69 protein-coding genes (1 of these 69 only partly in view) are annotated in these 53,562 nt (G+C 64.6%); 19 read left to right on the top strand and 50 right to left on the bottom strand.

From position 1 onward, the window contains the following. The 29 genes from AB0362_RS13025 to AB0362_RS12885 form a co-directional block, all read right to left on the bottom strand. Positions 1-599, bottom strand: partial view of a hypothetical protein gene (locus tag AB0362_RS13025; protein ID WP_366235667.1) — the beginning only. It extends 676 nt beyond the left edge of the window; only the first 599 of its 1,275 coding nucleotides appear in the window; it begins with the start codon at positions 597-599; the stop codon falls past the left edge of the window. Between the two features lie 13 nt (positions 600-612). Continuing rightward, positions 613-2,100, bottom strand: coding sequence for a hypothetical protein (locus AB0362_RS13020; protein ID WP_366235666.1), 1,488 nt, complete (start codon positions 2,098-2,100; stop codon positions 613-615). Continuing rightward, positions 2,045-2,458, bottom strand: a complete 414-nt coding sequence (locus tag AB0362_RS13015; protein WP_366235665.1) for a hypothetical protein — start codon at positions 2,456-2,458, stop codon at positions 2,045-2,047. The genes AB0362_RS13020 and AB0362_RS13015 overlap by 56 nt, the downstream gene beginning before the upstream one ends. A 290-nt stretch (positions 2,459-2,748) precedes the next feature. Then, the gene (locus tag AB0362_RS13010) at positions 2,749-3,456 is read right to left on the bottom strand and encodes a hypothetical protein (RefSeq protein ID WP_366235664.1); all 708 of its coding nucleotides are present in this window, start codon (positions 3,454-3,456) and stop codon (positions 2,749-2,751) included. Between the two features lie 273 nt (positions 3,457-3,729). Continuing rightward, positions 3,730-4,683 (bottom strand): hypothetical protein, encoded by a 954-nt coding sequence (locus tag AB0362_RS13005; RefSeq protein ID WP_366235663.1) that lies wholly within the window; start codon positions 4,681-4,683, stop codon positions 3,730-3,732. After that, the gene (locus AB0362_RS13000; protein ID WP_366235662.1) at positions 4,680-5,849 is read right to left on the bottom strand and encodes a hypothetical protein; all 1,170 of its coding nucleotides are present in this window, start codon (positions 5,847-5,849) and stop codon (positions 4,680-4,682) included. Before AB0362_RS13000 ends, AB0362_RS13005 begins: the two co-directional genes overlap by 4 nt. After that, on the bottom strand, positions 5,846-6,040 hold the full coding sequence (locus AB0362_RS12995; protein ID WP_366235661.1) for a hypothetical protein: 195 nt from the start codon (positions 6,038-6,040) through the stop codon (positions 5,846-5,848). The genes AB0362_RS13000 and AB0362_RS12995 overlap by 4 nt, the downstream gene beginning before the upstream one ends. After that, on the bottom strand, positions 6,037-6,585 hold the full coding sequence (locus tag AB0362_RS12990; RefSeq protein ID WP_366235660.1) for a crossover junction endodeoxyribonuclease RuvC: 549 nt from the start codon (positions 6,583-6,585) through the stop codon (positions 6,037-6,039). The genes AB0362_RS12995 and AB0362_RS12990 overlap by 4 nt, the downstream gene beginning before the upstream one ends. A gap of 8 nt (positions 6,586-6,593) precedes the next feature. Then, positions 6,594-6,770 carry a hypothetical protein gene (locus AB0362_RS12985; protein WP_366235659.1) on the bottom strand — a complete coding sequence of 59 codons (177 nt, stop codon included), beginning with the start codon at positions 6,768-6,770 and terminating at the stop codon, positions 6,594-6,596. Then, entirely contained in the window at positions 6,767-7,027 is a 261-nt protein-coding gene (locus AB0362_RS12980; protein WP_306904708.1) for a hypothetical protein, read from the bottom strand. The genes AB0362_RS12985 and AB0362_RS12980 overlap by 4 nt, the downstream gene beginning before the upstream one ends. Further along, a complete protein-coding gene (locus AB0362_RS12975; protein ID WP_366235658.1) occupies positions 7,020-7,982 on the bottom strand; it encodes a hypothetical protein in 963 nt (320 codons plus the stop codon). Before AB0362_RS12975 ends, AB0362_RS12980 begins: the two co-directional genes overlap by 8 nt. Beyond that, positions 7,972-8,205: a hypothetical protein gene (locus AB0362_RS12970; RefSeq protein ID WP_366235657.1), complete on the bottom strand. Its 234-nt coding sequence runs from the start codon at positions 8,203-8,205 to the stop codon at positions 7,972-7,974. The genes AB0362_RS12975 and AB0362_RS12970 overlap by 11 nt, the downstream gene beginning before the upstream one ends. Then, positions 8,205-8,645, bottom strand: a complete 441-nt coding sequence (locus AB0362_RS12965) for a hypothetical protein (protein ID WP_366235656.1) — start codon at positions 8,643-8,645, stop codon at positions 8,205-8,207. The genes AB0362_RS12970 and AB0362_RS12965 overlap by 1 nt, the downstream gene beginning before the upstream one ends. After that, on the bottom strand, positions 8,642-8,845 hold the full coding sequence (locus tag AB0362_RS12960; RefSeq protein WP_366235655.1) for a hypothetical protein: 204 nt from the start codon (positions 8,843-8,845) through the stop codon (positions 8,642-8,644). Before AB0362_RS12960 ends, AB0362_RS12965 begins: the two co-directional genes overlap by 4 nt. Positions 8,846-8,996: 151 nt before the next feature. Further along, positions 8,997-9,818 (bottom strand): hypothetical protein, encoded by an 822-nt coding sequence (locus AB0362_RS12955; RefSeq protein WP_366235654.1) that lies wholly within the window; start codon positions 9,816-9,818, stop codon positions 8,997-8,999. Next, positions 9,815-10,024, bottom strand: coding sequence for a hypothetical protein (locus AB0362_RS12950; RefSeq protein WP_366235653.1), 210 nt, complete (start codon positions 10,022-10,024; stop codon positions 9,815-9,817). The genes AB0362_RS12955 and AB0362_RS12950 overlap by 4 nt, the downstream gene beginning before the upstream one ends. Continuing rightward, positions 10,021-10,395, bottom strand: a complete 375-nt coding sequence (locus AB0362_RS12945) for a hypothetical protein (RefSeq protein WP_366235652.1) — start codon at positions 10,393-10,395, stop codon at positions 10,021-10,023. The genes AB0362_RS12950 and AB0362_RS12945 overlap by 4 nt, the downstream gene beginning before the upstream one ends. Then, positions 10,392-10,724, bottom strand: coding sequence for a hypothetical protein (locus tag AB0362_RS12940; protein WP_366235651.1), 333 nt, complete (start codon positions 10,722-10,724; stop codon positions 10,392-10,394). The genes AB0362_RS12945 and AB0362_RS12940 overlap by 4 nt, the downstream gene beginning before the upstream one ends. Beyond that, entirely contained in the window at positions 10,721-11,635 is a 915-nt protein-coding gene (locus tag AB0362_RS12935) for a hypothetical protein (protein WP_366235650.1), read from the bottom strand. Before AB0362_RS12935 ends, AB0362_RS12940 begins: the two co-directional genes overlap by 4 nt. Further along, complete coding sequence (locus AB0362_RS12930; RefSeq protein ID WP_366235649.1) at positions 11,632-12,522, bottom strand: YqaJ viral recombinase family protein; 891 nt, start codon at positions 12,520-12,522, stop codon at positions 11,632-11,634. Before AB0362_RS12930 ends, AB0362_RS12935 begins: the two co-directional genes overlap by 4 nt. After that, complete coding sequence (locus AB0362_RS12925; protein WP_366235648.1) at positions 12,519-13,289, bottom strand: helix-turn-helix domain-containing protein; 771 nt, start codon at positions 13,287-13,289, stop codon at positions 12,519-12,521. The genes AB0362_RS12930 and AB0362_RS12925 overlap by 4 nt, the downstream gene beginning before the upstream one ends. Positions 13,290-13,333: 44 nt before the next feature. After that, complete coding sequence (locus AB0362_RS12920) at positions 13,334-13,564, bottom strand: hypothetical protein (RefSeq protein WP_366235647.1); 231 nt, start codon at positions 13,562-13,564, stop codon at positions 13,334-13,336. Then, on the bottom strand, positions 13,561-13,779 hold the full coding sequence (locus tag AB0362_RS12915; RefSeq protein ID WP_366235646.1) for a hypothetical protein: 219 nt from the start codon (positions 13,777-13,779) through the stop codon (positions 13,561-13,563). Before AB0362_RS12915 ends, AB0362_RS12920 begins: the two co-directional genes overlap by 4 nt. Continuing rightward, positions 13,776-14,003, bottom strand: coding sequence for a hypothetical protein (locus AB0362_RS12910; protein ID WP_366235645.1), 228 nt, complete (start codon positions 14,001-14,003; stop codon positions 13,776-13,778). Before AB0362_RS12910 ends, AB0362_RS12915 begins: the two co-directional genes overlap by 4 nt. Next, a complete protein-coding gene (locus AB0362_RS12905) occupies positions 14,000-14,230 on the bottom strand; it encodes a hypothetical protein (protein ID WP_366235644.1) in 231 nt (76 codons plus the stop codon). Before AB0362_RS12905 ends, AB0362_RS12910 begins: the two co-directional genes overlap by 4 nt. Continuing rightward, complete coding sequence (locus AB0362_RS12900; protein WP_366235643.1) at positions 14,227-14,454, bottom strand: hypothetical protein; 228 nt, start codon at positions 14,452-14,454, stop codon at positions 14,227-14,229. Before AB0362_RS12900 ends, AB0362_RS12905 begins: the two co-directional genes overlap by 4 nt. 288 nt (positions 14,455-14,742) lie before the next feature. Beyond that, positions 14,743-15,531 (bottom strand): BRO family protein, encoded by a 789-nt coding sequence (locus AB0362_RS12895; RefSeq protein ID WP_366235705.1) that lies wholly within the window; start codon positions 15,529-15,531, stop codon positions 14,743-14,745. Between the two features lie 8 nt (positions 15,532-15,539). Further along, positions 15,540-15,692, bottom strand: a complete 153-nt coding sequence (locus AB0362_RS12890; RefSeq protein WP_366235642.1) for a hypothetical protein — start codon at positions 15,690-15,692, stop codon at positions 15,540-15,542. Between the two features lie 66 nt (positions 15,693-15,758). Continuing rightward, complete coding sequence (locus AB0362_RS12885) at positions 15,759-16,058, bottom strand: helix-turn-helix transcriptional regulator (RefSeq protein WP_366235641.1); 300 nt, start codon at positions 16,056-16,058, stop codon at positions 15,759-15,761. 193 nt (positions 16,059-16,251) lie between these two features. Between AB0362_RS12885 and AB0362_RS12880 the strand changes: the two genes are divergently transcribed. The 3 genes from AB0362_RS12880 to AB0362_RS12870 all read left to right on the top strand — a co-directional run bounded on the left by AB0362_RS12880 (position 16,252) and on the right by AB0362_RS12870 (position 17,643). Next, positions 16,252-16,911, top strand: coding sequence for a helix-turn-helix domain-containing protein (locus AB0362_RS12880; protein ID WP_366235640.1), 660 nt, complete (start codon positions 16,252-16,254; stop codon positions 16,909-16,911). A 67-nt stretch (positions 16,912-16,978) separates the two neighbouring features. After that, positions 16,979-17,404 (top strand): transposase, encoded by a 426-nt coding sequence (locus tag AB0362_RS12875; RefSeq protein WP_366235639.1) that lies wholly within the window; start codon positions 16,979-16,981, stop codon positions 17,402-17,404. Then, positions 17,401-17,643, top strand: a complete 243-nt coding sequence (locus tag AB0362_RS12870) for a DUF3263 domain-containing protein (RefSeq protein ID WP_366235638.1) — start codon at positions 17,401-17,403, stop codon at positions 17,641-17,643. Before AB0362_RS12875 ends, AB0362_RS12870 begins: the two co-directional genes overlap by 4 nt. On the opposite strand, the gene AB0362_RS12865 is transcribed toward AB0362_RS12870, so the two are convergent. Next, complete coding sequence (locus AB0362_RS12865) at positions 17,609-18,994, bottom strand: recombinase family protein (RefSeq protein ID WP_366235637.1); 1,386 nt, start codon at positions 18,992-18,994, stop codon at positions 17,609-17,611. The genes AB0362_RS12870 and AB0362_RS12865 overlap by 35 nt on opposite strands. On the opposite strand from AB0362_RS12865, the gene AB0362_RS12860 reads away from it, so the two are divergent. From AB0362_RS12860 to AB0362_RS12845, 4 genes are read left to right on the top strand one after another with little or no spacing between them, the layout of a single operon-like run. Next, a complete protein-coding gene (locus tag AB0362_RS12860) occupies positions 18,993-19,118 on the top strand; it encodes a hypothetical protein (protein WP_366235636.1) in 126 nt (41 codons plus the stop codon). The two genes, AB0362_RS12865 and AB0362_RS12860, sit on opposite strands and share 2 nt — an antisense overlap. Next, on the top strand, positions 19,115-19,468 hold the full coding sequence (locus tag AB0362_RS12855; RefSeq protein WP_149405395.1) for a hypothetical protein: 354 nt from the start codon (positions 19,115-19,117) through the stop codon (positions 19,466-19,468). Before AB0362_RS12860 ends, AB0362_RS12855 begins: the two co-directional genes overlap by 4 nt. Continuing rightward, positions 19,465-19,779 carry a YbaB/EbfC family nucleoid-associated protein gene (locus AB0362_RS12850; protein WP_094639011.1) on the top strand — a complete coding sequence of 105 codons (315 nt, stop codon included), beginning with the start codon at positions 19,465-19,467 and terminating at the stop codon, positions 19,777-19,779. Before AB0362_RS12855 ends, AB0362_RS12850 begins: the two co-directional genes overlap by 4 nt. A gap of 15 nt (positions 19,780-19,794) precedes the next feature. Beyond that, positions 19,795-21,063, top strand: a complete 1,269-nt coding sequence (locus AB0362_RS12845; RefSeq protein ID WP_317808754.1) for a primosomal protein — start codon at positions 19,795-19,797, stop codon at positions 21,061-21,063. 21 nt (positions 21,064-21,084) lie between these two features. Here the strand turns inward: AB0362_RS12845 and AB0362_RS12840 are convergent, their stop codons facing one another. After that, complete coding sequence (locus AB0362_RS12840; protein WP_269593457.1) at positions 21,085-22,209, bottom strand: adenosine deaminase; 1,125 nt, start codon at positions 22,207-22,209, stop codon at positions 21,085-21,087. 244 nt (positions 22,210-22,453) lie between these two features. Here AB0362_RS12840 and AB0362_RS12835 point away from each other — a divergent pair, with 244 nt between their 5' ends. Next, on the top strand, positions 22,454-23,956 hold the full coding sequence (locus tag AB0362_RS12835; RefSeq protein WP_283347089.1) for an APC family permease: 1,503 nt from the start codon (positions 22,454-22,456) through the stop codon (positions 23,954-23,956). 20 nt (positions 23,957-23,976) lie between these two features. Further along, entirely contained in the window at positions 23,977-24,831 is an 855-nt protein-coding gene (locus tag AB0362_RS12830) for a universal stress protein (RefSeq protein WP_317808753.1), read from the top strand. 72 nt (positions 24,832-24,903) lie between these two features. Here AB0362_RS12830 and AB0362_RS12825 read toward each other — a convergent pair whose 3' ends face one another. Further along, positions 24,904-26,325 carry an FAD-dependent oxidoreductase gene (locus AB0362_RS12825; RefSeq protein ID WP_317808752.1) on the bottom strand — a complete coding sequence of 474 codons (1,422 nt, stop codon included), beginning with the start codon at positions 26,323-26,325 and terminating at the stop codon, positions 24,904-24,906. Next, positions 26,322-27,827 carry a gamma-aminobutyraldehyde dehydrogenase gene (locus AB0362_RS12820; RefSeq protein WP_317808750.1) on the bottom strand — a complete coding sequence of 502 codons (1,506 nt, stop codon included), beginning with the start codon at positions 27,825-27,827 and terminating at the stop codon, positions 26,322-26,324. The genes AB0362_RS12825 and AB0362_RS12820 overlap by 4 nt, the downstream gene beginning before the upstream one ends. Positions 27,828-27,969: 142 nt before the next feature. On the opposite strand from AB0362_RS12820, the gene AB0362_RS12815 reads away from it, so the two are divergent. Beyond that, positions 27,970-28,434 (top strand): Lrp/AsnC family transcriptional regulator, encoded by a 465-nt coding sequence (locus AB0362_RS12815; protein ID WP_032376836.1) that lies wholly within the window; start codon positions 27,970-27,972, stop codon positions 28,432-28,434. Continuing rightward, complete coding sequence (locus tag AB0362_RS12810; RefSeq protein WP_068051664.1) at positions 28,431-29,798, top strand: aspartate aminotransferase family protein; 1,368 nt, start codon at positions 28,431-28,433, stop codon at positions 29,796-29,798. The genes AB0362_RS12815 and AB0362_RS12810 overlap by 4 nt, the downstream gene beginning before the upstream one ends. Before the next feature lie 25 nt (positions 29,799-29,823). On the opposite strand, the gene AB0362_RS12805 is transcribed toward AB0362_RS12810, so the two are convergent. Both AB0362_RS12805 and AB0362_RS12800 read right to left on the bottom strand, forming a co-directional pair. Beyond that, positions 29,824-31,107: a thymidine phosphorylase gene (locus AB0362_RS12805; protein WP_269593453.1), complete on the bottom strand. Its 1,284-nt coding sequence runs from the start codon at positions 31,105-31,107 to the stop codon at positions 29,824-29,826. Beyond that, positions 31,100-31,513, bottom strand: coding sequence for a cytidine deaminase (locus AB0362_RS12800; RefSeq protein WP_037188964.1), 414 nt, complete (start codon positions 31,511-31,513; stop codon positions 31,100-31,102). Before AB0362_RS12800 ends, AB0362_RS12805 begins: the two co-directional genes overlap by 8 nt. Before the next feature lie 265 nt (positions 31,514-31,778). On the opposite strand from AB0362_RS12800, the gene sdhC reads away from it, so the two are divergent. The 4 genes from sdhC to AB0362_RS12780 are packed head-to-tail and all read left to right on the top strand — an operon-like array spanning position 31,779 to position 35,193. Continuing rightward, positions 31,779-32,189, top strand: a complete 411-nt coding sequence (gene sdhC, locus AB0362_RS12795) for a succinate dehydrogenase, cytochrome b556 subunit (RefSeq protein WP_082898767.1) — start codon at positions 31,779-31,781, stop codon at positions 32,187-32,189. Next, the gene (locus AB0362_RS12790) at positions 32,189-32,641 is read left to right on the top strand and encodes a succinate dehydrogenase hydrophobic membrane anchor subunit (RefSeq protein WP_032397462.1); all 453 of its coding nucleotides are present in this window, start codon (positions 32,189-32,191) and stop codon (positions 32,639-32,641) included. Before sdhC ends, AB0362_RS12790 begins: the two co-directional genes overlap by 1 nt. 16 nt (positions 32,642-32,657) lie before the next feature. Next, the gene (gene sdhA / locus AB0362_RS12785; RefSeq protein ID WP_032397463.1) at positions 32,658-34,409 is read left to right on the top strand and encodes a succinate dehydrogenase flavoprotein subunit; all 1,752 of its coding nucleotides are present in this window, start codon (positions 32,658-32,660) and stop codon (positions 34,407-34,409) included. Between the two features lies 1 nt (position 34,410). Continuing rightward, positions 34,411-35,193, top strand: coding sequence for a succinate dehydrogenase iron-sulfur subunit (locus tag AB0362_RS12780; RefSeq protein ID WP_008718029.1), 783 nt, complete (start codon positions 34,411-34,413; stop codon positions 35,191-35,193). 61 nt (positions 35,194-35,254) lie between these two features. On the opposite strand, the gene AB0362_RS12775 is transcribed toward AB0362_RS12780, so the two are convergent. From AB0362_RS12775 to AB0362_RS12760, 4 genes are all read right to left on the bottom strand, one after another. Beyond that, a complete protein-coding gene (locus AB0362_RS12775; protein ID WP_269593451.1) occupies positions 35,255-36,460 on the bottom strand; it encodes an acyl-CoA dehydrogenase family protein in 1,206 nt (401 codons plus the stop codon). Between the two features lie 97 nt (positions 36,461-36,557). After that, positions 36,558-37,340, bottom strand: coding sequence for an ATP-binding cassette domain-containing protein (locus tag AB0362_RS12770; RefSeq protein ID WP_269593450.1), 783 nt, complete (start codon positions 37,338-37,340; stop codon positions 36,558-36,560). A 2-nt stretch (positions 37,341-37,342) separates the two neighbouring features. Next, the gene (locus AB0362_RS12765) at positions 37,343-38,401 is read right to left on the bottom strand and encodes an ABC transporter permease (RefSeq protein WP_317808749.1); all 1,059 of its coding nucleotides are present in this window, start codon (positions 38,399-38,401) and stop codon (positions 37,343-37,345) included. Between the two features lie 29 nt (positions 38,402-38,430). Beyond that, the gene (locus tag AB0362_RS12760; protein ID WP_300523973.1) at positions 38,431-39,432 is read right to left on the bottom strand and encodes a substrate-binding domain-containing protein; all 1,002 of its coding nucleotides are present in this window, start codon (positions 39,430-39,432) and stop codon (positions 38,431-38,433) included. Between the two features lie 118 nt (positions 39,433-39,550). On the opposite strand from AB0362_RS12760, the gene AB0362_RS12755 reads away from it, so the two are divergent. From AB0362_RS12755 to AB0362_RS12745, 3 genes are read left to right on the top strand one after another with little or no spacing between them, the layout of a single operon-like run. After that, the gene (locus AB0362_RS12755; protein ID WP_317808747.1) at positions 39,551-39,871 is read left to right on the top strand and encodes a hypothetical protein; all 321 of its coding nucleotides are present in this window, start codon (positions 39,551-39,553) and stop codon (positions 39,869-39,871) included. 24 nt (positions 39,872-39,895) lie between these two features. After that, the gene (locus AB0362_RS12750; protein ID WP_317532278.1) at positions 39,896-41,365 is read left to right on the top strand and encodes a HAMP domain-containing sensor histidine kinase; all 1,470 of its coding nucleotides are present in this window, start codon (positions 39,896-39,898) and stop codon (positions 41,363-41,365) included. Further along, entirely contained in the window at positions 41,350-42,012 is a 663-nt protein-coding gene (locus tag AB0362_RS12745) for a response regulator transcription factor (protein WP_068051697.1), read from the top strand. Before AB0362_RS12750 ends, AB0362_RS12745 begins: the two co-directional genes overlap by 16 nt. Positions 42,013-42,048: 36 nt before the next feature. On the opposite strand, the gene AB0362_RS12740 is transcribed toward AB0362_RS12745, so the two are convergent. Further along, the gene (locus AB0362_RS12740) at positions 42,049-42,432 is read right to left on the bottom strand and encodes a hypothetical protein (RefSeq protein WP_317532277.1); all 384 of its coding nucleotides are present in this window, start codon (positions 42,430-42,432) and stop codon (positions 42,049-42,051) included. Positions 42,433-42,729: 297 nt separating this feature from the next. Here AB0362_RS12740 and AB0362_RS12735 point away from each other — a divergent pair, with 297 nt between their 5' ends. After that, positions 42,730-43,998 carry a D-alanyl-D-alanine carboxypeptidase family protein gene (locus tag AB0362_RS12735; RefSeq protein ID WP_317532473.1) on the top strand — a complete coding sequence of 423 codons (1,269 nt, stop codon included), beginning with the start codon at positions 42,730-42,732 and terminating at the stop codon, positions 43,996-43,998. On the opposite strand, the gene yhjD is transcribed toward AB0362_RS12735, so the two are convergent. The 10 genes from yhjD to AB0362_RS12685 form a co-directional block, all read right to left on the bottom strand. Next, positions 43,999-45,018 (bottom strand): inner membrane protein YhjD, encoded by a 1,020-nt coding sequence (yhjD, locus tag AB0362_RS12730; protein WP_283347099.1) that lies wholly within the window; start codon positions 45,016-45,018, stop codon positions 43,999-44,001. A gap of 114 nt (positions 45,019-45,132) precedes the next feature. Then, positions 45,133-46,173, bottom strand: coding sequence for a tryptophan--tRNA ligase (gene trpS / locus AB0362_RS12725; protein WP_283347100.1), 1,041 nt, complete (start codon positions 46,171-46,173; stop codon positions 45,133-45,135). A 41-nt stretch (positions 46,174-46,214) separates the two neighbouring features. After that, positions 46,215-47,021: an exodeoxyribonuclease III gene (locus AB0362_RS12720; RefSeq protein WP_283347101.1), complete on the bottom strand. Its 807-nt coding sequence runs from the start codon at positions 47,019-47,021 to the stop codon at positions 46,215-46,217. Between the two features lie 72 nt (positions 47,022-47,093). Then, complete coding sequence (gene yidC / locus AB0362_RS12715; protein ID WP_317532276.1) at positions 47,094-47,996, bottom strand: membrane protein insertase YidC; 903 nt, start codon at positions 47,994-47,996, stop codon at positions 47,094-47,096. A 63-nt stretch (positions 47,997-48,059) separates the two neighbouring features. Then, the gene (locus tag AB0362_RS12710) at positions 48,060-48,398 is read right to left on the bottom strand and encodes a DUF6412 domain-containing protein (RefSeq protein ID WP_317532275.1); all 339 of its coding nucleotides are present in this window, start codon (positions 48,396-48,398) and stop codon (positions 48,060-48,062) included. 62 nt (positions 48,399-48,460) lie between these two features. Next, the gene (locus AB0362_RS12705; protein WP_068051721.1) at positions 48,461-48,745 is read right to left on the bottom strand and encodes a DUF6412 domain-containing protein; all 285 of its coding nucleotides are present in this window, start codon (positions 48,743-48,745) and stop codon (positions 48,461-48,463) included. 40 nt (positions 48,746-48,785) lie between these two features. Further along, complete coding sequence (locus AB0362_RS12700) at positions 48,786-50,216, bottom strand: DUF4173 domain-containing protein (RefSeq protein ID WP_317532274.1); 1,431 nt, start codon at positions 50,214-50,216, stop codon at positions 48,786-48,788. A gap of 88 nt (positions 50,217-50,304) precedes the next feature. After that, entirely contained in the window at positions 50,305-51,279 is a 975-nt protein-coding gene (locus tag AB0362_RS12695; protein WP_283347106.1) for a HAMP domain-containing sensor histidine kinase, read from the bottom strand. Beyond that, positions 51,276-51,950, bottom strand: a complete 675-nt coding sequence (locus AB0362_RS12690; RefSeq protein ID WP_283347107.1) for a response regulator transcription factor — start codon at positions 51,948-51,950, stop codon at positions 51,276-51,278. Before AB0362_RS12690 ends, AB0362_RS12695 begins: the two co-directional genes overlap by 4 nt. A 135-nt stretch (positions 51,951-52,085) precedes the next feature. Continuing rightward, positions 52,086-53,225: an MFS transporter gene (locus AB0362_RS12685; RefSeq protein ID WP_068051784.1), complete on the bottom strand. Its 1,140-nt coding sequence runs from the start codon at positions 53,223-53,225 to the stop codon at positions 52,086-52,088. Between the last annotated feature and the right edge of the window lie 337 nt (positions 53,226-53,562).

Raw genomic sequence — 53,562 nt, 5'->3', positions numbered from 1 at the left:
CAGTCCGCGCCCTCCTTCTCGTACACGTAGGCGACGAGTTGCGTGACCGGAATCGGCTTGTCCGCGTCGTACTGCTCGATCGAGACCAGGCCACCATCGCGGGCGACGTTGATCGCCGAGATTGTGCGGGGCATCCGAGGACCGAGCTTGCGGAGTCGAAGCAGGCCGGTCACCTCGTCGACCGCGTACTCCTGCTCGAAGAACATGTGCCCGTACTGAATCGAGAGCAACGCGTTCTGGAGATGCTCCTGCCACGAAAACCGGCCTTTGGTCCGACCTCGCGGCTTCGGCTCCTGGCCGTGGATCGGCAACCCGAGATCTTGCGAGATGTGCTCGTACACCTCTGGGTCCGATCCGTTCGGATCCAGCCGCCACCCGGTACGCATCACGGGAAGACTGACGGCGCGCAGCACCGACTTGATCTGCGCGTCCTGCCTTTTCATCTGCTCGTACACCCGCGACGCGAGCGGCCACCGCAGCTCCGGAGTCTCCTCGACTTCCACGTCCCAGTAGGAGCCACCGGTGGTGTGACCGTTCGCGTTCGCGTAACCGATCGTCGTCGGCTTCGCGACGGGCATTGTCTTGGCTGGCGCTGTCATCGCGGCCCCCTTCCTAGAATCCGACGGACATCAGGTCGTAGGTCTCGCTACGGCGCGACTGAGCGGTGACGGGCTTCTGAGTCGGCATCTGCACCGGCACACGGGCGAGGGACTCGAACTCGATCAGGCCCCAACGAGCCAACGTCGCGGCCTCGAGCGGCGAGATCACTTCGTCGTCGGCAGGAACCCAGATGAAGCCGCCCGATGATTTCTTCTGCTCGGCCCCGACAACTGCGTCGGCGAGGTTGGAGTCACCGACATGCGAGAGCTGGTTGCTGGTCGCATCGTTGAGGAAGCCGCCGCAGGCCTGCACGTGCTGCTGCACCGTGGTGGTCTCCGGCTCGATGCCGTCCTTGATCAGCTCCGGGACGATGATCATGGCCGGATCGCGCCGCTCGATGATCACGGCGACCGGCTTCTGCAGGTTGACGATTCGGCGCACATACGACCTGGCCTCGGCGCGCGTCATCTTCTCGTGCTTGCCGACCTCGAGGTGGATTCGGCCGGCCTCGGTCTTCTGCGCCGACGCAATCGACCACCATTCGTTGCTCTCCGACGACGAGATCGCCAGGCACGACGGACCGACGAGCGGTGAATCGACGTCGATCATGTCTGCCCACCTGCCCGCGGTGATCGACGGAACATGATCTGCCGGTGGCGGTTTCCAGATTCCGAACCGCTCGCGGCCGAACTTCTCGTCGTCCATCTGCCCGCGCTCCACCGTGCGGATGAAGTCGTAATCGAGATGCAGGCCCAGCGCCGGATTGCACGCGTACAGCGCGTCGTCGTCGCCGTCGAGATCGACACCCTCGGGAGAGCTCCACTCGAAGTACGCCAGGCCTCGGTCCTTAGCCAGACCGCGGTTGCGGATCTTCTCAAGCGCCTCCGACGACTCCATACCGGCCGACGAGACGTACCAGATCTGCGCATTCGGCACCGCCGCGAACGCAGGCAGAGCGTCGGCCAGCATCTCCGGGTCGAGGTCGTACGCCTCGTCGAGGAACAGGGTGTTACCGGTGAAGCCACGACCCGAACCACCGGAGCGAGCGACGAACTGGAGGATGCCCCAGTCGGTCTCGATACCCATCAGCTCGTTCGACTCGCGATACCGGCCCGCGATCTTGCGATCGAGGTCGGGAGTCTGGCGACACAACTTCTTGATGCGCCGGAACATCTTGCGTGAGGTCTTCATCTGGTGCGCCGAGTAGATGATCTCGGCGTCCTTCGTCAGGAACATCGCCGCGAGCTGCCGGGCCTCGATGACCGCGCCCTTGCCGTTCTGGCGAGGGACGATCAGGCCGACCTCCATCGCCGACCAGCGGCCACCGGCACGCAAACCGAGGGATTCCTCGATCACGTACTCCTGCCACGGGTCGAGAATCAGGCCCGCATGCTTGGCCAGGGCGACCGTGTCCTGCCCCAGGCTGGTCAGGTAGAGCGGGACGCTACTGTGCTGCGGTCTCTGCGAACCGATCCGCGACTGATTGAGCGAGAGCGTCAAGGAAACTCGCCCCCGCATCCCCGACGTCGCTACTGCCGCCGCCAGTGCCGAGCTTCAGCCGCGAAGCAAGCTGCCGAAGAGTGGTGATCGTCTGACGCCGCTCGACCAAGAGCGCGTCCACCCGCAGATGAAGGACGACGTCGCCGTCTCCTTCCGATTTCGGGACCGTGACGGTGGCCCACGCGTGCGAATCGCCGGCCAACAGCTCGTTGATCCGGTCGAGCTGGTCGGCCATCCGGCATAGCTCGGCGATCACGACCGCTCGCACGGCGTCGGGCTCGGATCTGGTCAGATCACGCCACAATGCCGCGCCTCTCGGCCGCAGATTCTTGGGTCGAAGCGCCTTCGGAATGGCCACGGTCACCCCGTTTCCGCAGGTCAGACCGCATAAACCATGCATGAGCGGTGCATAATCATGCGGGATTTCATGCATGAAACCCGGATTTCCATGCGGGGGGAGAGAGAAACGGCCTGACGCGCACCGAAGGGTCAGCTGGTGGGGGGCCTAATGTTTACGGAGCCCCTGGTCAGGGGCTTGCATGCGGTGCATGAGAGCTCCAACCCGCATAACGCCTGGTCAGCGGCCTGTATGTCCATCCATTGGCATGCATGACCGACTGCATGGTTATGCATAATCCATGCATGGAATCACCAGGCCATCCGGTTGCCCAGCACCTTGCCCTTGAGTGCCGGCCTCGTGTGGTCTCGACTGCCATCGCCTCGGGCGCTGTTGCAGGGACCGTGGAGCAGCCTGTCAGCCTTCGTGCCGCCCTTGGCTCGTGCCTTCGAGTGGTCGGCAGCGAGGCCTTGAGAGAGGTACATGGGCTCACCGCACCACCAACAGATCGTGCCCTCGACGTGGGTGCGCTTGAGTTCCTTGGCCACCTGTTGGTGATCCCATCCGAGGCCCTTCTCGGTGGTGGTCTTGGGCGTGGCCCGTGGTGCGTGCGTCGCTCCCCTGCCCTGATACCAGGCCTTGACTGCACCCTGCATCTGCCACGGTCGCTCGGCCTTGGCTCGGGCCATGACGATGTCGTACCCCGGGTCGATGGTCACGACCTCGGCTCCTCGGTTGCGGTAGCTGGTGAGCAGCGCATCGCTGGGCGAGGAGTGGATCACGTACACGTCGACCTCGGCGCTGACGCGAATCGCTGCATCGATGGCCGCTTGCCTCGCTGCCTTGGTGACCTTCTTGACCGAGGCCTCGTGGGAGTGCGCGCTCTTGCCTTCGCTGGGGATGGTGAGCGCGTGGGCCAGCTTGTCGTAGTCGACGATGATGTCCCCGCGTTGGGCTTGCTTGGCACACCAGGTGCTCTTGCCTGCAGCAGGTGGGCCGATCACGACGTACAGGCTCACCGCGCCTCCCACGTGAGTCGGCCCCTGGCCCGTGATGGCACGGCGTGGGGGAAGCCAGGGGCCGAGCTGAGCCTCGACACAGCGCAGCGGACGCTTCGTGGTGCGCGTGCTTGCCCGTGAGGTACACCTGACGGTGGCGCAGGTTTGACGCTGCATCGAGGAGTGTGTGAGCCCATCGAATGAGGGCACGAAAAAGCCGCTGACCGGAAAGTGGGTCCAGTGGTCAGCGGCGATTCGTTGTCCAAGTTAGCACGAGCAGGGACTTTGTCCAGCTCACACACCCAGCCTCGTGTTGCCGTCGGCCAGCTTGAGGACGTCACCGAGCTTGTAAACGGCCGGGTCCGAGCGCCGGATCCAGTACCGCGATATGTTGCCAGTCTTCTCGCGCCAGCCCTGCGCCGTGATCTTCTGGTCACGCTCCCAGTTGTAGAGCGTGGATCGTGACACCCGGTAGCCCAATTCGACAAGGAGACTGCGGATCTCACCGAGGGTGTACAGCCGCTCGTGCATCTGGTTCAGGATGCGCCGATCGAGCTGGCGCACGTCGTACATGGAGCTGCACCGTCGGCACCGCACCCAGTCCTCACCGCGTTCGACGTACAGGTCGGCTGTGCACTCGAAGCTCTTGCCGTCCTGGGTCCACGTGTAGCCGCACGGCCCCTTGTAGGCGAGCGGTGGCAACGCGTCGATCACTCTGCGCACTCGGGCGAGCGCCGAGGTGATATCGTCGTGCATCTCACCGACGGCCGGCAACGCGCGCAGTGTGGCACCGTGTACGACCATCCACATCGCGGCCTGTTCGACCCAGTACGTCGGATCGTCACTGAATGCTGCCGGGTCGCGGCGCGGTCCGGATCGGTTGTTCTGGACGAGCTGGATCAAGCCGGGTGTGTCCATCGCGTCGCCGAGCAACCATGAGCCGCCGAGGTGGTCGGACAGCACGCGGGCCCACGTCGTGACCGCATTCTCCATCTCGAAGAACGGGCCCTCGGTGGGCCGAGTGCGGTACGCGTCGTTCGACAGGCGCACGGGCACAGCCGTTTCGGCACTCTTGCCGCCGACGGTGCCGCGTGTGAGTCGATCCTGGCGCGCTCGGGTGATGGTCATGTCGACCACGAGGCTCGGCACCTTGCGCAGCTCGGCGACGAGGGTATCGGCGCAGAGCTGGCACAGCGCATAGTCGTCGTGGACGATGCGGCCGCAATTCGAGCACTCGATCAGGCTCACCGGTGACGCCTCCTGGTGTTACGACGGCTGCCGGGGTCGACCGCCCACATCGGCGGCTCCTCACGAACCTGCTGGACCACCTCGGAGGCGCGGGCGATGTCGGCTCGCACATCGGCACCGACCGTCGCTCTCCATTGCCCTACCCATCGAGCGAATTCGTTGTTCTCCCAGCTCTGAGCTAGAGCATCGATGCGAGCGCCGAGACCGTTCTGCCGAGGAGGCATCAGGTAGAAATCGCGGCTCCCCCAACGATCGCCCCAGATCAGTCGATTCCGGTTACTGGGATCGAGCATGCGGACCTGAGTGTCGACGTCGGTCGCCCACCACGGGAGCGCACCGGGCGTCTCGATCGTCGCGTCGACCAGCTCGGGCAGCGTGCCGGTGATCTTGAGCTCGCGTTCCTCGAACCTCTCGAGGTTTCTCCAGCCGATCGTGAACACGCCCGTCTCCTCGACGGTGTAAGCCGGGAACGCACGCTCACGCGGTACCCACATCCACGGACGTGGTTCATCGGGCAACGCGGCAATGGATGGCGTCCACGAATTCGCCCACCGTCGCGCCATCGACACGGTCTCGTCGACCACCGAGTAAGTGATCGATGCGCCGCGGCCCTCGGGTCGGCCGTAGGAGTACGACTCGGGGAAGACGGGGTTCGTCCACGCCATGAGCCGCTCGAGGTACCCCGGCATATCGAATGCGGTCCGACGAGGGATCACGAACTCTGGCGGCATCCGCCACGACGAGATGTCGAACACCGGATCCTCCGGCCAACCGTCTCGGATCTTCTGGAGCTGAGCCGACGTCGCCCACGGGCCGATGAAGTCCGATCCGGGGCAAAGAATCTCGGAATCGTCAGCGGCGTATCGGTAGTCGTCGAGCGCCTTCGTCGCGTCCTCGAGGGTGATCGAATCGCTCTGACCGAAGGTCTCCTGGCACCACATGCAGTTGCAGTGCAGTGGGCTCGAACCAAGGCCTGAGCCCTGTGCCCGCTGCCAGTCATCGCGCAGCTGCTCGATACGGACCGTGATCGCGAGCCCGTGCCAATCCCGATGGCAGTGTGAGCATTTCGGGTGCTGTGGGTCGTTGTAGTCGTACCCATTGAGCGGTTCGCCCGCGTCGAGCTGCTCGTCGATCAGGGCATCGATGTCGGCGATGATGTCGCTCATGGTCGTCCTCCCATGTACTCCGGCTCGAACCCTGGATCCCAGCGTCGTACCGGCTGGTCGATCGTGTAGTTCGGGACGGTGCTGAATCCGAACTCGCCTGTCGGGGTGTCCTTCGCGGTCCGTTGTGGCCGTTCGGGATCGGTAGTGATGTGCAGCAGTTCAGCGCCGAGGATGCGCACGGTGAGGGTCACAGTCCTGCTCCTGTCCAGTCGACCTTCGGTGAGTAGTGGCAAGGCAGCTCGGGCTCGTACCAGCCCAATCGCTGACCGCCGATGGTGCCGAGCGTGAGTGCGTCGGCGAGGTTGTCGTTGCTGCCGATCCGGACGCCTGGCCACAGCTCGGTCATGGCGTCGATGACCTCGACCTTTTCGGCATGCCCGTTGCCGGTGGCGAACATCTTGAGCGTCGTGGCCGGCACATCGATGACCGGGATTCGTCTTCGGGCGAGGAACCGCACGAGATCGAGCAGCAGTGCGCACCGCTCCTGGTAGAGCCCCGAGTACTTCGATGGCTTGAACGGCAGTGCCTCGACCATCACGAGCCGGACCGAGTTCGGTAGTGCCGCAACGATTGCGTCACCCTGCTTACCGATCCGGAGGGCTCGCTGGGCGATGGTGCCGCCCGTGTTGACGCTGCCGACGGTCTTGAGTTCGGGCACGTTCTTGCCGGTGACGAGACGCGGATTGCGAAGGATCGCAATGCCGGTCGCGGTCATGGATGGGTCGATGCCGACCACGCAGCCGCTCACTGTCGTGGCCAATCGAGAATTGCCACGGTGCGACCGGGACGCTTGTCGACCTGGTACACATCGTGCCCGTTGTCGACGAACCAATGATCGTCCGTCTCGCGCACGCCCTCGACTGGGCCGATCCAATCGACCTCTTCCGTCCCGTCGAAGACGACGAACTCCGTGGCGCTCACAGTGGCCTCGTGGTGCGCATCGAGTTGTACCCGTCGATCAGCGGAGCGACGTCGGCCTTCTCGGCATCGTGCATGCGCTGCAGCCGCTCGGCACGGTTGATCCGAGCATGGTGTGCCGGGAAGTTCTGCAGCTCGTGCATCTGCCCGTCGCGGCCCTTGGTGACGCACGGTGCGCCCTTGTCGGCACCGCAGTAGCGGCACGGGATCGTGAGTGCCAGTTCGCGTTGCTGGAGCTGGTCCAGCGATGGCTCACGCATGATCGGCCTCCGTGGGTGTCCGGTCGAGCGAGATCCAGTCCGCGATCGAGAGCGGTTGCACGTGATCGCATTTGACGACCGGGAGGTCGAGCTCCCACAGCTCACCGGGTTCGATGCGGTTGCCCTGGCCGTCGCAGAACTCGCAGTTGTCGATCACGGCTCGTCGGGTGGCCTTGGCCGATGCGGCGCGCTCCTCGTCGCGTCGGTGCCAGTCGGCGTTCGCTCGGCGGTAATCGCCACAGGCACCGCAGCTGCCGACGGCGGGTTCGTTGATGTGCTTGTGGCATCGAGGTGGGGGCTCTGGACCGATGCTCGCGCGCTGGTGACCTTCCGTACTTACGTAACCACTATTGGAGTATGGAGAGGGTGAAGGAGAGGGAGAGGGAGTAGAGGGGGGTTGCCGAGGGGGTTGAATCGGGGGGTGCGATTCATACTGAATTGGGGGGTCAATCACGGGGTGAATCGGGGTGTGACCGAGGGGGTAAGTCGCGGGGTCAACCGAGGGTTGAGTGAGTAGCTTCTGGACCATCTCGGACGCCCACCCCTTGAGGTCCGGCATGTCGGTTCGGAGTCGAATCAGCTCGTGCACGATGACCTCTCGGAGTGTGTTCGAGGCGACCGCGCTGTGTGCCTTGGCCATCGAGACGCCCATATGACGTTGCTTCATCAGGCCGTCGTTGCGGATGAACGAACGCACGAGAACCTCTTCGCTGCCCTCGTCGACGACGATGTACAGGCGGTCCACGAGTTCGGCCGAGCCTGCGTCGAGGCCTGCCAGGGTCCATCCGTCTGCGAGCTGCAGCATGCGCTTGGGACGCCAATCTGCGACGCCGCAGTAAGACAGGCTCGGTGCGGACAGCAGTGTCAGGTAGAGGTGCTGAGCGCGCGCGGTGAGCTTGCGCCAGTCGGGGTCTGACCAGATCGAGGTGAAGATCCGGCCGTGTTCACGCGCCATTGGTGGCCTCCTGGTCGTAGTGGGCCGTCTTCGGTGTGGCCGTCAGGCTGCTCAGAACCTCGGCGAGCGCCTCGTCGATGACGCCAGTGATGTCGTCCAGCTCTGCCGTCGGCGGGTGGAAGACGCGGACCTCGCACGTGATCTGCGGGACGGTCCGGTTCGGTGACTGCCCGCCGTCGTACGGCAACCGAACAATGGCGTAGTGAGACTGTCTGTGGCCCATCACGCCACCTCGAATAGTTCGAGCTGCTCGGCCGGAGCGCTCAAGTCGATGGCCTCGTGCACGATCCGAGCAAGCTCGCCGAGGTCTCGTGTGTCGACGGGGTATGTGCGCCATGCGATCAGAGCCCGTTCCCGCAATTCGGCCGGCAAGCTCGTCGCCCACTGACGCAAGCGGGTGTAGGTGATCTCTACGCGCAGGTGTGGTTTGTGGAAGCGCAGGATGCCGGGTGAACCGTCAGGTAGTCGCTCGACGACGTCGTACTGGCACCACTCGCCTTCGAGGCCGGTCTTGGTCAACCGGTAGTCGAAGCCCTTGCCGCCGCCGCCACCTTGCGACTGCCGTAGGCTGTCGATGCCATGCTTCGGGGTTGCGATGACCTGACCGATGTTGCCGTTCAGGCGATGGAGCAGATTTCGCTCGTTGTCGGTGAGGGCGATCATGCAGGCACCTCGACTGGTGCGTCGGTGATCGGATTCCAGGCGAGCGGGTCGAGGTCGATTTCACGGGCGCACTGATGGCACAGGCCGACGTAAGCCTCATCGATCGCGACCGTCCTAGCGTCGGCAGCAGACTCCGCTTCGACGTCGAGCGTGATGTTGACTTCCTGAGTCAATGTCACGCGGTACGTTCGCGCCTTCATCGCCGCACCCCTTCCAGAGTCCGACGCTCGTACGATCCCTGCGAATATCCGAACGCGCGATCAGCGTCGTCCTCGCTCACAAAGCCCCGAAGCGCCTTCCTGAGCCCGATGATGCCGAGAGCAATTGCGGCAGAGGCGAACAGGAGCAACATCACTTACCCCACCCCTCGTTGATCCACCGAGCGGCGTAGTCGGTCCACGTCTCGCCGTACAGGCCGAACGGGTAGGGCTCGACGCCGTACATCGTGTGCTGAGTGCGGCCGGGCCGACCGTAGGGCGCGAGGTAGCCGAAGAGGCCCTCGATAGCCTCGCTGTAGCGACCGGGACGGAACCGCGAGAGCCAGTCCCGATCATTGATCGCGTGGACCTCGTCGGCGGCTTCGTTGACGACGTCGCGACCACCCCACGCCTTCCGCTGCTCCATTGCCGCGTACGGCGAGATCGCACCCGTGATTCTGCGGACCGGCGAATTGGCCGGCGCGCTCGTGATGATGTCCCTCGGGTTCGCCAGCTCCAGCGTGACCGTGTTGGCCGGCCACTTCCCGTGCGACGAGTGCAGACCGTAGCCCGGTGCCGGGACGGCCGAGTCACCCTTCGCGCGTGCCGGGTTGGCGATGTTGACCGCAAACGCGACGTCGAGTTTCGTGCCGTTCGCGTTCAGGAACTCGCCGCGCTGCACCCCCTCGAGGAACCGCGAGACGACGATGCCGCCGAGGCTGTACGAGATCAGGCCTACGCGGTTCTTCGTCTCACGCACTTGCCATGCGAGATCGGCGACGCCGAGGTCGACACTGACGTCGAGGGGGTAGGCCTGCTGCCCCGGCACGCGCCCGATCTCGCCGATGGTGGCGGGATACAGGCAGTCGCTCAGACGGAACTCGGTCACCTGTAGCTTGCGAGCGACCAAGCCGCACATGCCATTGCGGGGACCGGGCGTGTTCCCGGTCCCCCGTACGGTGATGACGTCGATCACGCGGCCATCCTCGGTCGCAGCAGCTCGGCCTCGACCTGCACGTACTCGCCGAACCGTAGGACGGTTGCCATGTTGCGACCGTCGTGTGAAGAGATCAGATCAAGGTCTGACGAGACCAGCTCGCCGACCTTGATCCATGCCTCGCCAGGCTCCTGCCACGTGACCCACACGGGCTCGACGACCTTGAGGATGCGGGGGCGCTTCATTCGTCGCCACCGGAGAACTGCGGGCCGGTTGCCTTCGAGATCGAGGTGACCTTCTCGGCGTCCGGGTCGTCGGGCTCCTGCTCCTCGTCCGGATCGACCGCCTTGCCGTCGCCGTCGATGAGTGAGCCTTGTCCGTCCTCGGCGTCGTGAATCTTCTTGCTGACACCCTCGACGATCTTGAGCATCTTCATGGTGACGGTGCGACGTGTGCCCTCGTTGGCCATGTCCTGCTCGGTGTGCGTCGTGCACACGGCCTTGACTGTGTACGTGCGCTCTTCGCCGATCTCGGGCATCTCGAACGACTCTGCGGACGTGCCGGAGATCTTGACGCGTGCCTCTTCGATGAGCGGGGATGTCATGTGGATGGTCACTTCGGGTCTCCTGTCGATGGGGTGAGGTTGAGCCATTCGATTGCGCGCTCGGCGACGTACTCCCAGACGTCTTCCGGTAGCGAGCCGAATGGCAGTCCGCGATGTGCTCGCGTCCATGAGGCTCGGAGGACAGCAGCGAGCTGGTGCTTCTCCTGCGCGACTTCCAGTTCGATGTCGTCCTGCTGCTTGAGGTGGGCGAGGATTCCGGCGCCGATTTTGGTGAGATCACGCAGTGCCTCGACGGTGGCGATCTGGCCGAACATCAGCGAGGCACTGACGTCGTCGCCCTGCGCAGCCGCCTTGGCGCTGTCGAGCGCGTCGGCGGTCACGACTGCAGCTCTCGGAGCGCCTGTGCCGCCTCGTCGAAGCTCAGCTCGGACGGCAGCTCGAGGTCACGGTTGAACAGGTTGCCGAGCCAGGCGAGCTGCGTGTCGAGATCGTCCATGACGGCCTTGCGGAATGCCTGCTGCAGTGCCGCCTGCTGGTCCTCGGTGCTGGGCTTGACCTCGGCCTGTTCCGGTTCTGGCACCGAATCCGAGGCGGGTTCTTCGTCGATGGTCGTGGCAGCCGGATCGTCGACACCGAGCTTGTTCCGCAGGCCTTCGATTCCCTTGGGTGCAGGCTTGTCCACACGCTCCGAGGTGGCCTGGATTGCACGCTCGTCTTCGAGGTCTTCCTTCGAGTACGGCATACCCATCAGGACATCGGGTGCGGCGCGACGGCAGGCGTCGGCCAGAGCCTTGGCGTAGAGCATGCCGCGGGGGTCGGTCTTGTACTTCGTGTTCCCGGCGACGTACCCGGCCTGTGTGGCCAGCTCGATCGTCCAGGTGACCTCTTCCCAGTTCTCGGAGCCCGCATGCCGGGCACGGACGGTGGCCGACGTTTTCGTGCTCTCGACCGTCTCGACCTCGTGGCCCTTCGAGATCAGCAGCGCTCGCATTGCGCGGGCGTACATGCCGGGCACACCGTGAACCGTGAAGATGTTCTGCAGCGATGTGAGCGGATTCCAGCCGAGCTGCTGACCGTGGTAGATCGCGATCGCGGCCTCTTTGCGGCCGGCGCGCTTGCGGCCCTTGCTGTCGGTACCGCCGTCGTACGCCTGCACCGTCGTGTGGATCATCCCGGCGAGTACGTCTGCCGATTTGAGCGCTGCCACATGCGCTTCGAGGTTCTCCGAGACGGTCATCATGGCCGGTGCAATCGCGTTGGCCGGTGCGTTGTAGGTGTCGAGTTCAGTCATGCTGCGTCGCTTCCTTTGATCGATCCGAGGTCGAGCTTCGTGTTGGCGTAGAGCGAGACCGAGTCACCGCGGCCGGGCCGACGGTCGGCCACCTTCTGGCCGTTGCACGTCGCGTACTGGGCATTGCCCATCGCGTCGAGCATTCGGGACTTGAGACCGGTCACGGTCTTGGTGGTCTGCTTGAGTTCCTGCGTCCAGCCGAGGTACTGCATGGCAAGCTCACCGTCGAGTTCGACTGAGCTGCCGTCGATCTCGGGGTGCAACTTCCTGACTGCCTCGTACGTCGAGACCGAGTCGTCCAGCTCCGGCGCGACACCCTCGTCGAGGCTCCGTTGCCAGTCCATGACGCGAGCGAGGATCGCGCTGGCGATACGCGGATCGAACTCGATGTCGTAGATCCGGGGCATGCCGTACTGCGGCCAGAGCACGATGTTCGCGGTGTCGTGCCAGCCTGTGATGAACTGCTGCCACACCACCTGTGCGGCGTAGTCGGCCGGGCACTCCCCCGATCCGTCGTCGCCCCACTCGGCCAGATCGCGTGCGGTCTTGACCTCGACGACGCGGCGCTTGCTCCCGCGTGATCCGCGTCGGTCGATGGTGGCCGCGTTGGCGAACGGGAGATCCTTGCGGGAGTACTGAACCTCTTCACGCGAGAGCCGCCAGCCCGGATTGCGCAGCTTCCAGAACTCCGACGCGGCCAGCTCGGCGGCGTGGCCGTAGTCGTAGTTCTCCTGCTTCGCCTCCGAGATGGTCTCTGTGATGTTGCCGGCCATCTGATGCCATAGCGCGTACTGCGAGTTCCATCGCGAGATCCCCAGGATGGCAGGGATCTTCGACGCGGTGATGGTGCGCAGCCACTCGGGCGAACCGGGTATCAGTGTCGTCATGATGCGACCTCGATTCCACGATCACGGGTGACCTGTCGACGACTGATGCCGACGCGGTCGGCGATCTCACGTGCCGACAATCCACGCACGGTCAGCTGTTGGATTTGCTCGGCGCGTTCGGCTTGCGAAGACCGCCGCGTCCACCGAACCTCTCGCGCCGGTTCGGCATCCGGGTCGTCCATGACGTCCTCGTCCCACTCGAACGGGAGCGCCCAGCCCTTCTGCCGGGCACGCTTACGCGAGATCTCCGACGGACCCACCTGCATGTGACGGCGAGCGAAAATCTCGGCCACCTCTCGAGCGCGACGCGCAGTGCAGTGAGTCGCCTGACCAGCGGTGAGTCGGGTGATCCCTGTCGGATGGATACCGATCTCGGCAGCAACCATTTCCTGCGTCCACCCGATCGCAACGAGAGCGCGGAGCCGTCGGACAGTGCCTGTGCTCGCTACTCGTGTACCGGGTGCGGCCGTGCGCCAAGCGTTGGTAGGCAACGCGATCGACAGGATGCGATCAGCGGTCAGCCGTCGGACGGCCTTGTTGGGTCCGGTGCCTCGATCGGGCCGTCCGAGAATCAAGCATCGAATGGTCTTGCGCTCTACACCTGCCAGCTCGGCGATACGACGGGCTCCGAGTCCGGTCGACAGGAGAGCTTCGACGTGTGCGCGTGCAGGCGCAGCGTCGATGTACTCGGACTCGAAGCGGCCGTAAGCCTTCTGCCGGAGACGAAATTTCTCGTAGCAGGCGTGGCACATTCCCCGTGTGGTCACACGCCTGATGCACTCGACTGAGCCGATACACTGCTTGGATTCGGTCATGACGCCGCCCACGCAATCGACCCGAGCGCCAGCGCGAGTGCCAGTAGCACGAGAAACGTTGCGGGCGTGAGGGTGCAGTCGACGGCGACAGGCAGGTGGTCGATGGCCTCGTACGGGTCGATGTCGTTCTCGGTGTACGTGGTCCCGGTGGTGCTGGCCGCGATGTCGTCGGTCAGCTGGGGACGCTCGAACGGAACCCACCAGGGCTCACGAGTGGTCTCGATCATGCGACACGCTCCGATCGAACCGAGATCTCGTCGCCGAACACAATGGCCTTGAGCCCGCCGCTGAGGGTGACGATCCACTTACCGCCGCGGCGCGTGCGCTCGGCGTTGATCAGGTGCCGCACACGCAAAGCCTCAGGGCTGGTGGGCATCTCGTGGTTGCCGATGCGAGCGAGGCAGATCACCTCGCGGTCGGACTGCGGAATCGTGAGTATCACCAGGTCACCCCCTGGGCTTCGAGCTTCTCCAGCTCGTCGGCGATGGCGGTGTATTCCGCTGCGTGCTCACGGCACACCGCGATGGCGTCCTTGCCGAACATGGACAAGTTCATCCACGTGCCGCCGCCCTGCCCGCCCTTGCTGTCCGCGCGCACCATCTGCTGGCCACCCGTGCGGACCTTGGTAACGAGGATGTCCACGTTGAGGAAATCGACGTTGCTCATGCGATCTGCCCTTCTGTGCTGTGGGCGGGGAGCGGTAATGTGCCGCCCCCCGCCGTGATCCCCGCGCCAACATGCGAGACGCATGAGTCAGCGGGGAGATGGAGCCCGGCCAGCGGTTCCGGTGTATCGGCAGGAGCGCCACCGCTGGCCGGGAGTGCGAAGTCGAGGATCGCGTCGATGAAACCGGCGACGAACTTCTCGACGAGATCTGTTGCGGGAGCGCTCATGCGGAACACATCCCAGCCGCGTGGGCCGCATCCATCTTGTCGGCCATCTCGCGCAGGATCTGGGCCTGCTGGAGAAGGCAGATCGGGTTCCTGTCGGGGACGGCGACGATCTGGCCGAAGGCGCGCTCCGGGTTGTCGGGGTCCGGCCCGATGCCGACGATGGTCGTGGCGTAGCGGAAGGTGTCCGTCATCTTCTGGAGCTGTGCCATCTGCTCGGGGCTCATCAGATGAACCCCGCAGTCTGCGACGCGGCGAAGAGGATGCCGAGCAGGAGGCCGGCGAAGATAAGGCGGGGACGGAGGTACTCGACGGTCGATACAGGGGCGCGATGCTGGCTCATATTTCGTCCTCCTGAAAATTTGTAGCGGCGAGCATGGCGGCGTCGTGGCGATCGCAAATCCAGACCAACGGGCCTGGGAGGTTGTCGGCACCAACGCGGAACAATCGATGAGCGGCAATATCGATGACGCACCAAGGCGACCACCAGCCGCAGCAGAACCACCAGGGAGGCTTCACGCGTGAACCTCACTGTTCATCGAAAGCTGAACAGACAGTCCACACTTCGCACCGAGAGCGAGAGATTGGCCCTGCCTCACGTAGAGGGTCTGTCGGACCTGCCCGTTGTGGTGGCGTGGGGCATTGTGCTGCGGACGCAGATCGAACCAGTCGAACGTGACACGACCGGCTCGGGCTCGATGCTCGAACACTTCCTCTCGCCGTCCTTTGCTTGCAGACCAGCGCTCGCCCAACGAAGTTCGGTAAATGAACCCCTTGTCACGTAGGAGATTGAAGGCCTGCGGTTCGGTGAGACCGAACTGCGCTCCCCAGACCTTCACGGTGACCACATCGTCGGTGAGGACAAAACGATCGTGGTAAGCAATCGCCGGAGCGGCCGATTCGAGCGCGGCAGCCATGACGGCTTTCTCTTCCTCGGCAGCGAGTGCCAGCTTGAGGATGTCCGCGCGTGTGAGGGTCGCCGGATCGAACACCGGGCCGAACGATCCGGTCTTGCGAATCTGCGGCAGGACGGTTCCAGTGATCCATCGGCGGAACGAGACGGCGTCGGGCTTGTCCGAGCGGATGACGACCTCGTACATACCCGACTCGTTGACGACGGTCATCTGCTGTCTGCCGCCAGGGGTGTCCATCGGACGGACACCCTTTTGGTCCTCACTCAGTCGCGCGGTGACGTTCCGGTTCTGTGTGAGCCGAAGCGCCTTGCACAAATCGGCTAGGACAAACCACGGCTCGCCGTCGACAAGCACTGTGCGTACAACGGAGTCGCCGTACTGAAACGGCATCAACTCGCTCATGCTGCACCTGCCTGCTCGGCGCGAGCCTGCGCAGCGCGACGCATCGCGTTCTTGAGGTGGTCGCTGATCACGACGTCTTTGAACAGGTGGCGATCGCGTTCGATCGCGTCGCGCATCTGCGCTCGGATTTCTTCGGTAGTCTGAAGCACGGATTTCCTTTCGAGGTGATTGGTTGGTCCGAAGCCGCTGCCTGTTCCCGCAGGTGGCGGCTTTTCTTATGCGGGGATGGGGGTCGCGGCGACTGACTCGCGGCGAGGGCGCATGATCGCGAGCTGCTCGATTTCGAGGGCTTTAGCCGCCTTGGCCAGCAGCACGTTCGTGAGCTTCTTGCGACCCGCTTCGATGTTTGCGAGGTAGGGGCGGGAGATGCCGATGGCCGACGCGAACTCGTCTGGCTTGAATCCACGCGTCTCGCGCAGGTACCGAAGCGTCATGCCGACCCGTTCCCAGTCGCACTCCTCGAAGGGGGTGGTCGCATCGACCTTCCCGCGTCTTGGCTTAAGTTCCGTTGTCATGGGTTTGAAGGTAGGGGAACTACACGGAACTTGTCAACGGAACACGCGGGAACAGGGGTGAAAAGGGAACATAAGCGCAGGTAGAACAGGAACAACATTCGTGTAGTTACGCCGATGTTTTCCCGCTTTTTGGCAGGTGTTCCGTCCACCACCCTTGGTTGATGTTCCTGGAAATTCCCTGCAAGATTTCCCTATGGAAAGTGATGAGCAGTCGGCTCTCGATCGTGTTGCCGCCGCCGTGACTGCACGGCGGGCAGAACTCAGGCTGAGCCAAGCGGCCCTTGCGTCGGCAGCGGACGTCGACCCGAAGACCGTGAGAAGTCTCGAAAACGGGGAACGTTGGCCACAGCTCGCGAAACGGGCTGCTATCGCGAGCGCCTTGGGATGGACTAGTAGCAGCCTCGATCGAATCCGGAAGGGGTATTCGATCGAGCCTCTCCCTGCCATTCCCACCGCATCGGCCGCACCTCAGCAGCGTCCGAAGCGCTACGGGGCGTGGTCGCTGGACACGGGGATTCTGGCCGAGCTGTCGAGCGCGGCCGACACTGTCCATGCGAAGGCAGATGAAACCGAGAACTACGACAGCGAATCGGACATCGAGGACGTACTTTCGTCGACCGAAGAGCTCGTCGAATCCGCGAAAAGGCTGGTCGAACTCGCTCAAGCAGTAGCCGAGGTTGGGGTCGGAGGCCGCGTGCATCTCCAGATCCTGAAGACCGGCCCAGTGCAGTTCGACGAACCTTCTGCCTTGACTCGGCCGAAACAAGGCACGAGGCCTGACTACGAACTTGCCGCCCGCCCGGGCGAAACGGAGGATGAGATCCGCGAGAAGCTTGGGATTGAGTACGAATAGCCGCATCTCCCCAGGTCGGGAAGTTACACACGCGTAATTTGTCGGTACCGTACCGCACAGTTCACCTATGCACTTCCACCCATGGCGGCACCTGCGAGACCATCACCCGCACGTGCACGTGATCTACCCGAACGGCGGCACCGGCTGCCTCGGTCGGTGGACCGATGACGGGATCGAGATCAACCGTCGATCGAGTCAGCGCGAGCGTCGGTGCACCCTGACGCACGAGCTGGTGCACATCGAGCGTGGACCCCTACCCGACGATCCACGGATGGCTCTACGGGAAGAGCAGACCGTCGATCGCATCTCGGCCGAACGGCTCATCGAGATCGACTCGCTCGTCGACGTCCTCGCGTGGAACCGCTACCGCGTCGATGACGAGGCAGCCGAAGAGCTGTGGGTGGACATGCGCACGCTCAGAATCCGCGTCGACAACCTGACCGACGACGAACGCGCGTACATCGACGAGGAACTCGAACGGAGACAGCCGTGAACGAGCAGCAACGAGCCATGCTGGAACTCGAAAGGCGTTGGTACACAGCGCAAGGTAACAAGGAAGCCGACATCGCCGGACAGTTCTCGATGTCGCCGGTTCGGTACTACCAGCTTCTCAATCGCCTGCTCGACGATCCCGCGGCGCTCGCCGCAGAGCCGGTGCTCGTGAAGCGACTCCGACGGATTCGCGATTCGCGCGCTGTCAGCCGACGGTCCGCTCCGCAGGCAGCACTCTGACGTCGTCGATCGAGAACTGTCGAGTGCCGACGGAGGACGGCAGGATCGTGACCGACAGGTGTTCGCGGATTGCTTGGCGGCGATCGGGGATGTCGAGCTGAGCCCAGTGTGCCGCTGCGTTGGGTCCGGAGATTCGGCTCGTAAGCGGCGAGGAAGTCGCACGACGCAGCTTGGCTGTGGCAGCGGAAATCTTTGTGTTGATTGCTTTTTCGAGTTTGTGGAACGACTCGTCAGTGATCTGCTCATCGGCGAGCTGCTGAACGAAGTGGTCGAGTCGTCGGCGCTGCCGCTCGATTTCGGCGACGAGAATGCCGTTCGCGACGTCGTCGACCGGGGCGATGTCGTGGTCCTCGAGCAGTGCGATCATCTTGAGTTCCACATAGTCGTCGACCAATTGGGCGCGACGTCGAACACAGCTGTTCTCGGCGCACAGATAGGTCGGCGACTTGAGCGACTTCGGCCCGAAGAACCGCATGCCACTGCCGCAGACGCCGCAGGTGGCGATCCCGGTGAGGAGATGCTTCACCCCTGGCCCGGCAGACGTACGCCGAGCCGGATCCGCGAGGATCCCCAGAACGCGGTGATGAGTCTCCTCGGACACGAGGGCGTCCCAGGTGCCCTGTCCGATGACCTGCCCGTGCTGGGCGCGCAAACCCGCGTACGTAGGAGACGAGATCATGGTCCGAATGCGCTGCGCCCTCCAGGGCACCCCCTCGCTGGGCGGTGGCACCTGGCGAGCCTGGAGATCCCGAGCGACTGCGTGAAGCGACTCTCCAGCCAGGAACCGTTCGATGATCTCCACGACGACGGGAGCGGTCGCGGGGTCATGCACCCATCGCTCGGTCTTACCGGTGTCTTGGTTGAACTGCCTCCGATAGCCATAGGGCAGACGACCATTCGGCCGGCCTTCCAGCGCTGCCGATCGCTTGCCGCGCAGCACACGCTCGCGGATCTGCTCGGCCTCACGCTCGGCTAGGAGGGCGTCCAGGCCGGAGCCGAATCGATCGTCTCCGGAGTTCGGGTCGAGCAGTTTCCCGGAAACGCACCACTTCACGCCACGGCTCGCACACAGGTCGCGCAGCAACACGTAGGCCGCGAGATCGCGCGACGCTCGCGAGGCCTCCCACAGCACGAGCACATCGCCCGGCTGCAACACCTCGGCGAGCCTGCGGTAGGCGGGGCGGTCCTTCGTCGACCAGCGGGATGCGCCGCGGTCGTTGTCGGTCAACACCTCGGCGACGGCCCAACCCTCACGCTCGCACACCGCTCGGCACTCACGTTCCTGGTCGGCTACAGATTTCGCTTTTCCGGTCTGGTCAGAACTCACCCGGCAGTAGATGATTGCGCGCATGGCAGCAGAATATCTGGACCCTCTGACACAGCTGGTCGAGGCAGGCGACCCGGTGCAGGTGGGGCCGATCAGAACGACCAACAGCGGTATGGGCTTCAAGGGCTTCTACCGTCCGACCGAATGAAGGGCCGGCCAGTGACGGACTCGGACGTCACCGTCGTCAGCGCCGTATCGGGAACACGATCGGGATCGGTGACGGTGCGCGCCACCGAACACGGACTGCCGATCGGGATCACGATCGACGAACGCGAACTGCGCTACGGCGGAGGCGCTTTGGCGTCGACGATTCTCGAGCACTGTGTACGGGCGAGTGCGGCCGCACGAGCTCAGCGCCGCACCCTCCTCGCCGAGGACGGCGTTCCCTCCGATGTTCTGAATCGTCTCGGTCTGCCCACCCGTGCCCGAGTCGCCGCCGAGGCGAACGAGCATCTCGCAGAGGACTCCGCACCCACGAGTTGGTTGAAGCAGGTATGACCCACGCCCACACCACCGAACTCGACGCTCTGGTCGGCAGCGCCCAGCACCGGCTGGATGCACTTCGCGAAACGCACGAGCGACTGGACCGCATCAGAATTCGACTCACCTCGCCGGACGATCTGGTGACCGTCGTCGTCGATGGGTCCGGCGCCCTGGTCGAACTCGAACTCGCCGAGAACCTCGGATCGGTTGCCGCTCATGCACTCGCGTCGACGATCACCGTCGTCGCTGCCGACGCTGCACGTGCGGCGCTCGACCAGCGCGAGGCGATCCTGCAAAGTCTGCAGGGTTCGTTCACAGACTCCTGAGATAGGCTTCGCGCCATGGCTGGAGACATCATCCCGATCGAACTCGGTCTCACCGCCGGTGACTTCTCGACACTGTGGGCACCGGAGTGGCGAGAAGGCGACGACGAGTGGGAGGCATTCCTCGGACACGAGGAAGACCTGTACGGATTCTCGACCGTCGCGGAGCTCGCGGCATTCGTCAGGTCCGACGACGACAACGATCTCGTCGACCATCCGTCGTGGAAGGTGGTCTCCGCACTCGCCGCACACGAACTCGAGCCCGACGATCTGCACCGCTTCGATCTGGTGGCCGTGCCGGAGTTGGTGGCCTCCGATCCCGAAGCCGACGTTCTCGCCGAACTGCAGGCAACCTTCGACATCGTCTCCTCCATCGGCGATGTCTGCGAACTGCGACCGGTCACAAGCTTTTTCGGATCCAACCCTTTCGTCGGGGCAGTCGGCGGAGGCGTCGAGAACTTCCTCGGTCGCGAGGGCGGTGAACTGTGGGACCGCATCGGTGCAGCGGTCGCCAAGCACTGGGACGACGTGCTCGACGCGGTCGACTCCATCGTCACCTCCCCCGATGTCGACTCCGCTGCCGTTGCCGTCGCCGAAGCCGAGATCACCGCAGCCGCCGAGAACGCCGTCGACGCCGATGACGTCACGGACGACATCGACTCCGATTCGGACGACGACGACGAAGACGACGACTCCGCCGAGGTGGATCGCGATCCGATCGCCGCAGCCGCGGCCGAAGATACCTTCTGGACCACCGTCGGCATCGACCCGATTCGCATCATCACCTCGGACGACACGCTCTACACCCTGCGGTGCTACCTCGGCGACAAGCCGGTGTTCCTCGGTCGCGGCGGTGCCATCAGCGTCTTCGGTTCCGAGCGTTCGTTGGCCCGCTACCTGGCCGACGATCACGATCATGATCTGGCACAGGTCAGCACCTACTCCGATGTTCAGACCGCCGCCATCGACGGCTCCCTCGACATCGAGATCACCGACGACAACGTGTACGTCCTGCCCGGCCTGGCCGACGATCTCGCCGAAGGGCCCACCGCGGTGGACGTCGACCAGTTGGATCTGGCCGTCGAATTGTTCACCGACGCCGCAGATTTCGCCGGAGACGCTTCCGTCGACGAAGCTCTCGCCACGTCCACGCCACTGGGTTGGTACGTCTCGTACGCCCTCGAGCCCAGTCCCGACCGGCTCGCGCCGAGCGCACCGTTCGACGTCGAGGCCGAAGCGTGGCGCGCCCTCGAGCGCGAGTTCGAGAGCCGACTGCGTAAGAAGTAGCCGGCCCCCGGGTCTGGTCGATCAGCCGATCAGCACTGCGTACCCCGGCTTGATGACGTCGTCGATCAGCGCCAGCCGCTCGTCGAACGGCAGGAACGCCGACTTCATCGCGTTGATGGTGAATCGCTCGAGATCGCTCCAGCCGTAGCCGAAGGTCTCGACGAGCTTGACCATCTCTCGACTCATCGACGTATCGCTCATCAAGCGGTTGTCGGTGTTGACGGTGACTCGGAATCGCAATCGGGCAAGCAGATCGAACGGGTGGGTCGCCAACGACTCGACGGCACCGGTTTGGACGTTCGAGCTCGGGCACAGTTCCAGAGGCATCCGTGTGTCGCGGACGTAGGCGGCGAGCAGGCCGAGCTCGGGTGTGCCGTCGGCGTCGGTGGTGATGTCGTCGGTAATTCGAACCCCGTGACCGAGCCTGTCGGTGCCGCAGAACGCCACTGCTTCCTGGATCGACGGCAGACCGAACGCCTCTCCCGCGTGAATGGTGAAGTGCGCGTTGCTCGCTCGCATGTATTCGAAGGCGTCGAGGTGACGACTGGGAGGGAAGCCCGCTTCGGCACCGGCGATGTCGAAGCCCACGACGCCGCGGTCACGGAACCGGACCGTCAGTTCGGCGATCTCCCGCGAACGCGCCGCGTGCCGCATCGCGGTGAGCAAGGTGCCGATCGTGATGTTCTTGCCGCGCACCTTGGCCGCGGAGATCCCTGCCTCGAAGCCGGCGAGCGTGTGGGTGACGACCTCGTCGAGAGTCAGGCCGCGCTCGAGGTGCTGTTCCGGTGCGAAGCGCACCTCGGCGTACACGACGCCGTCGTCGGCCAGATCCTCGGCGCATTCCTGCGCCACCCGGAACAGTCCTTCGGGAGTCTGCATGACGGCAACGGTGTGCGCGAACGTCTCGAGGTACCGCACGAGCGAGCCGCTGTCCGCGGCGTCGCGGAACCACTCGCCCAATGCCGCGCCGTCGGTGGCGGGAAGATCGCCGTAGCCGCATTCGTCGGCCAGTTCCAACACGGTCTGCGGGCGGAGTCCGCCGTCGAGGTGATCGTGCAGCAACGCCTTGGGAGCTGTCCTGATCGACGCGAGATCGAGTGGCGCACTGCCACCGATCGAGGACTGAGTGTTCTCCGCGGTGCTCATGTGACGACGGTAGCGTGCGGCTCGCACGCACGCGCGTCTGTCATCACCACTCGGCGAGTCCGCGGATTCCCCCGAACTTCGCCGCTTCTGCGACCTATTTCGTTGCATTGTTACTCCAATGAAAACAATTCCGTCGATACACAGCGGATCTGCGACGGAAATCGTAGTGTTCAGCACACACGCGCGGCCGATTCTGTCGGGTCCCCTCCGACGTCCTCGGTCGTCTCGAACCTCGGAGAGATCTATGTCCACTGTGGAACCGCCGAACACCCTTCCGGGTAAAGGACTCAACACCGGCGCTCTCGGGCTGGTCGGCAACATCGTCATCGGCTTGTCGGCGGTGGCCCCGGCCTACAGCCTCGCCGCGACCCTCGGTTACGTGGTTCTGGCCGTCGGCGACAAAGCGCCCTCGATGTTCCTCATCGCCTTCGTTCCGATGCTGCTCACCGCCTTCGCCTACCGCGAACTCGGGCGTGACACACCGGACTGCGGCACCTCGTTCACCTGGGGTACCAAGGCATTCGGGCCCTGGGTCGGTTGGATGGCCGGGTGGGGGCTGGCCGTCTCGGCGATCATCGTGCTGGCCAACGTCGCCGAGATCGCCGCCATCTATCTGTTCGAGTTCCTGGGACTGTCCGGGTTGGCGGAGTCGACCGCAGCCAAGGTCGCCCTCGGTTCGTTCTTCATCGTCTCGATGACCTATGTCAGTTTTCGCGGCATCCTCATCAGCGAACGCATGCAGAACGTGTTGCTGGTCGTGCAGTTCGGGGTGCTCATCGGAGTGTCGGTGACTGCTCTGGTCAAGGTGGGTACCGGGACCGCAGGACCGCAGGCCATCACGCCCCAGTGGAGCTGGTTGGTACCCACCGGAGTGACGATGTCCGACGCGGCCCAGGCCATCATCCTGTGCATCTTCATCTATTGGGGATGGGACGCCTGCCTTGCCGTCGGCGAGGAAACGAAGGATTCGGAGAAGACTCCGGGACGCGCCGCGGTGATCACCACGCTCATTCTCGTGGCCACCTACGTACTCGTCGGATACGCCGTGCAGTCGTTCGCCGGGTTCGGCGACACCGGCATCGGCCTGAACAACCCGGACAACGTCGACGATGTGCTCACCATTCTCGGCGATCCGGTCGCCGGTTCGATCGTCGCGTCGCTCCTACTGCTGACCGTCTCCATCTCGGCACTGTCCTCGACGCAGACGACCATCCTGCCCACGGCCCGCGGAACACTGTCGATGGCCGTGTACGAAGCGATCCCCAAGCGGTTCGCCAGCGTGCACCCCAAGTACATGACGCCCGGCTTCGGCACGCTCGTGATGGGTGCCGCGGCGCTGATGTTCTATCTGGTGCTCACCTTCGTCAGCGCCAACGCGCTGCAGGATTCGGTGGCATCACTCGGGCTCGCGGTCGCGTTCTACTACGGCATCACCGCGTACGCGTGCACCTGGTATTTCCGTCGCACACTGTTCTCGTCCGTCCGAAACCTGTTCATGCGCGGCATCTTTCCGCTCCTCGGCGGGCTGTCGATGACGTGGGCGTTCGTGCAGAGCGCGGTCGACATGATCAAGCCCGACTACGGTTACACCGTCTACGGTCCGATCGGCGGTGTGTTCGTCCTCGGCGTCGGCATGCTGGTACTCGGAATTCCGCTCATGCTGCTGTGCTTCGTGGGCAACAAGGACTTCTTCCAGGGCAAGACACTCACCGCGTCCACCGAAGTCAAGGTTCCGGACACTTACTAGAAGAGAAGGACCGAAAACTCATGAAGATCACCGTCGGCTATCTCGCCACCCCCAGCGGCGACGACGGCGTAGCCCTGGCCACCGCCCTCGCCCGCGCCCTCGACGCGTCCATCGACATCGTGCTGGTCATGGCCGTGGACGAACCGGTCATGGAAGGCAGTGGGCCGTATCGAAAAGTTCTCGCGGCCAAGGCCGAGGGCTGGGTGGCCGACGCGGCCGCCCAGGTGCCGTCGGGCATCGAGGTGACCACGAACGTGCTCTCGCACGAGTCCTTCGCCCGTGCCCTGATCGACTTCGCGGTGCAGACCGATGCCGACATGATCGTCGTCGGCGGAGCCGGCGACGGCTTGCTGAATCGGCATTCCGTCGGTTCGGTTGCCGGCCAGCTCCTGCACGCCTCCGAAGTTCCGCTGGCACTCGCACCTCGGGGCTACCGGCTCTCGAACGCACCGATCACCGACCTCACCGTCGCCGTCCCCACCCGGGCCTCTGCCCCGAATCCGCTGCCGTTCGCGATCACTCTCGCCAGCGCCGCGCACGTGCCTCTTCGGTTGGTGTCGCTGGTCTCGCTCGAGCCGACCGGGGCCCCGAGTGACGAGACCTCACTGGATACGCGTCGACGACAGGTCGCTGCTGCACAGGAGAACCTCGAGCTCGCCGTACGCACTCTCCCCGATATCGACGGTCTGGAATCGATCGTCGCCGATGGATCGTCGCTGGACGAGGCCATGGGCAACCTCGATTGGAAGCCGGGCGATGTGCTGTTCCTCGGCTCGAGTCGATTGGCCACTCCCAAGCGGGTGTTTCTCGGTTCCAGTGCGGCGAAGATTCTGCGTGCCGCCCCGGTGCCGGTGATCGTCGTTCCGCACGAGTAGAGCGGCTTCGCCGCACGTGAGCAGAAGCTCGTAGCAGAGGTCGAGTTTCCGTGCACGTGCGGCGCAGCCGCTCTAACTGTCGAAGCCCAGACCGAGCGCGTCCATGCCCTTGAGCCACAGTCCTCGTTTTCCGCCGTTGCGGTCGGCTCGTGCGAATGCCGCGCGGGTGATGTTGATCCCGATCGACTTGAGGGGCTCGGGCGGGAACGGCAGCGGCATGCTGCGCACCATCTTCAGGCGTGTTCGTTCGGTGTCCTTGCCGTCGAGTAGGTCGAGGGCGGTGCGGGCACCGAAGTGCGACGCGCCGACGCCGAGGCCGGTGAACCCGGCAACCGAGGCCACCCGTCCGTTCATACCGAGATCCCAGAAGGCGCTGAACCGCGAGCACGTGTCGATCGATCCGCCCCAGGCGTGGGTGGCGCGGATTCCCTCGAGGCTCGGGAACATCTGCAGCAGGTGTTCGGCGAGCAAAGCGAACTCTTCGGGATGTTGGGTTCGACGTGGGTCGGTGTCGCCACCGTAGAAGTAGTGCGCATCCCACCCGCCGAACAGGATGCGGTTGTCGGCCGTCAACCGGAAGTAGTGGAATCTGTTGCCGGAGTCGGCCAATCCTTCTCGGCCGGACCAGCCGATGTCGGCGAGCTGGGCCGACGTCAGTGGTTCGGTCATGATCACGTAGTCCCACACCGGGACGATCCAGTGACGGAGTTTGCGGCGCAACGATTTCGATGCCGAGGTGGCCAGCAGCACCTTGCCGGCCTCGATGGTGCCGTAGCCCGTCTTGACTCGAATACCTGTGCCGGACTTGCCGATCGACAGCGCCCGAGTGTTCTCGTGAATGCGAACGCCGAGCGACTCGGCCGCGTCGGCCAGGCCCCAGGCGAGTTTGGCGGGGTCGATCATCGCGACATCGGGGTCGAACAGTGCACCGCGCGCCATCGGTGAGGTGATCCTGGACTGCACTGCAGCGTCGTCGAGGTATTTCATCGGCTGCGCCAGTCGCCTCCCCTCGTCGCCGAGCTCCCGCAGGTCGTCCACCTGCCAGTCGAAATTGGCGATGTCGAGCTCGCCGGTGCGTTCGATGTCGGCGTCGATGCCGTACTTCATCGCAGTCGCGCAGATCGCGTCGAGCGTCTCGGTGCCCATCCGCAGCAGTTCCGGTAGTTCGTCGGCGTAGCGGTCGAGTCCGTTGCCCAGTCCGTGCGTCAGGCTGGCCGCACAGAAGCCGCCGTTGCGTCCGGTTGCGCCCTCGGCGATGCGGTCGCCTTCGAGCAGCACGATCGATCGGTTCGGGTTCTCCTCTGCCGCATGCAGAGCCGCCCACAGTCCGGTGAATCCGCCGCCGACGATCACCAGATCCGCTGCAGTCGAACCGGTGTGCCGGGCCCGTGGCTCCGGGCGTTCGGGACGATCGAGCCAGTAGGACTCCGGTGCCGCGCCGGCCACCATGGTCACGCCGCGGTCGGTGGGGGTGGTTGCCCACGGTGCGTTCATCGGGCATCTCCCTGCGTTGCAGCGTCGACGGACGCGAAGACCGTTCGGTGCCAGGGCTTTCGGGCCACACCGGTGATGTCGGTCATGACGTGCTTGACGGTGAGGTACTCGTCGAGCGAGTAGCTGGACATGTCCTTGCCGAAACCCGAGGCCCCGAATCCGCCGTGTGGCATCTCGCTGATGATCGGGATGTGGTCGTTGATCCATACACAGCCGGCGGCGATCTCCCGCGTCGCTCGGCCCGCGCGGTACAGGTCGCGGGTCCACGCCGAGGCAGCGAGTCCGAACTCGGTGTCGTTGGCGCGTCGGATCGCGTCGTCGTCCCCGTGATGCTTGGACACCGTGAGCACCGGACCGAACACCTCGTCGCGATAGATCTCGTCCTGCTCACCGACATCGGCGATCAGGGTGGGCGGATAGAAAGCGCCTCGCCCCTCGGGCACACGGCCTCCGGTCACCACCCTGGCACCTGCATCGCGGGCCCGATCCACCATCGCAGCCACCCGATCTCGGTGCGCGACGGAGATCAACGATCCCATGTCCGTTGCGGGATCCCTCGGGTCTCCCACAACGACGCGACCCATCAACTCGGCGACTCCGGCGACGAAGTCCTCGTACAGGGATTCGGCGACTATGGCGCGGGTGGCCGCCGTGCAGTCCTGGCCGCCGTTGATCAACGATCCCGCGACGGCACCGTGAATGGCTGCGTCGAGGTCGGCGTCGTCGAACACCACCAGCGGCGCCTTGCCCCCGAGCTCGAGCTGCACCCGCGTGCCGTGCGCGGCGGCCTGCGCCATGACGCGCCTGCCGACGGGAGTGGAACCGGTGAACGTCATCAGGTCCAGTCCGGCATGGGAGGACAGCGCGACTCCGGCGTCCACTCCGGTTCCGGTGACGACGTTGAACACCCCGTCGGGCACGCCTGCCTCGGTGGCCAAGCGCGCCAGCCGCAGGGTGGTCAGCGGCGTGAGTTCACTGGGCTTGAGCACGATGGAACACCCGGCCGCCAACGCCGGTATCGCTTTCCACACCGCCATCTGCAGCGGATAGTTCCACGGAGTGATCGACCCGACCACTCCGACGGCGTCCCGGCGGATGGCGGAGGTGTGCTCACCCGAGTACTCCGCAGCAGCCTTGCCGTCCAGGTGCCGCGCCGCCCCGGCAAAGAACTCGATGTTGTCGATGCTGCCCGGAACATCGAATTCGGTTGCCAGCCTTGTCGATTTGCCGGTCTGCGCCACTTCCTCGGACACGAAGTTCTCCGCGTCGGCCGCAACGAGACGCGCCAGTTCCATCAACATGGCGCTGCGGTGCGCGGGGGTAGCGGTGGACCATGACGGAAAGGCCGATCGAGCATGCGAGAGAGCCGAATCGACGTCTTCGGCGGTGGCCAAACCGAGGTCGGCAACGACAGCTCCGGTCGCGGGATCGTCGACCTCGTACCGATCACCGCCACCGTCGACCGCGCGTCCGTCGATCCAACAACCAGGAATGTTCGCCATGCCTGCAGAGTACCGTCGAACCCACTGATTCTCTCTGTTTCAAGCCTTTCGACAACTAATTCTGTCGTTTGAATCGACAATTGACACGCTTTTCATCGTGGACGGGTTGTGTTCACGGCCACGACAGTGACAAGATCGAGCCATGCCCGAGCAACCGCCCATCGCACTCGACGACGTCTCCAAGGCGATCATCGAGCAACTCCAGGAGGACGGGCGTCGCTCGTACGCCGCCATCGGCAAAGCCGTCGGACTCTCGGAAGCGGCTGTCCGTCAACGAGTTCAGCGCCTGACGGACTCCGGCGTCATGCAGATCGTCGCGGTGACCGATCCGGTGCAGGTCGGATTCAAGCGGCAGGCCATGATCGGCATCAAGTGCACCGGCGACAGTTACGCACTGTCCGAGGAACTGTCGGCGATCGATGCGATCGACTACGTCGTCCTCACCGCAGGGTCGTTCGACGTCGTCGTGGAAGTGGTGTGCGAGGACGACGAACAACTCCTGCAGATCCTGAACAAGCAGATTCGGAGTCTCGACGGCGTCACCAGCACCGAAACCCTGGTCTATCTCAAACTCGTCAAGCAGCAATACAATTGGGGAACACGATGACACGAACGACAGCCGAGCTCGACGCTTCCGCAGCCAAGCACCTGTGGGGCCACTTCACCCGCCACGGCGCAGGGGTCACTCCCCCGATCATCACCCGCGGGGAAGGGTCGACCATCTGGGATTCCAACGGAAAGAGCTACATCGACGGTCTGTCGGGGCTGTTCGTGGTCCAGGTGGGACACGGCCGTGAAGAACTGGCCGAGGCCGCAGCCAAGCAGGCCAAAGAACTGGCGTTCTTCCCGCTGTGGTCGTACGTCACCGAACCGGCCATCGAACTTGCCGAGCGGCTCGCCGGTTACGCCCCGGGCGACCTGAACCGGGTCTTCTTCACCACCGGTGGCGGCGAGGCCGTCGAGAGCGCATGGAAGTTGGCCAAGCAGTACTTCAAGAAAGTCGGCAAGCCCGGTAAGCACAAGGTGATCTCGCGAGCGATCGCCTACCACGGCACCCCGCAGGGTGCGCTGGCCATCACCGGAATCCCCGCGCTCAAGGAACCGTTCGAGCCGCTGACGCCGGGCGCGTTCCGAGTGCCGAACACCAACATCTACCGTGCCCCCGCTCCCCTGGACACAGATCCGAAAGCATTCGGAATCTGGGCCGCGGACCGGATTGCCGAGGCCATCGAGTTCGAGGGCCCCGATTCGGTGGCCGCGGTGTTCCTCGAGCCGGTTCAGAATGCCGGGGGTTGCTTCCCTCCCCCGCCCGGGTACTTCGAGCGCGTCCGTGAAATCTGCGACCGCTACGACGTACTCCTGGTTTCGGACGAGGTGATCTGTGCGTTCGGCCGGATCGGATCGATGTTCGCGTGCAACGACTTCGGCTACGTACCGGACATCATCACCTGCGCCAAGGGATTGACCTCGGGCTACTCCCCCATCGGCGCAATGATCGCCTCCGACAAGCTCTTCGAGCCGTTCGACGACGGCACGTCGAGCTTCGCGCACGGATACACCTTCGGCGGCCACCCCGTCTCCGCCGCCGTTGCCATGGCCAATCTCGACATCTTCGAGCGCGAGGGCATCAACGCGCACGTCGCAGACAATGCACCGGCGTTCCGTGCCACGCTCGAGAAACTGCACGACCTACCGATCGTCGGCGACGTGCGCGGCGAGGGATTCTTCTACGGCATCGAGTTGGTCAAGGACAAGGCCACGAAGGAAACGTTCAGCGATGCCGAAGCAGAGCGCATCCTTCGCGGCTTCCTGTCCACCGCACTGTTCGACGCCGGGCTGTACTGCCGCGCCGACGACCGCGGCGACCCGGTGGTACAGCTGGCACCACCGCTGATCTGCGGTCAGAAGGAGTTCGACGAGATGGAGCAGATCCTGCGCAGCGTGCTGACGGAGGCAGGCAACCTGATCTGACCGGGCCCGCTACTGCCCGAGCTCCTCACCGGCCGATGCGGTCGATCACCAGGGGCCTCGGCTGCGAGGCCGTGGCCCCTATCTCCCAACTGGATTCGAGTGCCTGCTGCGCATACTCGAAACGCTCGGGGGTGTCGGTGTACAGCGTCGCCAGTCGATCCCCAGCACGTACCCGATCGCCGGGTTTGGCGTGCAGCCGCACACCGGCCGCGCTCTGCACCGGCTCACCCTGTCGCTCGCGGCCCGCGCCCAGTCGCCAGGCCGCGAGCCCGACGCCCATTGCGTCCAACCCGGTGACGACACCGTCGGCAGTGGCGGTGAAGTCCTGGCTTTCACGGGCGACAGGTAGTGCGGCATCGGGATCGCCGCCCTGCGCGGCGATCATCGTTCGCCAGCGATCCATGGCAGAACCGTCGGCGAGCTTGTCGGCCGGGTCGATGCCCTCGATCCCGGCTGCGGTGAGCATCGTGCGCGCCAACGTGATCGTCAGCTCGACGATGTCGGCCGGGCCACCTCCGGCGAGAACCTCGACCGACTCCTCCACCTCGAGCGCGTTGCCTGCGGTGAGCCCGAGCGGGGTGTCCATCGCCGTCAGCACCGCCAGAGTCCGCACGCCCGCATCGGTTCCGAGCTCGACCATCGCGGTCGCGAGCTCGCGTGCGTCGTCGACGTTCTTCATGAACGCGCCGCCGCCCACCTTGACGTCCAACACGAGGGCACCGGTGCCCTCGGCGATCTTCTTGCTCATGATCGAGCTGGCGATCAGCGGGATCGATTCGACCGTTCCCGTCACGTCGCGCAGTGCGTAGAGCTTCTTGTCGGCCGGAGCCAGATCGGCACCGGCAGCGCACACGACAGCACCGATCGCCGGATCGGCCAGGATGCGATGCATCTCCTCACCGCTCAGATCCGCTCGCCATCCGGGGATGGACTCGAGCTTGTCGAGCGTTCCGCCGGTATGTCCGAGTCCTCGACCCGACAGCTGCGGCACTGCCGCCCCGCAGGCGGCGACGAGCGGAGCCAGCGGCAGCGTGATCTTGTCTCCGACACCACCGGTCGAGTGCTTGTCGACGGTGGGCAGCGGCAGCGCCGAGAAGTCCATTCGGGTACCCGACGCGATCATCGCGTTCGTCCACGTACCGAGCTCGCGACGCGACAATCCACGCCACAGAACGGCCATCGCGAGGGCCGACATCTGTTCCGGCGCGACGGATCCGCGGGTGAACTCCGCGATCACCCATTCGATCTGTTCGTCGTCGAGAACGCGCCCGTCTCGCTTGGCGCTGATGATGGATACGGCGTCAGGCATGGTTGTTCACGCGTCCTTCGTCGAGGTTGTCGGGGCCGAAAGCATTCGGGAGCAACTCTGCCAGTCGAGCCGGTCCCGAGACGGTGTCGACGAGCAGATCCGGGCCGCCGAACTCGTACAGCAGCTGTCGGCATCGCCCGCACGGCATCAGAATTTCACGCCTGGAATCGCAGCAGGAAAAGGCCACTAGTCTGCCGCCGCCGGTCGAGTGCAGGTTGGACACCAACCCGCACTCCGCACAGAGCCCCAAACCGTATGAGACATTTTCCACATTGCACCCGGTGACTATCCGATTGTCGTCCACCAGAGCCGCCGCACCGACCGGAAAGTTCGAGTATGGGGCGTAGGCACGGCCCATTGCCTCATGAGCATTGTCGCGCAACGTCTTCCAGTCGATTTCGTTCATGGTGAACCATCCAATCACGGTGTCTGAATTGATGCAGAGATCCGGCCTGAAGAGCGTCCATCAATTGGGAAGGCAAACCTAACACCGCATTTCGGCACCGTACGAACCTCGAGTCGAATTAGTTCCGTGTTTCGAATGGGTTTACAGTTTCCAGTAAGCGGCTAGTACAACCAGCACTAGGGCCGAATCGCGACAAATCGAGCCAGGCAAGACCGGCCACCGGGGCTCGATGCGTCCACCAACGACGTTGGAGGCATTGCACTCGATGAGTAGCACGACGGAAGTCGCTCCGGTCAAGGAGCGCAAGCGGTCTCTGTACCGCGGGGACCCGGGCATGTGGTCCTGGGTTCTCCACCGCATCACAGGCGTTCTGGTCTTTTTCTTTCTGTTCGTCCACGTCCTCGACACGGCGATGGTTCGGGTCAACCCCGAGACGTACGACGCCATCATCGAGACCTACAAGACCCCGCTCGTCGGCCTGATGGAAATCGGCCTCGTCGCCGCGGTGCTGTACCACGCGTTGAACGGCATCCGCGTGATGCTGATCGACTTCTGGTCCAAGGGACCGCAGTACCAGAAGCCGATGCTGTGGGCGATCGCAGTCATCTGGCTCGTCGTCATGATCCCCGGCGCGGGACGAATCTTCTACAACATGTTCACGGCGGGTGGTCACTGATGTCGACGCAGGGTCCCGAGGCCAAGGTCCTCGGCACGAACTACGACCGTCCGGCCAGCTTGGCCAACCCGCGTTCGCCGCGGCGGCAGAGCAAGGGCAACTTCGAGCTCTACGCATGGCTGTTCATGCGCTTCTCCGGCCTGGCACTCGTCGTGCTCGTCCTGGGCCACATGTTCATCATGCTGATGCTCGACGACGGTGTGCACCGCATCAACTTCGCTTTCGTCGCCGGTCGTTGGGCCAGCCCGTTCTGGCAGTTCTGGGACCTGACGATGCTGTGGCTGGCGCAGCTGCACGGCGGCAACGGCCTGCGCACGATCATCGCGGACTACTCCCGCAAGGACTCGACGCGATTCTGGCTGACCACGCTGCTGGTGCTGTCGATGATCCTCATCATGGGCGTCGGCACGTACGTCATCTTCACGTTCGATCCCAACATCACGGCGAGCTAAGGACACTGACGCTTACATGCAGGAACATCGTTACGACGTACTGATCGTCGGCGCAGGCGGTGCCGGTATGCGTGCTGCGATCGAGGCCGGGCCCCGTGCTCGCACAGCCGTACTGACCAAGCTCTACCCCACGCGCTCGCACACCGGCGCAGCTCAGGGTGGCATGTGTGCCGCCCTGGCCAATGTCGAGGAAGACAACTGGGAGTGGCACACGTTCGACACCGTCAAGGGCGGCGACTACCTCGCCGACCAGGACGCGGTGGAGATCATGGCCAAGGAAGCCATCGACGCGGTTCTCGACCTCGAGAAGATGGGCCTTCCCTTCAACCGGACACCCGAGGGCAAGATCGACCAGCGGCGCTTCGGTGGCCACACCCGCGATCACGGCAAAGCTCCCGTGCGTCGTGCGTGCTACGCAGCCGACCGCACCGGCCACATGATCCTGCAGACGCTATACCAGAACTGCGTCAAGCACGACGTCGAGTTCTACAACGAATTCTACGCACTGGACTTGTGTCTGACCGAGACCGACGACGGTCCTGTCGCGACCGGAATCATCGCCTACGAGCTGTCCACCGGTGAGCTGCACATCTTCCACGCGAAGTCGATCATCTTCGCCACCGGAGGCTCGGGCCGGATCTACAAGACCACCTCCAATGCCCACACCCTCACCGGTGACGGCATGAGCATCGTCTTCCGCAAGGGTCTTCCCTTGGAGGACATGGAGTTCCACCAGTTCCACCCGACAGGTCTCGCAGGCCTGGGCATCCTCATCTCCGAGGCCGTGCGCGGTGAGGGCGGCATCCTGCGCAACGAGTCGGGTGAACGCTTCATGGAGCGCTACGCACCGACCATCAAGGACCTCGCGCCCCGCGACATCGTCGCGCGTTCGATGGTGCTCGAGGTGCTCGAAGGACGCGGTGGCGGCCCGAACAAGGACTACGTCTACATCGACGTCACGCACATTCCGGAGGAAGTTCTGGACGAGAAGCTCCCGGACATCATGGAGTTCTCTCGCACGTACCTCGGTGTCGACCCCGTCAAGGAGCCGGTGCCCGTCTACCCGACGTGCCACTACGTCATGGGCGGCATCCCCACGAAGATCCGCGGCGAGGTTCTGCGCAACAACGAGGACATCGTCCCCGGCCTCTACGCGGCCGGCGAATGCGCCTGCGTCTCCGTGCACGGAGCCAACCGTCTCGGCACCAACTCGCTGCTCGACATCAACGTCTTCGGACGTCGTGCCGGCATCGCGGCGGCCGAGTACGCGAACTCGGTCGACTTCACCCCGCTCCCCGAGGAGCCGGCGAAGATGGTGCAGGACTGGCTGGAGCTGATCCTCTCCGACCACGGTCACGAGCGCGCAGCCGACATCCGTACCGAGATGCAGCAGTCGATGGACAACAACGCCTCGGTGTTCCGTACCGAGGAGCGTCTCGAGACGGCACTCAAGGATGTCCGCGCCCTCAAGGAGCGGTACAACAAGATCACCGTCGAGGACAAGGGCAAGCGCTACAACAGCGACCTGCTCGAGGCCATCGAACTCGGCTTCCTGCTCGAAATGGCGGAGGTCACGGTCGTCGGTGCACTCAACCGGAAGGAATCGCGCGGCGGACACGCTCGCGAGGACTACCCCGAGCGCAACGACGCCGAGTACATGAAGCACACCATGGCCTACAAAGAGGGCGAAGGTCTGCTCACCGAGATCCGCTTGGATTACAAGCCGGTAATCCAAACCCGCTACGAGCCGATGGAGCGGAAGTACTGATATGAGCGCACCCACCCTGGACAAGAAGTCCAACGAGTCCGATCTGCCACCCGTCCCCGAGGGCGCGGTGATGGTCAACCTCAAGATCGCGCGCTTCAACCCCGAGAGCGGTGACGGTCAGCGCTGGGACACCTTCCAGGTCCCCACACTGGCCACCGACCGTCTGCTCAACCTGCTGCTGTACGTGAAGGGCTACCTGGACGGCACCCTGACGTTCCGTCGCTCGTGCGCACACGGTGTCTGTGGCAGCGATGCGATGCGGATCAACGGTGTCAACCGTCTCGCCTGCAAGGTGCTCATGCGCGACATGCTCCCCAAGGACTCGTCGAAGACGCTGAACATCACCATCGAGCCCATCAAGGGTCTGCCGGTGGAGAAGGACCTCATCGTCGACATGGAACCCTTCTTCGACGCGTTCCGCGCCGTGAAGCCGTTCCTGATGACGACCGGCAACGAGCCGACCCGCGAGCGGATCCAGTCCGCTGCGGACCGTGCCCGCTTCGACGACACCACCAAGTGCATCCTGTGCGCGTGCTGCACCACCTCGTGCCCCGTGTTCTGGAGCGACGGCAGCTACTTCGGTCCGGCCGCCATCGTCAACGCACACCGGTTCATCTTCGACAGCCGTGACGAGGGCGCAACCGAGCGTCTGGACATCCTCAACGACGTCGAGGGTGTGTGGCGTTGCCGCACCACCTTCAACTGCACCGACGCATGCCCTCGCGGCATCCAGGTGACCAAGGCGATCCAGGAAGTCAAGCGAGCGTTGCTCTTCGCACGCTGACAACTCCCCCGCAATCGAAAGGCCCCTTCGCACACGCGGAGGGGCCTTTCGACGTTCTACGTCAGACGAACGCGCCGAATCCGGTCACTCCGCGTCCGACGATCAGATTGTTGATCTGCGCGGTTCCCTCGTAGGAGTACAGGGCCTCGGCGTCGGCGAAGAATCTGATGACGTCGTGCTCGATCAGAATTCCGTTGCCGCCCAGGATCTCTCGGGCCCAACCCACCGTCTCGCGCAGCCGCGTCGTACAGAACGTCTTCGCGAGCGCCGCATGCTCGTCGTGGTGGACGCCGTTGTCCTGCAACTGAGCGACACGAATCGCCATCCCGAGCGCGGCGGTGATGTTCGCCGTCATGCGGGCGATCAGGTCGGAGATCAGCTGGAACGAGGCGATCGGAGATCCGAACTGTTCGCGTTCGCGCGCATACGCCACGGCCCGCTCGTACGCGCCCATCATCACACCCACGGCCTGAAAGGCCACTCCCCCGCGCGTCAGCCGAAGCACCTTCGCGGTGTCGGCGAACGAGTTGGCCTCGGCGAGCTTGTTGCCCACCGGGACTCGGCAGTTCTCCAGATGGATGTCGGCGTTCTCCACTGCGCGGAGCGAGTACTTGCCCTCGATCTTCTCGGCCCGGAACCCCTCGAATCCTTGCTCCACGACGAAGCCCTTGACCTCGCCGTCGGCCTCGTCCTTGGCGAAAACGATGGTCAGATCGGCGAAGGTGGCATTGCCGATCCACCGCTTGCTGCCGTTGAGGATCCAGTGATCACCGTCGAGGCGGGCGGTGGTCTCCAGCCCGCCCGCGACATCGGAGCCACCGTGCGGTTCGGACAGGCCGAACGCGCCGATCTTCTCCATTCGACGCATGGCAGGCAACCACCGTTCGCGCTGCTCCTCGGAGCCGAGAATCGAGATACTGCTCATCGCCAGCGAACTGTGCACGCTGAACATCGTTCCCGTCGACGGATCGACCCGCGCGAACTCCATTTCGAGCCAGCCGGTGAGCAGCTTGCGCGAGGCCTTGCGATCACCGAATCCGTAACCGAGACCGGCGATTTCGAGTTCGGCGATCTTCGGCATCAGGTGCACCGGAGAGGTGGCCTTCTCCCAGAACTCGTTCGCCCTCGGCGCGACCTCGTCCTGCAGGAACCGACGGGTACGCAGGACCACCTCGATCTCGGAGTCGTCGAGCATGCTCTGATACCCGTAGAAATCGGATTCGAGAAAGTCCGGCGACAGTGGTCCGAGGGGCTCGTGCTCGCTCATGTTCGGCTCCTTCGTCTGGCACCTCCATCGGGCACCGCTATCGGTCTTCTACCCGCCACGCGCGATTCTCACGCATGGGCCCTCGACCGCCGACCGGTCAGCGGCGCAGTTCGTCGGAGAGGGTCTCCAGTTCGTCCCCGCCCGCCATTTCCTTGGTGAGATCGTCGAGTGAGATGTCGTCGTGCGCGCAGTCCAACGTCTGACGTCCGCGATCGAGGAGGACGAAGTGGTCTCCGACCATGTACGCGTGGTGAGGATTGTGGGTGATGAACACGACGCCGAAGCCTTTCTCCCTGGCCGCGGAGATGTATCGGAGAACCATGCCGGACTGTTTGACGCCGAGAGCGGCGGTCGGCTCGTCGAGAATGAGCACTCGCGCACCGAAGAAGATGGCGCGAGCGATCGCCACGCACTGACGTTGGCCGCCGGACAGCGAGCCGATGGGGGCGTCGACGTCGGGCAGATCGATACCCATCTTGCGCAGTTCGTCGATGGTTCTCGCGCGCATGGCATGGGTGTCCAGGGTCTTGAAGATCTTGCCCCTGCGCAGCTCCTGGCCGAGAAAGAAGTTGCGCCACACCGGCATCAGGGAAACGACCGCGAGGTCCTGATAGACCGTCGATATGCCCTGTTCCACGGCCTGTTTCGGCGAGCCGAACGTTGTCGCCTTGCCGTCGACGAGCAGTTCCCCCTCCGACTGGCGATGCAGACCGGACATGATCTTGATCAGAGTCGACTTGCCTGCGCCGTTGTCACCGAGGACGCAGGTGACCTCACCGGCACCGACACGCAGGTCTATCCCATGCAGCGCGATGATGTTGCCGTAGCTCTTACCGACGCCTTTAAGCTCGATCAGGGGCGTGTTCGCGGAAGACGTCATGGTCACCTTTTCGCCGCGTAGTTGCGGAAGGAGCTGTTCGCGACCACTGCGAACAGCAGCATCGCGCCGAGGAAGAACTTGAACCAGTCCGGGTTCCAGCCTGCGTAGACGATGCCCTGATTGGTCATGCCGAAGATGAACGCTCCGATGAACGCACCGACCGCCGTACCGTATCCACCGGTGAGCAGGCAGCCGCCGATGACGGCGGCGATGATGTAGAGGAATTCGTTGCCCACGCCTTGGCCGGACTGCACGGTGTCGAAGGCGAACAGCAGGTGCATGCCGATGAACCAGGCGCAGAAGCCGACGAACATGAACAGGCCGATCTTGACCCTCGTGACCGGGACGCCGACGGCACGCGCCGATTCCTGGTTGCCGCCGACGGCGAAGATCCAGTTGCCGACCCGGGTCTTCATCAGCACCCAGGTAGCGGCGAGCGTGAACACGATCCACCACACGACGGTGATGCGGACCGAGACCCCCAGCAGCGAGAACGAGGACGAGAAGAAGGCCTTGGCCGAGTCGAATCCCTCCATGTCCGAGATGGACGGGGTGGCGACCTGGCCGGTGACGAGTTTTGTGACAGCGAGATTGATGCCGGTGAGCATCAGAAACGACGCCAACGTGATCAGGAACGACGGAATCTTGGTCGTCATCACGAGGTATCCGTTGAGGAAACCGACCGCCAGTGCCAGCACCAGCGCCAATGCAGAGCCCGCCCACACGTTCAGGTGCAGGTTGTAGGCCAGCATGGAGGCCATGATCGACGAGAACGTCACCGCGACTCCGGTGGAGAGGTCGAATTCTCCGCCGATCATCAACAGCGAGACCCCGATCGCCATGATGCCGATGGTCGAGGATGCGTAGAGCACGGTCGCGAGAGCCTCGGGTGATCGAAACGGTGGTGCCACGATGCAGAAGAAGACGAAGATGGCGACCGCACCGAACAGGGCACCGATCTCCGGGCGAATCAGCAACCGCTGCAACGGTTTCTGCTTCTTGATCCGCTCATCGGTGATCACGGTGTGTTCGGACAGAGCCGGATCGGCCTGTGTGGACATGCTCTTCCTTCCGCGCCGAAGCGACGCACTCAGCGTGTGCCGTTGCGGGCGTACTCGGCGACCGCGTCGATGTTGGTCGAGTCGATGAACGCGGGCCCGGTCAGCACCGGGGTTCCGCCGCCGATCGTGTTGCCGTTGTTGAGGTAGAGCCACAGCGAGTCGACGGCCAGGTAACCCTGCAGGTAGGGCTGCTGATCGATGGCCCACGCCACGTCGCCCGACTCGATCGCGTCGACGAGTGCGGCGTTCGTGTCGAACGTGACGATCGTGGCGTCGCTGCCCGCGTTGTTCTTGGACTGCACCGCAGTCAGCGCGATCGGAGCGGCGAGGGCTATGACGTGGTCGATGGTCGGATCCTGCTGCAGCTTGGCGGTGATGGTCGACTCGACGGACGGCATGTCCTTGCTGTTGACGTTCAGGATCTCGGTGGTGCCTCCGAAGCCCTGCGTCACGCCGGCACAGCGAGCCTCGAGGGCCACCGCCCCCTGCTCCTGGATGATGCACAGAGTCTTGCGGGCGCCGTCATCGGTGAGCCGCGCACCCGCGGCCTCGCCGGCGATGGTCTCGTCCTGGCCGAAGTACTGCTGGACTCCCATGTCCTTCCAGGACTCGTAACCGGAATTGAACGCGACGACCGGTATCCCCGCGGCGGTCGCTACTTCGACGGCGGGGGCCATCGCGTCGGGTTTGGCCAACGTGACCGCGATACCGTCGACCTTCGAGTCGATCGCACTCTGGACGAGGTTGGCCTGGTTGGGCGCTTCGGGATCTGCGGAGTAGCGCAGTTCGATGTTGTCCTTGGCCGCGGCGGCCTCGGCACCCTTTCGAACCAGATCCCAGAACGTGTCGCCGGGAACCTCGTGCGTGATCATCGCGATCGTCGCCGACGGAGTGTCGGCAACTCCCGCGTTGCTTCCGTCGTCGGACGATCGAGGAGCACCACCGGTGCTCGAACAGGCAGCGACCGTCAGTGCCGCGACCGCACAGATCGCGCCGACCGCGATCGGTCCGCGCCTTTGCCGAACCCTCATTGCATTTCCTCTCGAACAACCGACAAGCATTCGGAGCAGCACGGGACCTCGGACGACATGAGAGAACTCTCATCTCCGATTCACGTAGCCACAATCCGCCGTCGTCAGACTCGACCGTGTGCGAACCATCATCGTCTCGGCCCTGGGTCTGCTCACGCTCGGCGTGCTCGTCGTGGCATTGCTGACGACTCGATCGACGGGCGAGCAGACCCCGTTGCCCGCACCCATAGTCGCACCCGCCGCACCCGTGCAATCCGCCCCGGGTACTCCGCAACTCGTTCCCGGTGCACCACAGCCGGGCGAGCCCGCGCCCAGCACCGCGCCGACCGCCGCGCCACAGCCGGTGGCACCGGACGGATTCGTGCCCCCGCCGCCGCTGCCGCCTGCCGACTGGGACGATGACTTCGACGACGACTGGGATGACGATGACGACGACTGATCCTGCTGCAAGACCGACCACGTGATGCGGACGCGACTGCTTGCCCTACGCCCGACCAGCGCCAGGAGCCGCATCTTCTCGTGGGTCCTGCTGCTGGTGTTGGCGTCTCTGGCGGCCGTCACCGTCACCACCTGGCTGCTCATGATCCGCGCCACCGACAATCGCATGCGTGAATCGCTGCGCACCGAGATCGCCGAGTTCACCACCCTCACCGACGCAGGCGTCGATCCCGGCACCGGCGCACCGTTCGACGACATCAACGACGTGCTCCGCGTGGTGATCACCTACAACCTCGCCCGCCCCAACGAGAAGTTCCTGGGCTACGTGGACGGCGCTTTCGCCGTGCAGAGCAGGCAGCAGGCACCGGTGCGACTGTCCGACGACAGCGGCTTCACCGCCGAAGTCGGGACCGTCACCGCGCCCGTCGAGGGTTCGTATTCGAGCGCCGCAGGTGAAGTGGTGTACCTCGCCGTGCCGGTCTCGCTGGCGGGCGACCCGGTGCCCGGGGTCGTGGTCGCCGCGTACTTCGCCGACCAGGAACGCGCCTCCGCCGACGAGACCGCGACCTTGATGCTCGTCGTCGGCGGCGTCACCTCGGTGCTGGCGGCAGTAGGGGCGTGGTTGGTCGCGGGCCGCATCATGTCGCCGATCAGACACATCACCGCAACCGCCAGAACGATCACCGAGACCGACCTTTCCGGCCGAATCACCGACGCCAGAACAACGGGTCGAGGCGACGACATCGGAGCCCTGATCGACACACTGAACTCGATGCTCGATCGGATCGAGTCCGGCGCGGCCAGTCAACGCCGATTTCTCGACGACGCAGGCCACGAACTCCGCACTCCCATCACCATCGTCCGCGGCCATCTCGACGTGCTCGACCACGACGACCCCGTCGACGTGCGCGATACCGTCGCGCTCGTCGACGACGAACTCGATCGGATGAACCGGCTCGTCGCGGACCTGTTGCTGCTCACCCGAGCCGATCAGACGAGCTTCGTCAACCCCGTCGTCACCGATGTCGACGCGCTCACCCGAAGCGTGTTCGACAAGGTGACCACCCTCGCCGACCGGGAATGGGTGCTCGAGGCCAGCGCGACCGTCCACGCGCCGCTCGACGCTCAACGGCTGACCCAGGCGCTGCTGGCGTTGGCGGACAACGCAACCCACCACACGATGCCCGGCAGTCGTGTCGGCATCGGATCCCAACTGTCCGACGGTGACATCCGGTTCTGGGTCACCGACTCGGGCCCTGGAATCGCGCGCGACGAGCAGGAACGAATCTTCGAGCGCTTCGCCCGCGGTCGCAACGGAACCAGACGCACCGAGGGCGCAGGGCTCGGGTTGTCCATCGTCACCGCAATCGCACAGGCCCACCGCGGACGGGTGAGTGTCGGCAGCGCACCGGGGCACGGTGCCACGTTCACCATCACGATCCCACTGACCGATTCCGTTCCCTCGCAGAAAGATCGACCATGGCCCGCATCCTGATCGCCGAAGACGAACCCCGCATCGCCTCGTTCGTCCAGAAGGGGCTCCGAGCGAGCGGCTTCAGCACGACCACCGTCTCCGACGGTAGATCCGCTTACGAACACGCCCGCAGCGGTGACTTCGATCTGGTGGTACTCGACATCGGTCTGCCGAACATGGACGGCTTCGAGGTACTGCAGCGACTGCGCGGAGAGCAATGCGAGATACCGGTGATCGTGTTGACTGCCCGCGACAGCGTCCACGACGTGGTGTCCGGTCTCGAGACCGGTGCCGACGACTACATGGCCAAACCGTTCCGGTTCGAGGAACTGCTGGCGCGCATCCGAGTTCGCCTGGGCACCAAGAGAACCGTCGACACCACCCAGCTCACCGTCGCGGACCTCACCCTGGACCTGCGTACTCGACGAGCTGTGGCGGGAGACCGCACTGTCGACCTGTCGGCCCGTGAGTTCGCCCTCGCCGAGACCTTCATGCGCCACCCGGGCCAGGTCCTCTCGCGAGAGCAACTCCTGTCGCAGGTGTGGGGCTACGACTTCGACCCGGGCTCCAACGTCGTCGACGTCTACGTCCGCTACCTCCGGGCGAAATTCGGTGCCACACGAATCGAGACCGTCCGCGGAATGGGGTACCGACTGTCCGAGACATGAATGGCGTCGGCCGGCGCCGACGCCACTGCTCGAGTCTCAGTCGTCCCGGTCGTTGTCGTCGTCCTGATCGTCGTTGTCGTCCTGATCGTCGTTGTCGTCCTGATCGTCGTTGTCGTCGTCCAGGTCGTCGTCGTCGCTGCGATCGTCCAGATCGTCCCAGTCGTCGTCGTAACGGTCGTCGTTGCGATCGTCCCAGTCGTCGCCGTAACGGTCGTCCGAGATCCGGGTCGATGCGGACTGCTGGGGCGCTGCCGGCGGGGTCGAGGCCGAATCTGCCTCCGACAGAGGCTGTTCCACCGAGATCGACGACGGCCGCTGCTGGGTGGGGCCGTCGTCGGCGATCGCGAGTACGCCGACGCTTCCGAGGGTGACGACAACGGCTGCTGCACCGACGATCATGAACTTTGCCGGCATTCTCATGACTGCTCCTTCGATCCGAGTTCTGTGGACCACCGTTTCGGTGATGACTCAACGATCGCTGTCGAACGTGAGAACCGAAGGAAGACAACATGAGCGAGTTCTCATTCTGGTGGCGGGCGCGTGCCGCTGCGCGAGGGGCTGCATTCGGCCGTCGCCGGTGACGATGTCGGGACAAGGATCGGAGCGGTCGTTCGAGCGACGCTCGCCGGTGGGTCGCCACGTCGACCGACCCCCGAGCGCCTATGGTGATTCGCGATGAAAAGGATTCGAGTGTGCGTGGCCGCGTCGGCAGTGTCGATGATTCTCGTCGGCTTCGGCTGTGGACCGGCTCTGGCACAACCTGCCGCCGAGCCACCGGTGGTGACGACGACACCGCCGTTCACGACGCCCGACACCGACAGCTGCCCCTTCGCCGCGTCACCGCCCCCGGCGATCGACCTGTCCGAGGTACCGGCCCCTGGAAGCACTGCCCCGCAACCACTCCCGATTCCCGCGGAGGCCGTCGGCGGGGATCGGCTCGCCGAGTGTGGAGCGGTACTGCCGGACGGGGCTCCCCCGTTGCCTGCGGACATCTCGGCCACCGGATTCGTGGTGGCCGACATGGACTCGGGCTCCGTTCTGGTCGCCAAGGATCCGCACGGGCGGCATCGGCCGGCGAGCACGATCAAGGTGCTGCTCGCACTCGTTGCGCTCGACGAACTGAACCTGAATACCCAGATCACCGCGACCGCGGAGGACGCCGATGCAGAGGGCAGTGCCGTCGGCATCGGCGAGAACGGTGTGTACACCAATCTCCAATTGATGCAGGGACTGGTGATGGCATCGGGAAACGATGCAGCGCATGCGTTGTCCAGGCAGCTGGGCGGTGACTCCGCCACCGTGGACAAGATGAATGCCAAGGCCGCGGAACTGGGGGCGCTCGATACGCGCACCGCCACGCCGTCGGGTCTCGACGGTCCCGGCATGGCGAGCTCTGCCTACGATCTGGCGTTGATCTACCGCGCGGCCATGCGTAATCCGACTTTCGCACAACTGATTTCGACCGAGACGGTTCAGTTTCCCGGCTACCCGAAGGATCCCACGATCCCGGACGACCAGGACCGGCCCGGGTTCACCCTCTCCAACGACAATCAGTTGCTCTACAACTACGAGGGCGCACTCGGCGGCAAGACCGGGTACACCGACGATGCGCGCCAGACGTTCGTCGCAGGAGCAGAGCGGGGCGGTCGACGCCTCGTCGTGACGATCATGAAGGGAGACGTGCTGCCGATCCGGCCGTGGGAGCAAGCGGCCCGCCTGTTGGACTACGGTTTCGCTCTCGATTCGAGCCGCGGCGTCGGCGAGCTCGTGGAGCCGCAATCGACGTCTCCGGTGACGAGCACCCGCGCGCCCGAGGCCACGCCGACTCTTGCCCAGCCACCCGCATCGGCGTCGGGCTCGAGCTCCCGCCAGTCCGAGATGCAGGCCCAAGGCGACACCGTCGTTCGCATCGCGATCGGTGTCCTCGGGTCGATCGTGGTGATCGGGCTGTTGTGGGGCGCTCGGCGTCTTTCGCGCAACCGCTGATCAGCGACGCCGGTTGCGCAGTCCTGCGAAACCGAGAGCTGCGAGGGCACCGGCACCCACCAGAGCCAGACCGCCCGTGACGCCCGGCCCATCACTGACCTCGACCCTCGTGTTGATCACCGCCGGCTCCGGGGCCGGAACGTGGGCTTCGGCCAAGCTTTCTCGAGTCGTCGCGGCGAACGACGTGGAGAACAACACGAGACGCGACGTCGTGAACACGAACACCAGCAGACCGATGATCGGTCCGAAGACCACGCCCGCAGGACCGCTCGTCACCGAAGCCAGGTAGAGGGCACCGAGCTGCTTGAAGATCTCGAATCCGACGGCAGCGAGCAGCGCACCTTTGGCTGCGCTGCGCCACGACACCGGCTCGCGCGGAAGCCTCGAGATCACCCAGGTGAACAACGCCCAGGTACCCGCCAGCGCAAGTAGAACGGAGAACACGCGCAGTGCGACGCCCACTCCTGGAACGGAATCGAGATTGGCCCACTCGAGAATGCTGCGCATCAGGTCACCACCGGCCAGTGCCGACAACGCCAGCGACAGCACGAGCGCGGTTCCCAGCCCGAGCAGCGCGGCGAAGTCCTTGGCCTTGGTGGCCAGAAATCCGCCCTGCTCGTGCTGGCTCTCCCACATCGCGGTCAGCGCCTCGCGCAAGTTGGCGATCCAACCGAGACCCGCATACAACGCACCGAGCAGACCGATGATGCCGACGCTCGTCCGAGACTCGATGGCAGTCTGGATCAGCGAATTGATCGTCTCGCCGAAGCTGCCCGGCACGTTCTCGGCAATCTGCGACTGGATCTCGGCAAGCCACTCGGGCTGATTCACCAGCACGAACCCAGCGATCGCGAAGGCGACCATCAGCAAGGGGAACAAGGCCAGCACGCTGAAATACGTCATCCCGGCCGCGTAGTAATCGCCCTTCTGGCCCTGATACCGCTGCGCAGCAACAACAGTGTGATCGAGCCACGGCCACCGGTTGCGCCGGTCGTCGAGGATCGCCTTGAAATCTGGCATGGCACTCGCCTTCTCGCTGTTGTCGGCTGCTGTCGGATCGTGTCGCCGCGGTGCTGCGTCTCGAAGTACTGTTTGCCGGAATTCAGCACGACGAAACTCGGTGTGCCGTAGATGCTATGCACCCGGAGGCAGGAAACCCACCCTGTCGTAGACCTGAGCGAGCGTTCGACTCGCCACTTCCCTGGCTCGATCCGCACCGGACGCGAGGATGCGGTCGAGTTCGGCCACATCCGCCATGAACCCGTCCATCCGCTCCCGCAGCGGAACGACGAACTCGGTCAGAACGTCGGCGGTGTCGGATTTGAGGTCGCCGTAGCCCTTGCCCGCGTACCCGGCAACGAGATCGTCGATACTCACGCCCGACAGCGCGGACTGAATCACCAGTAGGTTGCTGACGCCCGCTTTGTTCTCCGGATCGAACACGATGTCGCGTTCGTTGTCCGTCACTGCCGATCGAATCTTCTTGGCCGACACCTTCGGATCGTCGAGAATGTTGACGATGCCCGCCGGATTCGACGAGGACTTGCTCATTTTCGCGGTGGGATCCTGTAGGTCGAAGATCTTCGCGGTGCCCTTGATGATGTGCGCATCGGGCACGACGAACGTCTTCTTGAACCGCGTGTTGAAACGCTGCGCCAGATCGCGAGTCAGCTCCAGGTGTTGCCGCTGATCCTCGCCCACGGGCACCAGATTCGGCCGATAGAGAAGAATGTCCGCGGCCTGCAGAATCGGGTAGGTGAACAGCCCGACACTGGTGTGATCGCGACCCTGCTTGGCAGACTTGTCCTTGAACTGCGTCATCCTCGCTGCTTCGCCGAATCCGGTGATGCAGTTCAGAACCCACGCCAGCTGCGCATGCTCGGGCACCTGACTCTGCACGAACAGCGTCGACTTCTCCGGATCGATCCCTACCGCGAGCAACTGCGCCGCGGCCACCCGGGTGCGGCGGCGAAGCTCCTTGGGATCCTGCGGAACGGTGATCGCATGCAGGTCCGGAATGAAATAGAACGCGTCGAACTCGTCCTGCAACTCCACCCAGTTCCGCACCGCGCCCAGGTAGTTACCGAGATGGAACGAATCCGCAGTCGGTTGGATGCCGGAGAGTACCCGCCTACGCGGACCTTGCGGAGTGTCGATGGAGTCGGAAGAAGACATACCGCAATCTTTTCACGACCCCATCGACGCCAACTCCCTGCCTAGCGGTAGCGCACTGTCACCGGAGCATGATCGGACCATCGCTGGTCGTACGCCTCGGCCCGCTCGGTGATCGCTTCCTTGGCGCGCTCGGCCAGATCGCTCGTGGCCAACTGATAGTCGATCCGCCACCCGGCGTCGTTGTCGAAGGCCTTGCCGCGGTAGGACCACCAGCTGTACGGACCTTCGACGCCCGGGTGCAGCGCACGTACGACGTCGGTCCACGGTGCCTTCTCGGCGAGCAACCGCGCCACCCACTCGCGTTCCTCGGGCAGGAAGCCGGAGTTCTTGCGGTTGGTCTTCCACGCCTTGAGATCGGCCTCGGTGTGGGCGATGTTCCAATCGCCGCACACCACCACGTCCCGATCGTCGGACTTCGCGGCCTTGGCCGTCTTGGCCAGATACTTAGCGAACGCCGCCATGAAGCGTTCCTTCTCGTCCTGACGTTCGGTACCCACCTCGCCCGAGGGCAGATACAGGCTCGCCACGGTGACATCGCCGAAGTCACCTTCGATGTAGCGACCCACATCGGCGAATTCGGCGGCACCGATGCCGGTGCGAATCGCGTCGGGAGCCGCCTTCGACAGCAAGGCCACCCCGTTGCGGCCCTTCGCGGACGGCTCGGCCGAGGCCAGGTGCCAGCCCGCATCGAGGGCCGGGGCCAACGCCTTGGTCAGTTCCCCGTCGTTGGCGCGGGTTTCCTGCAGGCAGATGACGTCGGCATCGGTGGTCTCGAGCCATGGCAGCATGCCCTTGCGAACAGCTGCGCGAATTCCGTTGACGTTGACAGTGGAAACAGTGATCGGCACGCCGACGACGGTAGCGGAGCCCACCGACAGTCGGCAGGTCGCCTTCTGCCGGCGGCACCTCCGGCGAGGTTGCTAAGGACGCCTCGGCTTGGCCCCGGGCTTGGGGGCGGTGACCGCCGATGTCACCTCCGGCGAGGTAGTCGGTTCTCGATCGATGCGTCGGTAGACGAGGTGCTGCTGGGCGTAGGTCCAGATGTTGTTGCTCACCCAGTACAGCAACACCGCGATAGGAAGTACCGGCCCACCGACGAGCACGCCTGCCGGGAACACCCAGAGCACGAGCTTGTTCATGATCGCGGTCTGCGGGTTTGCCAGCGCCGCTGCGTCCTGCCGAGCGACAGACGCCCGCGAGTTCAGATGCGTGGCCACCGCAGCGACGATCATCAGCGGGACCGCGACGAGCGCGATGCTCAACACCGACGGCACTCCCCCGAACGGGCCGAATGCCTCCAGAACCTCGCGCGAGCTGTTCATAGCAGCAGAGATCGGCGCACCGAACAGTCGCGCGTCGAGAAAGGACTGCACATCGGCAGCGCTGAAGACGTAGTTCGCGGTGTTCGCATTCTCCTGCGCCGTCATGCCGAGATGACCGAATCCTGTTCCGGTTCGGTTGAACGAGCGCAGCACGTGCAGCAGGCCGATGAAAACCGGGCCCTGCGCCAGCAGGGGCAGGCACCCCATCAAGGGGTTGAAACCGTGTTCCTGCTGCAATTTCCGCATCTCGGTTGCCTGTCGAGCACGGTCCCCGGAGTATTTCTTCTGTACGGCCTTGATCTGCGGTTGGAGCCTTTTCATGGCTAGCTGCGAACGAATCTGACTGACGAACGGCTTGATCAGCAGCGCGCGCAGCGTGAAAACCAGGAATATCACCGCCAAGGCCCAGGCGAAGCCGTTGTCGGGGCCGAGCACAGCCCCGAAGACTCTGTGCCAGAACCACAGCACCGCGGAGACGGGATAGTAGACGACATCGAGCATGGTGGAGAACCTCACTGTGAGAGAAGTCGGTCGGTTGGCGTCTCGACCGGATCTCGCAGTGGCTCAGGAGAACTGGAGCCACCGGTCCGGTCCGTGGACCGGACCGGGTGCTCTGGGCATGGGGCGACCGGGCGCATCGGGTTGCTGTTGCCTGCGGAACGATCCACGAAGCCGCCGACCGTCCGCGCCTGCGGCGCACGACGACAGCGGTGCGATCACGGCGAGGTCGCACGGCGCACCGAGGACGACCAGGGACGCCGCGACCAACGCACCGAACATCGCTATCTGTGCGGCGGGTTGTGCGTCGACGACAGCGAAGACGACGAGCAGGACGGCAAGGACGCCGACCAGTGTCCCGGCGTAACGTCGCATCGCCAGGTGGAGGGTTCGAGAATCGAGCATCTTCGGTTCCTTGGGACAGCCTCGCGGACAACGGATTGCGAAGGCGTGGGGGAACTGTCGAGCTACAGTGCCCCCACCAGTGCACCGGGTGCTCGTGGCTGTGGGCGGCCCGGAGCATCCGGGCGATGCTGACGCCGGAACGAGCCTCGAAGATGGCGTTCCTCTGCGGCGGGGCCGACGTTCGGCAGCAGGCGCAGCAGTGCCGGAACATCGACACGGTGTGCGAGCAGCATCAGCGTTGCCAGCGCCGCGACGAGGATCAGGGCCACGTCTGCGGTTGCGGTCGGCATCGTCAGGTACAGCGTCACGAGTAGCAGCGAGGTGACGACCATGCGCTGGTATCTCATCCCGCACCTCCCTGGTATGCCACCGAACCCGAGTCGTTGCTCAGGGTACAGATACCGCAGGGTCCGTGCACAGGTGCCAGGTATCCCCGACGAACACCGGACCTCGGGCTTGCACGCAGGGACGCACGTAGACGGGCAGTCGCTCGAGCTCCGCGTCGGCGTCGGACGACAACCCACCGACGTAGGACGTATCGATGCGTCCGGTCTGCTCGAAGCGATCGACGTTGTGCCGTGCGATGTACGCGTCGGGGTTCAACGCCGCCAGAGTGAGCACGGTCAGAACCGCACCGACGCCCACGGCTCTCGGTAGCCAGCGCCCCGACATCCGCGCGCCCGAGATCAGAAGCAGTACGAACACCGAGCCCAGCCACCACTCGACGGCCGTGACGAACAACCTGAGGGTGGTGTAGCCGTACTGCTGCTCGTACAGGGACATTCGATGCAGCGCCGACGCAACGATCACCAACGACAGCAGGCACAGCGCTCCGAGCAACGCCCGCAATGCAATTCGATCTCCTCGGCGGTTTCGCGGGGCCTTCGCGACCGTCACCGCAATGACGAACAGTGTCAGTACCGTCACTGCCAGCAATTGCCAGAAGCCCTGCCGGGCGTACTCGGCATTGGTCAGTCCCTCCGTGGTCGCCACATGCCCCTGCCCGCCGAACAGCGTCGGAACCTGGAACCCGACGAACACGACGAACAACGCCACCACCGCCCCGAGCGGAATCATCCACTCCCACAACTGCACCGATCGACGCGGCGACGGAGCAAGGCGATCGAATCGAGGCGGATGCAGCGCGACGTAGCAGACCGCGAGCGCACCTGCTGCAGTGAGCACGAAGACGAGAATGCGTCCGAAGATGGACGCGGCATCGAACTCGGGCGTCACCGCGCCCAGCGCATCCGAGAAGCGCTTGTCGGCTGCACCGAACAACGCTGCGAACACGACGACGAGTGCGATCGTGACAGCGGCGACCATGCCGGCCCGCACCGGCCGCGGCCCCTCCAGGTCGATCGAACCGGCTCCGCGTCGGATCCACCGAGCAACTCGCACCGGCAGCAACACCGGCAGGAGACCGCCGAGTGCAATTCCCGTCCACGTCCAGGCGCGGGAGAGCACCACCACTGCGACCACGATGGCCAGCGTCGTCGACATCGTCACGATCCACTCGGCCGCGCGCAGTGCAGACACGCTCGCCAAGGCCAGCGCTCCTGCCACGCCGGCCCATTCCCACCGCGAGAGCCTGCCGCGGCGGGCTGCGAGCAGGACGACGACGAAGGCCACGGCAGTGACCGGCACACCGAACGTGTTGTCCACCAACGTCGCTGCACCGACCAGTCCGGCGAGAGCCGACCCGAGGAGTGCCGCGCGCGGGGGCTGCGAATACCGCAGCACCGGCCAAGTGCGCGGCCCCCAGACAGAGCGCCCGTGCTTCGATCTCGGCTGAATCGGAATGTCGATCGTGCTCATAACACTTCCTTCTTGTGTGTTTCGGGCATGGAAGGTCGGCGGCTGCAGTCCGGAGACGAGCAGTCGCGGTTCGGGTGGATCGGGAAAGTCAGTGCTCGGGGATGGCCACTCTGATGTGGCAGCCGAATTCGGTGTCGAGAACTTCGATGGTTCCGCCGTGCAGCTCGGTGGCCCAGCGGGCGATGCCGAGGCCGAGACCTGTTCCGCCGTCGGTGGATCCGCCGCGGGTGAATCGGTCGAACACCGCATGACGATCGGCGAGGGCGATGCCCGGCCCCTGGTCTACGACGTCGAATGCATAGGCTCCGCCGATTCGGTGAGCCCGCAGCGTCACAGTGCTCGAATGGGGGGAATGCCGCACGGCGTTGTCGACGAGGTTGGTGATCACCTGTGTCATGCGAGATCGGTCGGCCACTACGGTCGAATCTCCGGGCGAGACGACGATCGATACTCGTTCTCGGTGAACGGATGTCGCATCCTCGAGGAACTGCTGCACCGCGAACTCCTCCGGGGCAATGGTGAGCACACCGCCCTCCACCCGAGACAGGTCGAGCAGTTCGCTGACCAGATCTCCGAGTCGTTCGGTTTGGCGCAGCGCCACCGACAGCGTTGCGGGATTCGCGTCGGTCACCCCGTCGACCATGTTCTCGAGCACGGCACGCAGCGCAGCGATGGGCGTCTTCAACTCGTGCGAGACGTTGCCGATCAGTTCGCGGCGGTACTTCTCGGCAGCTTCCAGATCACTCGCCATGGTGTTGAACGCCGTGGCGAGCTCACCCACCTCGTCCCTCGACGTGGCTCGCACTCGTGTCGAATAGTCCCCTCGCGCCATCGCTTTGGCGGCCGAGGTCATCTCGCGCAGCGGCGACGTCATCCCGTGGGCGACGAACTGTGTCACGGCCAAGGACACGACGAGAGCTGCGAGGAGGGTGTAGCGAAATTGCCAGCCCGCCCCGATCCAGAAGACGACGCTCGCGAGCACCAGCACGATACCGACGACGAGCGAAACCTTGAGCTTGAACGACCGCAACGGATCCAACGGACGCGGCAGCATGCGCGTCATCGCGGCGACTCCACGGCATAGCCGACGCCGTGCACGGTGCGGATGAGATCGCCACCGAGTTTGCGACGCAACGCTTTCACGTGAGAATCGACCGTCCTGCTGCTGGCCGAATCGTCCCAGCCCCAGAGCTCCGACAGTAGAGTCTCCCGCGAGACCGCAGTACGCGGCCGAGCCGCCAGATAGGCGAGGATGTCGAATTCCGTTCTGGTCAAGTGGATGTCACCGGAGGAAGTGGTCACCCGCCGTTCCCGGTGATCGATCTGCACGTCACCGACTCGAACCGCCTGCGGTTCGGCTGCCACCGTTCGCTCGGCACGCCGAACCAGGGCGTGCACGCGAGCGACCAACTCGCGCATACTGAACGGCTTACCCAGGTAGTCGTCCGCGCCGACGCCCAAGCCGACGAGCATGTCCGTCTCGTCGGACTTGGCCGTCAACATCAACACCGGGACCGGGCGGGACGCCTGGATACGGCGGCACACCTCGAGCCCGTCGAACCCGGGCAGCATCAGATCGAGCACCACCACGTCGGGATCGATCCTGGCGCACGCGTCGACGGCAGCCGGCCCGTCGGCGGCAGTGACGACCTCGTACCCTTCGCCGCGCAGCCGAGCGGCAACGGCGTCGGAGATCGTGGGCTCGTCGTCGACGACGAGAACTGTGCGGCTCATGAGAATTGACCCTAGAGGGCGCACGTGGAGGAGCCCGTCGGGAAATGTGGAGGTTCGGTGAAGGTTGAGCCAGGCGCGTTTCACATCGCACTCGGTGGAACGCCGGTAACGATCACCGGCTGATCCTGGGCGCTCCTACGCGGCGGAACGCTTGTCCATCCACATGGCGGTGGCCAGTACACCGAGACCGGCCACCGCCAGGCCCGAGCCGACGGCGGCGGGTGCCGTGTACCCGAATCCTGCGGCGATCACGGCACCACCGACTGCCGCTCCGATGGCGTTGGCCAGGTTGAACGCGGCATGGTTGAGCGATGCGGCGAGCGTCTGAGCGTCCTCGGCCACGTCCATCAACCTCGTCTGCAGACCAGGGACCACAGAAGAGCCGGACGCGCCGATGAGGAACACCAGCAGGAGTGCGGTGATCGGATTGTGTGCGGCCACGACGAACACCGCAAGAGTTACCGCAGTAGCGGCCAGACCGACGAAGGTGCCCTTGAGCTGGTACCTGTCGGCGAGCCAGCCGCCGGCGTAGTTTCCGACGACCATTCCGAGTCCGTAGATCATCAGGGCGACCGGAACGAGTGCGCGGGCGAGACCGGCGACGTCGGTCAGAGTCGACGCGATGTAGGTGTAGACCGCGAACATGCCGCCGAATCCGACGATGCCCACGAACAGGGTCATCCACACCTGGCTGCGGCGCAGTGCGCCCAGCTCGGTGATGGGGCTGGTGGTCGGCATCGCATCGAGTCGTGGCATCCAGAGGACGAGCGCGGCGACGGTGAGGGCACCGATGACAGCCACGAGCGTGAATGCACTGCGCCATCCCAACGCCTGCCCGATCCAGGTCGCCACCGGGACGCCGACGACGTTCGCGACGGAGAGTCCCATCATCACCATCGCGACGGCCTTGGCTCGCTTGCCGGGTTCGGCGAGGTGAGCAGCCACCAGGGCCGCGACACCGAAGTACGCACCGTGCGGCAGGCCGGCGACGAAGCGCGAGGCGACGAGTTCGTTGAAGCTGGGCGCGAACACCGTGCCGAGGTTGCCGAGGGTGAAGGCCACCATCAGCGCCAGTAGCAACATCCGCCGGGGAACGCGAGCAGCCAGGGCTGCGATGGTCGGCGCACCGACCACGACGCCGAGCGCATACGCGGAGATCATGTGGCCGGCCGAGGGCTCGGAGATCCCCATCGTCGTGGCGATGTCCGGCAACAGACCCATCGACGCGAACTCCGTGGTGCCGATTCCGAAGCCGCCGATGGACAGTGCCAGCATCGCGAGCTTGCGGCGGGTGGAGTGCGGTCGGTGACTGACACTCAGGCCACTCGACACCTTGCCGCGCACAGCGCTGACTCGGGCAAGAGCGGAATCGGTGACAGTCACAGCAGTACAACCTTCGTGTGCAAATCGGGGGCAGAGGAAGCGGCCGGAATTCGAGCCTGCGGTCGGGGACCCACCGGGCCCGACCCAGAAGGCAACGTCGCTCCCGTCAATTGTCTTCCCGACGGCAGATTGTTTCGCGTGGATGCACCGTGATTGTCCTCACCCGAACATCTGCTCGAGCTCGACCCGATCGGATGCCGTGCCCTCGTTCCGGTGGGGTGCCGTTACC

Origin of the sequence: Rhodococcus sp. NPDC079359 (assembly GCF_040702585.1) — a bacterium.
Taxonomy (GTDB): Bacteria; Actinomycetota; Actinomycetes; order Mycobacteriales; family Mycobacteriaceae; genus Rhodococcoides.
This window is presented reverse-complemented; position numbering and strand designations above follow the sequence as displayed.

What these genes read in the sequence shown, in the direction of transcription:
- AB0362_RS13000 (WP_366235662.1), bottom strand. Translation starts at nt 5,849, where the DNA reads ATGAGCGACATCATCGCCGACATCGATGCCCTGATCGACGAGCAGCTC.
- AB0362_RS12980 (WP_306904708.1), bottom strand. Translation starts at nt 7,027, where the DNA reads ATGCGTGAGCCATCGCTGGACCAGCTCCAGCAACGCGAACTGGCACTC.
- AB0362_RS12975 (WP_366235658.1), bottom strand. Translation starts at nt 7,982, where the DNA reads ATGGCGCGTGAACACGGCCGGATCTTCACCTCGATCTGGTCAGACCCC.
- AB0362_RS12970 (WP_366235657.1), bottom strand. Translation starts at nt 8,205, where the DNA reads ATGGGCCACAGACAGTCTCACTACGCCATTGTTCGGTTGCCGTACGAC.
- AB0362_RS12965 (WP_366235656.1), bottom strand. Translation starts at nt 8,645, where the DNA reads ATGATCGCCCTCACCGACAACGAGCGAAATCTGCTCCATCGCCTGAAC.
- AB0362_RS12960 (WP_366235655.1), bottom strand. Translation starts at nt 8,845, where the DNA reads ATGAAGGCGCGAACGTACCGCGTGACATTGACTCAGGAAGTCAACATC.
- AB0362_RS12950 (WP_366235653.1), bottom strand. Translation starts at nt 10,024, where the DNA reads ATGAAGCGCCCCCGCATCCTCAAGGTCGTCGAGCCCGTGTGGGTCACG.
- AB0362_RS12935 (WP_366235650.1), bottom strand. Translation starts at nt 11,635, where the DNA reads ATGACTGAACTCGACACCTACAACGCACCGGCCAACGCGATTGCACCG.
- AB0362_RS12930 (WP_366235649.1), bottom strand. Translation starts at nt 12,522, where the DNA reads ATGACGACACTGATACCCGGTTCGCCCGAGTGGCTGCGCACCATCACC.
- AB0362_RS12920 (WP_366235647.1), bottom strand. Translation starts at nt 13,564, where the DNA reads ATGATCGAGACCACTCGTGAGCCCTGGTGGGTTCCGTTCGAGCGTCCC.
- AB0362_RS12910 (WP_366235645.1), bottom strand. Translation starts at nt 14,003, where the DNA reads ATGAGCAACGTCGATTTCCTCAACGTGGACATCCTCGTTACCAAGGTC.
- AB0362_RS12905 (WP_366235644.1), bottom strand. Translation starts at nt 14,230, where the DNA reads ATGAGCGCTCCCGCAACAGATCTCGTCGAGAAGTTCGTCGCCGGTTTC.
- AB0362_RS12900 (WP_366235643.1), bottom strand. Translation starts at nt 14,454, where the DNA reads ATGAGCCCCGAGCAGATGGCACAGCTCCAGAAGATGACGGACACCTTC.
- AB0362_RS12895 (WP_366235705.1), bottom strand. Translation starts at nt 15,531, where the DNA reads ATGCCGTTTCAGTACGGCGACTCCGTTGTACGCACAGTGCTTGTCGAC.
- AB0362_RS12885 (WP_366235641.1), bottom strand. Translation starts at nt 16,058, where the DNA reads ATGACAACGGAACTTAAGCCAAGACGCGGGAAGGTCGATGCGACCACC.
- AB0362_RS12880 (WP_366235640.1), top strand. Translation starts at nt 16,252, where the DNA reads ATGGAAAGTGATGAGCAGTCGGCTCTCGATCGTGTTGCCGCCGCCGTG.
- AB0362_RS12875 (WP_366235639.1), top strand. Translation starts at nt 16,979, where the DNA reads ATGCACTTCCACCCATGGCGGCACCTGCGAGACCATCACCCGCACGTG.
- AB0362_RS12860 (WP_366235636.1), top strand. Translation starts at nt 18,993, where the DNA reads ATGGCAGCAGAATATCTGGACCCTCTGACACAGCTGGTCGAGGCAGGC.
- AB0362_RS12865 (WP_366235637.1), bottom strand. Translation starts at nt 18,994, where the DNA reads ATGCGCGCAATCATCTACTGCCGGGTGAGTTCTGACCAGACCGGAAAA.
- AB0362_RS12855 (WP_149405395.1), top strand. Translation starts at nt 19,115, where the DNA reads ATGAAGGGCCGGCCAGTGACGGACTCGGACGTCACCGTCGTCAGCGCC.
- AB0362_RS12850 (WP_094639011.1), top strand. Translation starts at nt 19,465, where the DNA reads ATGACCCACGCCCACACCACCGAACTCGACGCTCTGGTCGGCAGCGCC.
- AB0362_RS12845 (WP_317808754.1), top strand. Translation starts at nt 19,795, where the DNA reads ATGGCTGGAGACATCATCCCGATCGAACTCGGTCTCACCGCCGGTGAC.
- AB0362_RS12840 (WP_269593457.1), bottom strand. Translation starts at nt 22,209, where the DNA reads ATGAGCACCGCGGAGAACACTCAGTCCTCGATCGGTGGCAGTGCGCCA.
- AB0362_RS12835 (WP_283347089.1), top strand. Translation starts at nt 22,454, where the DNA reads ATGTCCACTGTGGAACCGCCGAACACCCTTCCGGGTAAAGGACTCAAC.
- AB0362_RS12830 (WP_317808753.1), top strand. Translation starts at nt 23,977, where the DNA reads ATGAAGATCACCGTCGGCTATCTCGCCACCCCCAGCGGCGACGACGGC.
- AB0362_RS12825 (WP_317808752.1), bottom strand. Translation starts at nt 26,325, where the DNA reads ATGAACGCACCGTGGGCAACCACCCCCACCGACCGCGGCGTGACCATG.
- AB0362_RS12820 (WP_317808750.1), bottom strand. Translation starts at nt 27,827, where the DNA reads ATGGCGAACATTCCTGGTTGTTGGATCGACGGACGCGCGGTCGACGGT.
- AB0362_RS12815 (WP_032376836.1), top strand. Translation starts at nt 27,970, where the DNA reads ATGCCCGAGCAACCGCCCATCGCACTCGACGACGTCTCCAAGGCGATC.
- AB0362_RS12810 (WP_068051664.1), top strand. Translation starts at nt 28,431, where the DNA reads ATGACACGAACGACAGCCGAGCTCGACGCTTCCGCAGCCAAGCACCTG.
- AB0362_RS12805 (WP_269593453.1), bottom strand. Translation starts at nt 31,107, where the DNA reads ATGCCTGACGCCGTATCCATCATCAGCGCCAAGCGAGACGGGCGCGTT.
- AB0362_RS12800 (WP_037188964.1), bottom strand. Translation starts at nt 31,513, where the DNA reads ATGAACGAAATCGACTGGAAGACGTTGCGCGACAATGCTCATGAGGCA.
- sdhC (WP_082898767.1), top strand. Translation starts at nt 31,779, where the DNA reads ATGAGTAGCACGACGGAAGTCGCTCCGGTCAAGGAGCGCAAGCGGTCT.
- AB0362_RS12790 (WP_032397462.1), top strand. Translation starts at nt 32,189, where the DNA reads ATGTCGACGCAGGGTCCCGAGGCCAAGGTCCTCGGCACGAACTACGAC.
- sdhA (WP_032397463.1), top strand. Translation starts at nt 32,658, where the DNA reads ATGCAGGAACATCGTTACGACGTACTGATCGTCGGCGCAGGCGGTGCC.
- AB0362_RS12780 (WP_008718029.1), top strand. Translation starts at nt 34,411, where the DNA reads ATGAGCGCACCCACCCTGGACAAGAAGTCCAACGAGTCCGATCTGCCA.
- AB0362_RS12775 (WP_269593451.1), bottom strand. Translation starts at nt 36,460, where the DNA reads ATGAGCGAGCACGAGCCCCTCGGACCACTGTCGCCGGACTTTCTCGAA.
- AB0362_RS12770 (WP_269593450.1), bottom strand. Translation starts at nt 37,340, where the DNA reads ATGACGTCTTCCGCGAACACGCCCCTGATCGAGCTTAAAGGCGTCGGT.
- AB0362_RS12765 (WP_317808749.1), bottom strand. Translation starts at nt 38,401, where the DNA reads ATGTCCACACAGGCCGATCCGGCTCTGTCCGAACACACCGTGATCACC.
- AB0362_RS12760 (WP_300523973.1), bottom strand. Translation starts at nt 39,432, where the DNA reads ATGAGGGTTCGGCAAAGGCGCGGACCGATCGCGGTCGGCGCGATCTGT.
- AB0362_RS12750 (WP_317532278.1), top strand. Translation starts at nt 39,896, where the DNA reads ATGCGGACGCGACTGCTTGCCCTACGCCCGACCAGCGCCAGGAGCCGC.
- AB0362_RS12745 (WP_068051697.1), top strand. Translation starts at nt 41,350, where the DNA reads ATGGCCCGCATCCTGATCGCCGAAGACGAACCCCGCATCGCCTCGTTC.
- AB0362_RS12740 (WP_317532277.1), bottom strand. Translation starts at nt 42,432, where the DNA reads ATGAGAATGCCGGCAAAGTTCATGATCGTCGGTGCAGCAGCCGTTGTC.
- AB0362_RS12735 (WP_317532473.1), top strand. Translation starts at nt 42,730, where the DNA reads ATGATTCTCGTCGGCTTCGGCTGTGGACCGGCTCTGGCACAACCTGCC.
- yhjD (WP_283347099.1), bottom strand. Translation starts at nt 45,018, where the DNA reads ATGCCAGATTTCAAGGCGATCCTCGACGACCGGCGCAACCGGTGGCCG.
- trpS (WP_283347100.1), bottom strand. Translation starts at nt 46,173, where the DNA reads ATGTCTTCTTCCGACTCCATCGACACTCCGCAAGGTCCGCGTAGGCGG.
- yidC (WP_317532276.1), bottom strand. Translation starts at nt 47,996, where the DNA reads ATGCTCGATGTCGTCTACTATCCCGTCTCCGCGGTGCTGTGGTTCTGG.
- AB0362_RS12710 (WP_317532275.1), bottom strand. Translation starts at nt 48,398, where the DNA reads ATGCTCGATTCTCGAACCCTCCACCTGGCGATGCGACGTTACGCCGGG.
- AB0362_RS12705 (WP_068051721.1), bottom strand. Translation starts at nt 48,745, where the DNA reads ATGAGATACCAGCGCATGGTCGTCACCTCGCTGCTACTCGTGACGCTG.
- AB0362_RS12700 (WP_317532274.1), bottom strand. Translation starts at nt 50,216, where the DNA reads ATGAGCACGATCGACATTCCGATTCAGCCGAGATCGAAGCACGGGCGC.
- AB0362_RS12695 (WP_283347106.1), bottom strand. Translation starts at nt 51,279, where the DNA reads ATGACGCGCATGCTGCCGCGTCCGTTGGATCCGTTGCGGTCGTTCAAG.
- AB0362_RS12690 (WP_283347107.1), bottom strand. Translation starts at nt 51,950, where the DNA reads ATGAGCCGCACAGTTCTCGTCGTCGACGACGAGCCCACGATCTCCGAC.
- AB0362_RS12685 (WP_068051784.1), bottom strand. Translation starts at nt 53,225, where the DNA reads ATGCTGGCACTGTCCATCGGCGGCTTCGGAATCGGCACCACGGAGTTC.